46 protein-coding genes and 1 pseudogene (2 of these 47 only partly in view) are annotated in these 57,385 nt (G+C 59.6%); 19 read left to right on the forward strand and 28 right to left on the reverse strand.

The features are described from left to right. The 6 genes from HNR46_RS12595 to HNR46_RS12620 all read right to left on the reverse strand — a co-directional run. Positions 1–1,354: the 5' portion of a hypothetical protein gene (locus HNR46_RS12595; RefSeq protein WP_184019334.1), read on the reverse strand. It extends 398 nt beyond the left edge of the window; only the first 1,354 of its 1,752 coding nucleotides appear in the window; it begins with the start codon at positions 1,352–1,354; the stop codon falls past the left edge of the window. 192 nt (positions 1,355–1,546) lie between these two features. After that, positions 1,547–1,975 carry a hypothetical protein gene (locus HNR46_RS12600; protein WP_184019336.1) on the reverse strand — a complete coding sequence of 143 codons (429 nt, stop codon included), beginning with the start codon at positions 1,973–1,975 and terminating at the stop codon, positions 1,547–1,549. 100 nt (positions 1,976–2,075) lie between these two features. Further along, positions 2,076–3,362, reverse strand: coding sequence for a type IV pilus twitching motility protein PilT (locus HNR46_RS12605; protein WP_184019338.1), 1,287 nt, complete (start codon positions 3,360–3,362; stop codon positions 2,076–2,078). Beyond that, positions 3,362–4,327, reverse strand: a complete 966-nt coding sequence (locus HNR46_RS12610) for a hypothetical protein (RefSeq protein ID WP_184019340.1) — start codon at positions 4,325–4,327, stop codon at positions 3,362–3,364. Before HNR46_RS12610 ends, HNR46_RS12605 begins: the two co-directional genes overlap by 1 nt. Positions 4,328–4,354: 27 nt before the next feature. Continuing rightward, positions 4,355–5,122 (reverse strand): hypothetical protein, encoded by a 768-nt coding sequence (locus HNR46_RS12615; RefSeq protein ID WP_184019342.1) that lies wholly within the window; start codon positions 5,120–5,122, stop codon positions 4,355–4,357. Positions 5,123–5,131: 9 nt separating this feature from the next. Beyond that, positions 5,132–5,782: an ATP-binding cassette domain-containing protein gene (locus HNR46_RS12620; RefSeq protein WP_184019344.1), complete on the reverse strand. Its 651-nt coding sequence runs from the start codon at positions 5,780–5,782 to the stop codon at positions 5,132–5,134. A gap of 315 nt (positions 5,783–6,097) precedes the next feature. Here HNR46_RS12620 and purM point away from each other — a divergent pair, with 315 nt between their 5' ends. The 3 genes from purM to dusB are packed head-to-tail and all read left to right on the forward strand — an operon-like array spanning position 6,098 to position 10,069. Further along, positions 6,098–7,093 carry a phosphoribosylformylglycinamidine cyclo-ligase gene (purM, locus tag HNR46_RS12625; protein WP_184019346.1) on the forward strand — a complete coding sequence of 332 codons (996 nt, stop codon included), beginning with the start codon at positions 6,098–6,100 and terminating at the stop codon, positions 7,091–7,093. A gap of 7 nt (positions 7,094–7,100) precedes the next feature. Continuing rightward, positions 7,101–9,026, forward strand: a complete 1,926-nt coding sequence (locus tag HNR46_RS12630; RefSeq protein ID WP_184019348.1) for an amidophosphoribosyltransferase — start codon at positions 7,101–7,103, stop codon at positions 9,024–9,026. Between the two features lie 47 nt (positions 9,027–9,073). After that, positions 9,074–10,069: a tRNA dihydrouridine synthase DusB gene (dusB, locus tag HNR46_RS12635; RefSeq protein ID WP_184019350.1), complete on the forward strand. Its 996-nt coding sequence runs from the start codon at positions 9,074–9,076 to the stop codon at positions 10,067–10,069. Positions 10,070–10,139: 70 nt separating this feature from the next. On the opposite strand, the gene HNR46_RS12640 is transcribed toward dusB, so the two are convergent. Continuing rightward, positions 10,140–15,755 (reverse strand): LamG-like jellyroll fold domain-containing protein, encoded by a 5,616-nt coding sequence (locus tag HNR46_RS12640; protein ID WP_184019352.1) that lies wholly within the window; start codon positions 15,753–15,755, stop codon positions 10,140–10,142. A gap of 189 nt (positions 15,756–15,944) precedes the next feature. Between HNR46_RS12640 and HNR46_RS12645 the strand changes: the two genes are divergently transcribed. Both HNR46_RS12645 and HNR46_RS12650 read left to right on the forward strand, forming a co-directional pair. After that, positions 15,945–16,445 carry a phage regulatory CII family protein gene (locus HNR46_RS12645; protein WP_184019354.1) on the forward strand — a complete coding sequence of 167 codons (501 nt, stop codon included), beginning with the start codon at positions 15,945–15,947 and terminating at the stop codon, positions 16,443–16,445. A gap of 153 nt (positions 16,446–16,598) precedes the next feature. After that, positions 16,599–17,105, forward strand: coding sequence for an RNA recognition motif domain-containing protein (locus tag HNR46_RS12650; protein ID WP_184019356.1), 507 nt, complete (start codon positions 16,599–16,601; stop codon positions 17,103–17,105). Positions 17,106–17,178: 73 nt separating this feature from the next. Here HNR46_RS12650 and recG read toward each other — a convergent pair whose 3' ends face one another. Both recG and HNR46_RS12660 read right to left on the reverse strand, forming a co-directional pair. Next, positions 17,179–19,224 (reverse strand): ATP-dependent DNA helicase RecG, encoded by a 2,046-nt coding sequence (gene recG / locus HNR46_RS12655; protein ID WP_184019357.1) that lies wholly within the window; start codon positions 19,222–19,224, stop codon positions 17,179–17,181. Between the two features lie 3 nt (positions 19,225–19,227). After that, entirely contained in the window at positions 19,228–20,535 is a 1,308-nt protein-coding gene (locus HNR46_RS12660; RefSeq protein ID WP_184019359.1) for a hypothetical protein, read from the reverse strand. Positions 20,536–20,690: 155 nt separating this feature from the next. On the opposite strand from HNR46_RS12660, the gene lepA reads away from it, so the two are divergent. Continuing rightward, the gene (gene lepA, locus HNR46_RS12665; protein WP_184019361.1) at positions 20,691–22,490 is read left to right on the forward strand and encodes a translation elongation factor 4; all 1,800 of its coding nucleotides are present in this window, start codon (positions 20,691–20,693) and stop codon (positions 22,488–22,490) included. 219 nt (positions 22,491–22,709) lie between these two features. Here lepA and HNR46_RS12670 read toward each other — a convergent pair whose 3' ends face one another. Further along, complete coding sequence (locus HNR46_RS12670) at positions 22,710–23,360, reverse strand: L,D-transpeptidase (RefSeq protein ID WP_184019363.1); 651 nt, start codon at positions 23,358–23,360, stop codon at positions 22,710–22,712. A gap of 49 nt (positions 23,361–23,409) precedes the next feature. Next, entirely contained in the window at positions 23,410–23,832 is a 423-nt protein-coding gene (locus HNR46_RS12675; RefSeq protein WP_184019365.1) for a hypothetical protein, read from the reverse strand. Positions 23,833–23,946: 114 nt separating this feature from the next. On the opposite strand from HNR46_RS12675, the gene HNR46_RS12680 reads away from it, so the two are divergent. After that, complete coding sequence (locus HNR46_RS12680) at positions 23,947–24,231, forward strand: 4a-hydroxytetrahydrobiopterin dehydratase (RefSeq protein ID WP_184019367.1); 285 nt, start codon at positions 23,947–23,949, stop codon at positions 24,229–24,231. Positions 24,232–24,245: 14 nt separating this feature from the next. Here the strand turns inward: HNR46_RS12680 and HNR46_RS12685 are convergent, their stop codons facing one another. Then, positions 24,246–25,022: a VC0807 family protein gene (locus tag HNR46_RS12685; protein ID WP_184019369.1), complete on the reverse strand. Its 777-nt coding sequence runs from the start codon at positions 25,020–25,022 to the stop codon at positions 24,246–24,248. A 123-nt stretch (positions 25,023–25,145) separates the two neighbouring features. Between HNR46_RS12685 and HNR46_RS12690 the strand changes: the two genes are divergently transcribed. The 3 genes from HNR46_RS12690 to mdoH are packed head-to-tail and all read left to right on the forward strand — an operon-like array spanning position 25,146 to position 28,975. Next, the gene (locus tag HNR46_RS12690; protein ID WP_184019371.1) at positions 25,146–26,702 is read left to right on the forward strand and encodes a glucan biosynthesis protein; all 1,557 of its coding nucleotides are present in this window, start codon (positions 25,146–25,148) and stop codon (positions 26,700–26,702) included. Further along, positions 26,699–26,971, forward strand: a complete 273-nt coding sequence (locus HNR46_RS12695; RefSeq protein WP_184019373.1) for a hypothetical protein — start codon at positions 26,699–26,701, stop codon at positions 26,969–26,971. The genes HNR46_RS12690 and HNR46_RS12695 overlap by 4 nt, the downstream gene beginning before the upstream one ends. Before the next feature lie 12 nt (positions 26,972–26,983). Then, positions 26,984–28,975 (forward strand): glucans biosynthesis glucosyltransferase MdoH, encoded by a 1,992-nt coding sequence (mdoH, locus tag HNR46_RS12700; protein WP_184019375.1) that lies wholly within the window; start codon positions 26,984–26,986, stop codon positions 28,973–28,975. A gap of 196 nt (positions 28,976–29,171) precedes the next feature. Here the strand turns inward: mdoH and HNR46_RS20950 are convergent. The 3 genes and pseudogenes from HNR46_RS20950 to fbaA all read right to left on the reverse strand — a co-directional run. After that, positions 29,172–30,020, reverse strand: a pseudogene (locus tag HNR46_RS20950) (ADP-ribosylglycohydrolase family protein); the annotation flags it as partial. Positions 30,021–30,038: 18 nt separating this feature from the next. After that, positions 30,039–30,731 (reverse strand): NUDIX hydrolase, encoded by a 693-nt coding sequence (locus tag HNR46_RS12705; protein WP_184019377.1) that lies wholly within the window; start codon positions 30,729–30,731, stop codon positions 30,039–30,041. A gap of 232 nt (positions 30,732–30,963) precedes the next feature. Then, a complete protein-coding gene (fbaA, locus tag HNR46_RS12710) occupies positions 30,964–31,995 on the reverse strand; it encodes a class II fructose-bisphosphate aldolase (protein WP_184019379.1) in 1,032 nt (343 codons plus the stop codon). A gap of 52 nt (positions 31,996–32,047) precedes the next feature. Between fbaA and HNR46_RS12715 the strand changes: the two genes are divergently transcribed. Both HNR46_RS12715 and HNR46_RS12720 read left to right on the forward strand, forming a co-directional pair. Beyond that, positions 32,048–32,992 (forward strand): ROK family protein, encoded by a 945-nt coding sequence (locus HNR46_RS12715; RefSeq protein WP_184019381.1) that lies wholly within the window; start codon positions 32,048–32,050, stop codon positions 32,990–32,992. A gap of 59 nt (positions 32,993–33,051) precedes the next feature. Continuing rightward, complete coding sequence (locus HNR46_RS12720; protein ID WP_343076038.1) at positions 33,052–33,480, forward strand: YchJ family protein; 429 nt, start codon at positions 33,052–33,054, stop codon at positions 33,478–33,480. Here HNR46_RS12720 and HNR46_RS12725 read toward each other — a convergent pair whose 3' ends face one another. Then, positions 33,481–34,785 carry an MFS transporter gene (locus HNR46_RS12725; protein ID WP_184019385.1) on the reverse strand — a complete coding sequence of 435 codons (1,305 nt, stop codon included), beginning with the start codon at positions 34,783–34,785 and terminating at the stop codon, positions 33,481–33,483. A 101-nt stretch (positions 34,786–34,886) separates the two neighbouring features. Between HNR46_RS12725 and HNR46_RS12730 the strand changes: the two genes are divergently transcribed. Together HNR46_RS12730 and HNR46_RS12735 are read left to right on the forward strand one after the other, a co-directional pair. After that, on the forward strand, positions 34,887–36,257 hold the full coding sequence (locus tag HNR46_RS12730) for a hypothetical protein (RefSeq protein ID WP_184019387.1): 1,371 nt from the start codon (positions 34,887–34,889) through the stop codon (positions 36,255–36,257). A gap of 156 nt (positions 36,258–36,413) precedes the next feature. Next, entirely contained in the window at positions 36,414–37,748 is a 1,335-nt protein-coding gene (locus tag HNR46_RS12735) for an ATP-dependent 6-phosphofructokinase (RefSeq protein ID WP_184019389.1), read from the forward strand. 78 nt (positions 37,749–37,826) lie between these two features. Here the strand turns inward: HNR46_RS12735 and HNR46_RS12740 are convergent, their stop codons facing one another. The 4 genes from HNR46_RS12740 to HNR46_RS12755 form a co-directional block, all read right to left on the reverse strand. Beyond that, on the reverse strand, positions 37,827–39,236 hold the full coding sequence (locus HNR46_RS12740; protein ID WP_184019391.1) for a glycoside hydrolase family 125 protein: 1,410 nt from the start codon (positions 39,234–39,236) through the stop codon (positions 37,827–37,829). A gap of 8 nt (positions 39,237–39,244) precedes the next feature. Continuing rightward, positions 39,245–40,345: an ROK family protein gene (locus HNR46_RS12745; protein WP_184019393.1), complete on the reverse strand. Its 1,101-nt coding sequence runs from the start codon at positions 40,343–40,345 to the stop codon at positions 39,245–39,247. 18 nt (positions 40,346–40,363) lie between these two features. Next, a complete protein-coding gene (locus HNR46_RS12750; protein ID WP_184019395.1) occupies positions 40,364–41,515 on the reverse strand; it encodes an MFS transporter in 1,152 nt (383 codons plus the stop codon). 79 nt (positions 41,516–41,594) lie between these two features. Continuing rightward, the gene (locus tag HNR46_RS12755; RefSeq protein ID WP_184019397.1) at positions 41,595–43,886 is read right to left on the reverse strand and encodes a GH92 family glycosyl hydrolase; all 2,292 of its coding nucleotides are present in this window, start codon (positions 43,884–43,886) and stop codon (positions 41,595–41,597) included. 201 nt (positions 43,887–44,087) lie between these two features. On the opposite strand from HNR46_RS12755, the gene HNR46_RS12760 reads away from it, so the two are divergent. Continuing rightward, complete coding sequence (locus tag HNR46_RS12760) at positions 44,088–44,411, forward strand: c-type cytochrome (protein WP_184019399.1); 324 nt, start codon at positions 44,088–44,090, stop codon at positions 44,409–44,411. Between the two features lie 10 nt (positions 44,412–44,421). Here the strand turns inward: HNR46_RS12760 and HNR46_RS12765 are convergent, their stop codons facing one another. From HNR46_RS12765 to deoC, 4 genes are all read right to left on the reverse strand, one after another. After that, positions 44,422–45,513 carry an alpha/beta hydrolase fold domain-containing protein gene (locus tag HNR46_RS12765; RefSeq protein ID WP_184019401.1) on the reverse strand — a complete coding sequence of 364 codons (1,092 nt, stop codon included), beginning with the start codon at positions 45,511–45,513 and terminating at the stop codon, positions 44,422–44,424. A 71-nt stretch (positions 45,514–45,584) separates the two neighbouring features. Further along, a complete protein-coding gene (locus HNR46_RS12770; protein ID WP_184019403.1) occupies positions 45,585–46,430 on the reverse strand; it encodes an aldehyde dehydrogenase family protein in 846 nt (281 codons plus the stop codon). Between the two features lie 19 nt (positions 46,431–46,449). Continuing rightward, complete coding sequence (locus HNR46_RS12775; protein ID WP_184019405.1) at positions 46,450–47,955, reverse strand: aldehyde dehydrogenase family protein; 1,506 nt, start codon at positions 47,953–47,955, stop codon at positions 46,450–46,452. Between the two features lie 47 nt (positions 47,956–48,002). Next, entirely contained in the window at positions 48,003–48,929 is a 927-nt protein-coding gene (gene deoC / locus HNR46_RS12780) for a deoxyribose-phosphate aldolase (RefSeq protein WP_184019407.1), read from the reverse strand. 219 nt (positions 48,930–49,148) lie between these two features. Here deoC and HNR46_RS12785 point away from each other — a divergent pair, with 219 nt between their 5' ends. From HNR46_RS12785 to HNR46_RS12800, 4 genes are all read left to right on the forward strand, one after another. After that, positions 49,149–49,886, forward strand: coding sequence for a PEP-CTERM sorting domain-containing protein (locus tag HNR46_RS12785; protein ID WP_184019409.1), 738 nt, complete (start codon positions 49,149–49,151; stop codon positions 49,884–49,886). A 160-nt stretch (positions 49,887–50,046) separates the two neighbouring features. Then, complete coding sequence (locus tag HNR46_RS12790; RefSeq protein ID WP_221285151.1) at positions 50,047–51,345, forward strand: NAD(P)/FAD-dependent oxidoreductase; 1,299 nt, start codon at positions 50,047–50,049, stop codon at positions 51,343–51,345. A gap of 56 nt (positions 51,346–51,401) precedes the next feature. Further along, complete coding sequence (gene secG / locus HNR46_RS12795) at positions 51,402–51,953, forward strand: preprotein translocase subunit SecG (RefSeq protein ID WP_184019413.1); 552 nt, start codon at positions 51,402–51,404, stop codon at positions 51,951–51,953. Between the two features lie 69 nt (positions 51,954–52,022). Continuing rightward, positions 52,023–53,171: a rhomboid family intramembrane serine protease gene (locus HNR46_RS12800; protein WP_184019415.1), complete on the forward strand. Its 1,149-nt coding sequence runs from the start codon at positions 52,023–52,025 to the stop codon at positions 53,169–53,171. Positions 53,172–53,176: 5 nt separating this feature from the next. Here the strand turns inward: HNR46_RS12800 and HNR46_RS12805 are convergent, their stop codons facing one another. The 4 genes in view from HNR46_RS12805 to HNR46_RS12820 are tightly spaced (at most 8 nt apart) and all read right to left on the reverse strand, a layout consistent with a single transcriptional unit that may run on beyond the window. Next, positions 53,177–53,386: a hypothetical protein gene (locus HNR46_RS12805; RefSeq protein ID WP_184019416.1), complete on the reverse strand. Its 210-nt coding sequence runs from the start codon at positions 53,384–53,386 to the stop codon at positions 53,177–53,179. 8 nt (positions 53,387–53,394) lie between these two features. Further along, on the reverse strand, positions 53,395–54,759 hold the full coding sequence (locus HNR46_RS12810) for a hypothetical protein (protein ID WP_184019418.1): 1,365 nt from the start codon (positions 54,757–54,759) through the stop codon (positions 53,395–53,397). Next, positions 54,756–56,069 carry a hypothetical protein gene (locus HNR46_RS12815; RefSeq protein WP_184019420.1) on the reverse strand — a complete coding sequence of 438 codons (1,314 nt, stop codon included), beginning with the start codon at positions 56,067–56,069 and terminating at the stop codon, positions 54,756–54,758. Before HNR46_RS12815 ends, HNR46_RS12810 begins: the two co-directional genes overlap by 4 nt. Continuing rightward, positions 56,066–57,385, reverse strand: the 3' portion of a protein-coding gene (locus tag HNR46_RS12820) for a hypothetical protein (RefSeq protein WP_184019422.1). It continues 114 nt past the right edge of the window; 1,320 of the gene's 1,434 nt are visible here — the last part of the coding sequence; the start codon falls outside the window, past its right edge — the gene reads right to left on this strand; it ends in the stop codon at positions 56,066–56,068. The genes HNR46_RS12815 and HNR46_RS12820 overlap by 4 nt, the downstream gene beginning before the upstream one ends.

The following is a 57,385-nucleotide window of genomic DNA, read 5'->3' on the forward strand; positions in this document are numbered from 1 at the left end:
TGAAGGTGCGCAGCATGATGCCGGATTTCTCCGGGAAGAACCGGGCGAGCAATTCCATGTTGGCCCAGGCCTTGGAGCGATCGCTGAGGAGATTATCCCAGTGGTCGATCTCCTTCATCTTCGCATTGTAGATGCGAAGTTTTGAGGCAACGACGGTGGCCTCCTCGGATCGGAAGTTCCATTCCGGTTTGTTCAAGGTGCCGGCGATTCCCATCCCGACCCAGGCCAGGACAGCCAGGGTGAAACACGCCATGCCGATTCTGGCGAACTTGGCCGCACGGAGCAGTTTCATTTCCGCCTGATCGGGGAAGATCCCCATTTCTTCGGCGGCAGGCGGGGAGAAGTCCTGAGTGGCCCAGCCCTCCGTTCGCAATGTGGAAAATGTGTGCGAGGTGGCGAGGGGCGTTTCTTCGTCAGGAGCGCCGACGAGGGCGGCGAGCATTTCAGGAAAAACCTCGGCGGACCCTGCAACGTGGAATGGAGTCTCCTCCCAGCGAATCGTGCGGACTTCCGAGTCGGGGAATGCTTGAGAGAGATCGCTGGCGATCCATTCGACCTCCTTACCGCCGAGGGGAAGAATCCGCACTTCAGGCGTCGGAATCTCCAGGGCGATGGCCGTGGTGGTGGCCGCGTGGCGCAGGTTGGAGGGGCGTCGTTGGCCGCGGTGCTGGAGCGTGCGGATGAGGATCAGATCCCCATGGTGGTTGAAACAGGCGAGAACCGTGAAACGGGAGTAGGAGAAAACGGCGATGAACGGCTTCTCCGTGGGCTCCCTGTGCAGGGTGGGAAGAGTCAGGAGGGAGACCAGGGGGGCACTTGCCGCCAGAGTGCGGATGGGGAAATTATTGGAGTTTCCGTAGTTCCGAAGTTGGGAGAGAAAGGGATCGAACCGCCGGGAAAGTGTGACCGCGGTCGCGATGGAGTCGGCCTGGGAAGCGGGGTAGGGGACGAGGCGCCAAGAGTGCTCTTCGAAGGGAAGGGTGGAGTCGTGAAGGACGCTTTTGGGATCAGCGATGATCGCCTCGCGCAGTTCGGGGATGCTCCCAGGATTGTCGAAATCCGGATTGATTTCGGCGGTGGCGAATTCGTCGGCGACGAGAAGGACGAATCCGATGGAAGGAGCCCCGGCGGAGCGGGCCATGGCGACGGCCTGTTTGCAAAACTCCTGAATCGCATCGGGATTCGAGGTCAGGTCATCGGGCGCTGATGGTCCGTGGGTCCAAGTGTTGGTGCTGCGATGGTAAGCTGCAGACACCAAAGAATCCCCGTCGTGACGGAGATAAATTTGGAAGTCGTGGTCGAGGGAGAGTGCGTACCAACCGTCATTCGTTGCTCGGCTGGTGAGACGGAGCATCGAAGCAGCCTGGCGGTACTGCTGAAGGAGCCCCAGCTCCGAGGGATGTTGGTAGGATACCAAAGGGGTAAGAGGAAAGGTTTCGCACGGCCTGGGGGGAGGTAAGGCGAGAGCCCCCTGCCTCGAGGGCAGGGGGCGAAGAGATTCCGTGGCGTGTGAAAGGTCGAAACGCCGCGGCCTTGAAATCAGATTTTACCAGTCGTCGTGGCCGGTCGGGGTGTGGCCGAGGTCGCTGCCTTCGATGAGGGTGCCCTCTTCGTCGTATTCACCGGCGAGGGAGCAGGTCATGTAAAGGTCGCCGACGGCAGGAACGGTGGTGCCGAAGCTGTAGTCGCCGCTGCCTGGGCAGGTCGGAGCATTTTCGAGGTAGCCACCCGTGCCGATCAGCTTGTCGCTGGTCAGGCCGGCGCCTTCGGAAAGGCCATACATGTTTTGGTATCCGCGGGCAGCTTGCTGGACATTGCGGATGTTCATGATGCAGCCGGCACGATCCGAACCCTTCTTCCACGCGCGGGCGCCGACGAAGAGAATGGAGATGAGCGAAAGGAGAACGAGGATGACAACGGTCAACTCGAGGAGGGTCATGCCCTTCGCACGCTTGGTTTGGTTTTGCAGTTTCATGTCTTGGTGTGTGTTTGGTTGCTGTGTTTTTCCGAGTGGCAGCGCGACTTGGGCGGTTCGCTTCAGGGGTGCTGTCAATCGAGAATCTTTTGTTTGGGGGTCAGAGAATGTCCTGAGTGTCGTCGCGATTCATCCGGGCGTTGATGTAGGTGTGGGGATCGATCAGGCCCTGGTTGAGGAGTCGCTTGAGGTTGGTATCCCACTCGATATTTCCCGCTCTGCGTATTACGTCTTCAAGTGATCCCGCATTGCCGTCGTAGTTGGCGATCGAGGAGGAAACGGCGTCGTCGTTGTTCTGAAGAAACTCGTAGGTCAGCACCCGGCGTTGGATGCCATTGAGGAGGCCCTGGGAGTGGATGAATACCAACACCTCGGAGAGACGGCTGAGGACGGCGGGATGGCTCTCCCGGGGGTACATTTCAAGGATCCGGCCGATCGTTTTGACGGCCCCCGTGGTGTGCAAAGTGGAGAGGACCAGGTGGCCCGTCTGTGCGGCCTCCATGCAAGTTTCCATGGCCTCGCGATCTCGAATTTCTCCGAGGAGGATGACGTGCGGGGCTTTCCGTAGGACGTCCTTCAGTCCTTGGCGATAGGAGTGGAGGTCACGACCGACTTCCTGCTGGGTCACAATGGAGGGGGATGCAGTACGGCGACCGTGGTAGTCGGGGTCCTCCATGTCATCCGGATACTGGTACTCGATCGGGTCCTCGACGGTGACGATGTGCTTGCGGTGATTTCTCCGCAGCCAATCGATGAGGGCGGCAAGGGTGGTGGATTTGCCCGAGCCCGTGGGGCCAGTGACGAGACAGAGCCCCGCGCGCTTTTGGACGGCCTGGCGCAGGATATGGATGGTGTCTGGATCGATGCCCAGAGATTCGAGCTCGGGGATGAAATCGTTGAGAATCCGGCAGGTGACGCCGAGGCCCGATGAACTGAGGTGAGCTTGAATCCGCAGTCGCCCGGATCGCTCTCCCTGCTGGCCGAAAGGGATGCCATCGCAGGAAAAGTCCGCCACCCGACGGTCTGCGAAGTCGGTCATGGCGGCTTGGATCTTGTCCTCGACGCGAAGTTCGACGGAGTCGCTTTCGCCAAAGCCGTGACTTCCGCTTTCGCGATTTCGAATGAGTTCCTTGAGGATCTCATCCATATGGACGGAGGAAAGAATGCCGAGGTGCTCCAGCTTTTCGACGCCTTTGTTGGCGTGAATGTAGACGGGCCGATGGGCGCGCATCTGGATGTCTGAGACTCTCATCTCTCGGCACACTCGGAAGATGACGCCGAGCAACTCATTGCCCTTCATGCCAGGCATGAAGTAGAGTGGGCTACTGGGAGCCGGGGCGAATCCGCCAGGAGGTGCCGGAGGCAGCGGTGGAGGAGTGGGGTTCATCAGCGTGGCGCAGGAAATTCGTGGTCAGGATAGCGCCGATTCAGCGTCGCGAGGGCGGAGTCGCGCAGCTTCAGGCCGAGGTTTCCACGCTGGAGGATTTCCTCCTGACGTGCCGATGAAAGGAGATCCCAGAGGCCGCTTTGGCGACTGAGTTCGAGAAGGTCGAGGTGCCTTTTCAGGCAGAAATTCAGAACGGTCAGAGGGCGGTCGAAGTCGGCGGCGGTGTAGCTGTCAGGTTCGTCCTCAATCATCAGTTCAAGGACGTTGTAGGCCGCTGCGGAGGCGGTAAGAGCGGGACGAGGGTCGCCGGTGTTATCATTCAGACCGTAGCGAATGGTGTTCTCTGCGAGAGCGACCATGTGCCGGATTTTCTGCGGGCCTTTGAGGGTGGAGGTGCCGAGCGAGGATTCCTTGAGGAAGAGGTGGTAGCTGGCGTAGTTGGCGTAGTGGGAGGGATCGAGGTTGTAGGCAAAGCGGAGCTTTTTCTCAATCTGCTGACGAATGTAGAACTGATGGGCGGCCGTGGGTGCACGGGGATTGTTGCGGTGGCTCACTGCCCGCTCCAGACGCTCAAGGAAGGGGAGTGATTCGGGAGTGGTACCAGCGGAGTCGCCTTCGTGGTCATGGTCGTCCGAATGAGCCTCTTCATGATCGTGATCGTGATCGTGATCATGGCCATCATCGTGGTGGTCCGAATGAGCCTCTTCATGATCGTGATCATGGTCAGGGTCGGGCGCATGGTCATGATCATGCTCGTGGATTTCGATGCCGCCGTGCCAATCTTTGTCGACCGGAGCCTGGAAGGCCATGGCGATGACTTGGCCATAGGGGCTGCGCTGAATGCCGAGGGGGTTGGGATGGGATTCGAAGCGGCCCTTGGTGTCCAGTTGCTGGGCGCTCCACGCCCACAGGCTCCCACCGGAAACGGCAAGAGTCAGCGAAACGAGGGTGGAGCGGATGATCATGGATGGAGGGTAGCAGGGAAGTACAGCTTAGACCGTAGCGCGAACGCGGAAGACGAGGCGTGAAATGGCGGCGTAGAGAAGGGCAATGCCGAGGAAGTAAGCGAGGACGAGTGGGAATTCGCCGGGCTCAATGGCGCCGAGCTTGTAGCGCAATCGCTCGGTGGGATCGGCAAAGTGGTAGTGAGGGGAGGCGGCCCAGAGCGTGCGGAGGAACGGGTTGCCATCGACCGAAATCAATTGTTTCACGTAGCCCACGCCATAGAGGCCGTAGAAGCTAAGGCCGGCGGTGATGACGAAGCCCGACACGGCACCAAAACGAGAAGCCACGGAGATCGCCATCATCAGAAGGGGCGCGATGACTGCGATGAATAGCACCCCATACTGAAAGTTGGTGGTGATCCACATGGCTTTCTCCTCGGCATTCGACGGGCTGGCCGCGAGCACGCACACGAGAGCGGCGGCAAGGCCCAGGGGAGCGACGTAGCTGAGGAGAGCCAGCCAGACCTCAAAAAGCTGACGGCCTGCTGAGGTGCCGAGGGTTTGGAAGTATTCTCCAAGTCCGGTTTGGGAGAGGCGCTCACCGACCTGGGAAGCGGAGTAGAATCCCCAGATCACGGCGGAGAGCCACGCCAGCGCCCACGCGGCTTGGGCGAGGGCGGGTTGGATGAGGACCGGGTTTTCCTCGGCGCTGGAAATCCGCGGAAGAATGAAGGGGGCGACCAGCACCAGAAAGGCGCTGATGACCCAGGTCTTCTTGCGAAGGACGGTGAAGAGAGTAAGTCGAAAAAGACGCATCGGGGACAGTCAGTTCAAACGCGACTTGAGGGCTTGCCAGGTTTGTCCGGCTTGTTGGAGGTGGCGGAGGTGACCGCTTTCGATCACCAAGGCACTGGGCATGGGCATGGAATCGTAATCGGGATGGCAGCTGACGAGGCGAAGGATGTTGCCGCGGCCTTGCGTCCAGCGTTGCTCGAATTTTTCGCGAGCGAAGGCGTCGAGTCCGCTGAAGGGTTCGTCGAGGAGGAGAATCCCAGGAGTTTGCGGATCGGGGGAGAACTCGGCGACGATCAGAGAGGTTTTGCGGCGATTGCCCGTGGAGAGGTGGCCGAAGTTTTTGCGGAGATCGAGTTCGATGCTTTCGGCAAGTTCGATGGCCTCGGCGAGTCGGGGACCGGGAATGAGTGCTTTGAAAATGGTGCGCGCATTCAACTCGCCGTCGAAAGTGAGGTTCTCCGGGAGGTACTGCATGACCCCCTCGCGGATGATCTTCCCTTTCAGCGGGCGGAGGCTGCGGGCGATGGTGCGCAGGAGGGTCGTTTTGCCGCGTCCGTTCCTGGCCAATAGGAAATGAGTGCCCTTGCCGAGTTCAATGCTGGACTCGGTGGCGGCCAGGGGAGTGCGGTATCCGATCGTCAAGCCCGGACAGAGCTCTAGCTTGGGTGAAGGCAAAGCCATGGGAATGGGCGGGGGGTGACCGCGCTTTTAGTTAGGTTTGCCAAAATATCAAGAAATTTTAGCCTCACGGATCAGGGAAAGACCGTGAAGTTTCTGAGATTGAGCGGATCGGCCGGGGGAAAGATTTTTTGAAGGTTAAAAAAATCGGAATGAGTTCGCAGGATTTTGGGTGGCGATGAGGCTGGAGATGGGTTTTTTTAAAAAGTGGCGGACGGGATGCGTGGAAGTACGCGATCCGGAGGATAAGGTGGACGGTCTTTTCTTCGTGACGGGTGCGGGGGGGGCTGTCACAACCCCGCCACCAGCAGCGAGCGCATGGCCGGAAAATTGACTTACCAGCAAGCGGGGGTGGACACGCGGAGGGCAGCAGCCCTTGTCGGGGACATCCGGAGTCACGTGGAGCGGACCCAGCAACAGCGGAAGCTCATGGGAGCTTTCGGCTTGTTTGCCGCCGCCTACGATTTGAGTGCTTATCGCCAACCCGTCATGGTGACCGGTTGCGATGGCGTCGGGACGAAGCTTGAGTTGTTACTCGAGCACGATCTTCTTGAGATCGCCGGCAAGGACCTGGTGGCGATGAGTGTGAACGACATTCTGACCACCGGGGGAGATCCTTTGCTGTTTCTCGACTACATTGGCATTGCCGCATTGGACGAGGATCGCATCACTCGCCTGATCGGGGGGATGGCGGACTACCTTGAGGCGTGCCAGTGCATTCTGGCGGGCGGCGAGACGGCGGAGATGCCGGGGATTGTGCCTGAGGGCGTGATTGAGCTGTCCGGATTCTGCATTGGCTGTGTGGAGAAGAGTGAGATGATCGACCCCACGACCATTGCGGTTGGGGATGTGTTGATTGGTTACGCCTCTGACAGCATTCACGCCAACGGATGGAGCTTGGTGCGGCGGGTTTTACGGGAGTTTCCGGAAGAGGTGACGGAGGAAGAACTTCATGCCTGGTTGCAGCCGACACGGCTTTATCACGACGTGGTGAACGGTCTTCGTGCGGGGCAGGTGGTGCCCAAAGCGATGGCTCACATTACGGGGGGAGGGTTGCCGGAGAATCTTGAGCGACTTTTCCGCGGCTGCGGAGCGGACTTGGAGATTCCTGCTTGGAACCTTCCAGGTATTGAGAAGCTTTATCGGCACGTGGATCCGGAAGATCGGTTCCACACCTTCAACATGGGAATAGGTTGGGTGGCGATTGTTTCGCCAGACCAAGTCGATGCCGCTCTTTCGGCCGGGCCGGGTGGAGTGGTGATCGGAACCATGGTGGAGCAAGAAGGCGTGCGCGTCCGGGTTTCCGGCGAGTGATGAAGCCATGAGTGATTTTCTCAAACACGAGTGCGGGATCGCTGCCGTGCGATTGCGCAAGCCGTTGGCTTACTACAAAGATCGTTACGGAACGGCTCTGTGGGGCTTCAATAAGCTGTTTCTCCTGATGGAGAAGCAGCACAACCGCGGGCAGGACGGCATCGGCATTGGTTCGAGTAAGATCGGCATGCCGCTCGGGGATCCGTATGTTTTCCGTCGACGCAGTGCGGAGAAGGATGCTCTGGCGAATGTCTTCCGGAAGGAGATGAAGGCCTTCCATAAGATGGTACGGAAGGGCCTTCTCGATCCGGAGAATCCCGAAGATGTGAAGCGGAAGTTCGACTTCGGCGGAGAGATCCTGATTGGGCATTTGCGCTACGGAACGTCCGGGGGATTCGAGGAGGGTTCCTGCCACCCGTACTTGCGCCGCAGCAATTGGCCCACCCGAACCTTGATGGTGATGGGCAATTTCAACATGACAAATGCCGGTCAGTTGAACCGGGTACTTATTGAACGGGGTCAGCATCCAGTTTTTGGAACCGACACTCAAACGGTGCTCGAGGAGATCGGGTTCCATCTCGATGAAGAACACACCGATCTTTATCGCGAATTGCGCGACAAAGGGGTCGATGGGTCCGACATTCCGAATTTGATTTCCGAGCGGCTCGACTTGGTCGATCTGGTACGGCGATCGGCGGGTCAGTGGGATGGAGGCTATGCCATCTGTGGAGTGGTTGGAAACGGCGACATGTTCGTCATGCGCGATCCCCATGGGATCCGCCCTTGCCACATGCTGGTGACGGACGAAGTGATTGCCTTTGCTTCGGAGCGGGTGCCGTTGATGACGGTGTTCGAAGCTTCCGAAGATCAAGTCCAGTCGTTGGAGCCGGGATCGGTGGTGACGATCAAATCGGACGGAACCAAGATTGAGGCGAGATTCGCCGAGGAAGGGCCGATCTACCCCTGCTCATTCGAGAGGATTTATTTCTCTCGTGGCAACGATCCGGAGATCTACAAGGAGCGCAAAAAGATGGGCGCTGCCCTCGTCCCGCAGGTCGTCGATGCGATCGGTGGGGCGGTGGACAAGGCGGTTTTCTCTTTCATCCCCAACACGGCGGAGACGGCGTGGTACGGCTTGATGGATGGTCTCCGGATGTTTCGCCGGGAAGAGGTTCGAGAGGCCCTGCTCAAGGCGATGGAGGAGGGGAATCTTGACTCCTCCATGATCGACGAGCTCGTGATGCGGAATTGGCCGCGGGGAGAGAAAATCGCCCACAAGGACATCAAGATGCGCACCTTCATTGCGCAGGAGAAGGGTCGCGATCAGCTGGTTTCCCACGTTTATGACATCACCTACGGGATGGTGGAAGAGGGGGATGCTTTGGTCGCTTTGGACGACTCGATTGTTCGCGGCACGACTCTGAAGAAGTCGATTCTCAAGATTCTGGCCCGCACCCATCCTCGTAAGATCGTGGTCTGCTCGACGGCTCCACAGATTCGATATCCCGATTGCTACGGCATCGATATGTCGGAGTTGGGCAAGTTCATTGCCTTCCAGGCTGCGGTGGCTCTGCATCGAAAGGCGGGGCGGCAGTCCTTGCTCGACGAGGTGTACGATGATTGCCGTCGAGAGCTTTCGAAGCCTCCTTCTGAAATGCGCAATGCGGTGAAGAAGGTCTACGCTGCGTTTTCCGATGAGGAGATTTCGGCAGAGATCAGTCGCATGGTGACGCCTGAGGAATGCGATTGGAAGGGGGATGTCCAAGTCCTGTTCCAGACGATCGAGAACCTCCACGAGGCGATCGGCGGGCCCTGCGGGGATTGGTATTTCACAGGCAATTACCCCACTGCGGGTGGATTTGCCACCGTCAACGCCGCGTATTTGCGTTGGTATGACGGGGTAGGTGGTCGCAGTTACGACCTCCCCCTTTGATGATTTCGCGGGGTTGCGCGTCGGGCTCTCGGTCCGTAGGTTCCGGCGTGCTCTCCTGGTTCGAAAACGACGCGTTTCCTCTCTACCTCGCCCCCATGGCTGGGGTCACCGATGTCGTGTTCCGGCAAATCTGCAAGGAGCTGGGTGCGGATGTGATGGTCACCGAGTTTGTTTCGGCGGAAGGGATCATGCAGGCGGACGAGCGAACGAGGAAGTATACCGAGTTCACGGATGAGCAGCGTCCCGTCGGCGTGCAGCTATTTGGAGCTGACGGCGTGCGGATGGGCGAAGCGGCGCGGAAGGTGGTGGAGTGGAAGCGCCCGGATTTCATCGATATCAATTTTGGTTGCCCGGTCAACAAGGTGGTCTCGAAGAACGGTGGGTCTTCGCTGTTGAAGGACTGCCCGTTGTTGGAGAGTGTGGCACGGGGCGTCGCCGAAGCCTGTGAGGGCGTGGTGCCGGTGACCGCAAAAATCCGGATTGGGTGGGATGAAAAGACCATCAATGCGGTGGATGTCAGTCGGCGTCTTGAAGACTGTGGGATGCAGGCGATTGCGATCCACGGGCGAACCCGGTCGCAGGGGTATGGTGGGGAGGCTTGTTGGGAAACGATTGATGCCTGCGCGAGGGCGGTCACGGTTCCGGTGATTGGCAACGGCGACATCAGCTGTGGTGAAGATGTCGCCCGGAGGCAGCGCGAAACTGCGGTCAGCGGGGTCATGATCGGGCGGGCTGCGATGCAAAATCCATGGGTTTTTCAAGAGGCGAAGCACTTCCTCCGAACAGGGAATGCGCTCCCTGGCGTTCCTCTGGAGGAGCGTTGGCAGTTGGTGATGCGCCACTGCCGGTTGGCGGCGGAAAGCCGCCGCTATGGGACTGAGCGGCATGCCATCATGGCGATGCGGGCGCGTTTGATGGCTTATTGCAAGGGGTTTCCCGGAGCGAAGGAACTGCGACAACGATTGGCGAAGGTGGAAAGTGTCGCCCAGGTCGAGGAGATCGCCGAGTGGTCCATGTCCCACCCAGCGGGAGAAGTGGCTTAGCGGTCAGTTCAGGCCCTCGCTCAAGGTGCCCCCGAACTCCGCGAGTTTTCAGGGGCGATAGGCATGGGGGTTAGGGTTCGCTGACGCGGAGCCGGAAATACTGATGTGCGGTGTCACCGGTGGGAGCGGGGATTTCCTCAAGTTCCGGTTCTGATCCGTAGCTGTAGACATTTTCGGAAGCATCCCATGAGAGCCAGGAGCTGAGGTCGCTACTCGTCTCGATGTCGTAGATCCGAAAGGGTTGGCGGGTGAAGCGAAGTTGGCCGCTTTCCCAGACAAGCGGCGTGGATTGAACTCCAGAGAGGGGCCCGCTTCCGAGCAGGAACTCATCGTGGTTGCTGCGTCCATCGCCGTCGTCATCCGCGTCGCGGGGGCCCGAGACTCCGTTCATCTGGGCCCAGTCGTCATAGAGGCGATCTTCTGGAAGTCCGCTCTGAATCCATTCAGTGAGGAGAGCGATGCCTTCAGGATCGATTTCGGCGGAGGCCAGAGGTGGCATTCTAGTGAACCCATTGGTGGCTGCCGCTCTTTGGAGGATCACGCTGTGGAGGGCGTCGCCCGGAACGATGTATTTGTTCAGGCTACTGCCGATGTTTTGAACGGGCGGGACATTGATGATGCCGGTTTCCTCCAGGCTGAGTTGTTCCCGGCCGTCCCAGAATCCACTGACGCTTCCACCTTGGTGATGGCAATAGGCGCAGTTCACATCCAGGTAGGAGCGGACGCGCTGTTCAAGGGGATATTGCGTTTCGTCTGGCCGGACGTGAAAAGCCAAGGTCGTGGAGTCGTAGGGGGTGTTGGAGAAGTAACCGCCAGCGGAGAGCAAATCGAGCTGGTTGCCGGTCATGCCGGCCATGGTGAAGGTGTGGTTCAACTGACGAGTGTAGAATGAAAGTGGGCGTCCATCGTGACAAGTGAGGCAGCTGGTTCGTCCGGGAATGGTCCAATGCTGGGTATGCGGGGTGCCGTGATCGTCGATCTCAAGATCGAATTCGGCCCCGGCGTCCTCGACGAGGTAGGCTTCGCTGCTATCGTCGTTCCAGCGGTAGCTTACGCCATAAACGCCATCGTCAGTTTTGACGAGGACTCGGGTTTCAATGCGTTTGTGGGTGGATGGATCGTCGCGAGTCAGAGCGAGGTCGAAATGTTTCACCCACACCATCCCGCTGGGATAGGTCCAGGGGCCCTCTTCTTGCCAGGTCATTTGGCTGGTCCCATCTGGAATGCCGAACCAGCGAGTTTTCTCGGCGTAGTCGCTCCAGAATCGAAGGTTGGGCTCAACGGGGAGCATCCCCGGTGCGGGAGAAAGGTCGGAGAGATCGGCGAACAGTCCGGTTTCGCTGAGGGTTTGTGGAAAGCCGGCGGTAAGATCGCTGCCTGAAGTCAGACGCATGATTTTTCCGGTGAGGTAGGCGCAGAAGAGGATGTCCTGATTCGAGGGGTCGACTCCCATGGAGGAGAAGACTCCGTAGGCACCGGCAAGTCCGGCGATGCGGGAGGTGGAACCGGTCGTGGTGTCCATCTGCCAAACGTGGCCCGAAGTGGAATCGCAGAAGATGTAGGTGCCGTAGAGATCGGGAAAACGTGAGCCGCGATAAACCGAGCCTCCGCAAACCGAGTTGCCTTTGAAATTCGCATCTCCTCCTTCGATTGCCGTATGAACGTATTCGTAGATGGGGTCGGTGCTGGTCCAGTCGGTGGGGGCCGTTCCGAGGGAGCCATTGAAATCGTGTGCTCCTTCGCGATAGGCCCAACCGTAGTTCACTCCGCGTTCGATTTTATCGATTTCCTCGTAGGTAACTTGTCCGACATCGCCTGCCCAGAGATCTCCGGTTGCGGAGTCGAAAGACATTCGCCAAACGTGACGCAGGCCGGTCGCCCAGAATTCGGTGCGGACGGTGCCGGTGACCGGGCTGCCATTGTAGGTGCCGTCCCAGTCACCGCCGAGATTGGTGGAGACAAAGGGATTGTCGATGGGGACCTCGTAGGCGGCATGTCCATTGTGAAGGATGACTGCATCGTGGGCATTCGGAGGAAGGCTGTCATCGTCCGATCCCGTTCCATCGGCTTCGGTGTTGTCTTCGGCTTCGAGATCGACATCGAGGCGGAAAATGCCGCTGAAGAAATCGCCATCGATCTTCTGGCTGTTGAGCTGGCCTCGTGGGGCGTTCTCTTCGTCGCCCGCTGCGTAGTAAAGGTAGCCGTCGGGGCCAAAGTGGAGGTCGCCTCCATTGTGGTTCGCGCCCTCATCCAGTTGTTCGATGAGTACGACTTGAGAGTTGGGATCAGCGACGGTGGGATCGTCAGGATCCGCCTCAAAGCGGGCAATTCTCTGGTAGTAGGAGCCCCCGTTTTTGCGAATGGTGTAGGCGACGAAAAAGGTACGGTTGTTGGCGTAATTTGGGTGGAAGGCGAGTCCGAGGAGCCCGTGTTCAGCATTTCCGCCACCTTCGATGGTTTCGGGTTCGGTGCCTATGGGGGCATTGGCGACGACTTGCTGGAGATCGAGGAAGAGGTTCTTCGCAGGGCTGAGTGAGCTGACGTCGTCCACCCTTTGGATTTTCGCCATGCGCTCACAAACGTAGAGCTGGCGGGCATCGCCAGGTAGGGAGGTGAGGCATAGGGGCTCGTTGAACGTGAGTCCTGGTAGGGCATCGACGAGATCCCAGGCGGTGGATGGAGGGGATGAAGGCATCGACCATTCGGGGTTGGCGATGCGCAAGGAAGTGGTGAGGGAGATGTGGACGGTGGCGACATTGGAGGTCCCGCCCAGGTTGGCCACTGTGTAGGTGAGGACGTCGCTGGGAAATTCGGAGCCGTCATGGGTGTAGAGAATGGTGCCATCGGCGTGAACTTCGGCGGTGCCGTGCGCCGGGGCCGTGAGGATGGTGAGGGTGGTCGAGTCGGGACTCCCCGAATCGTTGGCGGTCACGGGGATTCGAACCTTTTGTCCGGGGTGGAGGGTGGATGAGTCGTCGAGCGCCACGGGAGGGTCGTATGAAGTGTCCGCACCGGCCTCTAGGGAGGCCTTGATTTCAGCGAGCGAAACGGCGCGATCGTAGACGCGAAGCTCATTGATTGAGAGGTGGGAGTTTTGATCCGCCGACCAGTTCGAACGACCGATCCAGTTGTTGACGTCCTCCATGTCCTGGAGGTGAAAAGCGAGATCGATCGAGCCGTAGAGCACGCCGTCGCGGAACCATTTCACCTGGCAACCTGAACTGGCGTAGGTTCCGGCGCCATCGGTGACGGTCATTATGAAGTGGTATTCTTCGCCGGTGTTGGTGATGGAAGAGAGGTCGGTATCGGATTGCGTTTCGGTGCCTCCGTCCAATTTTCCGCCGAGTCGGTGCGAGCCAAGCGTGCCGTTGTTGTTGAGGGAGAGGAAAAGGTTGTCGTTGGCGTTGAAGCCGGCGGGCGCGGTGGTGGTGTCGACAATTTCGCCCTCCTCAGCGCCCGGGCCCGAGGTGACGCTGCAGTTGCCGAAGTCCCAGACCCGCTGCCAGGTGCCGGAGCTGCGAGGAGTGATCCATGCTTCGAGGGTGAGATTGGTGAAGGACTGGAGAAAGCCATTCGGCAGTTCCAGATAGCTGGAGATGTTGCTGGCTGTTTGGGTTCCATTGGTGGTGTCACGGTTGCCGGAGCCGTCATCACCGATCAGCAACTCGCTCCCGGTGAGCAGGCCGCCTTGTCCGTGGACGACGGCGGGTTCGCCAGTGGCCTCGTCGAGAAATAGGGTGCCCTCTGGTGCGTTGCCGGCCGCGGTATTGAAATTCCATCGGCGGACCGGGACCGGGGCGGGTGTTGGGGGCTCTTCGGGGCCGGAAGAGGGATCGGGCCCGATCAGCAAGCTCGACTGGATTTCCTGCTGACTGAGGGCGCGTCGGTAAATGCGCAGTTCGTTCAGGGCGAGATTGGAGTTCGAGTCGCCGGTATACATGGACCGTCCGATCCAGTTGTTGACGTCTTCCATGTCGACGAGGCGAAAGGCGAAGTCGTCGGAGTTTTGCAGAACGCCATCGCGGTACCAAGTTACTCGGCAACCTGAGGAGCCGAGCTCGCCGACACCGTCTTCGACCACGAGAGCGTAGTGATACTCCTGTCCGGCGAGGGTGGTGGCTGTGGAGGTGGTGTAGACGGGTCCCAGGTCGTCGTATTCGCCCTCGAGTTGTTGGGTATTGAAGTCGTTGTTGTTGTTGAAGGTGAGGCTGAGATTGTCCCAAGCCCCAGTGAGGCCAGGTGCTGCGTTGTCATCGAGGATTTCGCCTTCAGCGGCGCCTGTGCCGTGCGATTGGACACAGCGGCCGAAATCGAAGAGCCGTTGCCAAGTTTTGGAGGAAACCGGGGTGGCCCAGGCTTCGAAGGTTACGCTTGGGCTGGCAGAGACCACGCCATTGGAGAGATCGAGGTAGGCGGAGATGGCGGATTCGGGTTGGTTGCCGGTGGTGCTTCCGGGAAGGATGACTTGGCGCCCATCGAGTTGACCGCCATTGCCGCGCAGGGTGATTTCCCATGAGCTTCCCATTTCATCGGTGAAGGAAATTCCGGATTCTGCAGCGGAATTGGCCTGATGAGTGAAGGTCCAGAGGTGATCGGGAGTGGGAGCGGGAGGGGGTGAGGTCGGATCGGTGGGATCGGTGCCGATCTGCTGTTCCTGGAGATTGGAAAACCCGTCGTTGTCGGGGTCATCTTCTCCGCTGTAGAGGGCAAGCTCGGACTCGCTGGCGGTGCCGTCATGGTTGCCGAAGTACTGGTCCTCGAAGAGATCGACGAGGCCGTCGTCATCGGTATCGGGGTCGACGAGGGAATCGGGCCCTGCCGTTAGATGACCGGAGATTTCCGCGGTCGAGAGGACGTGGTCGTAGATCCGAATTTCGTCGTAAGAGGCATCTGCATTCCAATCGTCAGTCCACTGGGATCGTCCTAGCCAGTTGTTCACGTCTTCGAGGTCCTGGAGTCGAAAGGCGACATCGGCGGTGTGGACGACGGTGGCATCACGGTACCAAGTGACCCGGCCGCCACTGGCACCGTAGGTGCCGACGCCATCTTCGAAGGTCAGGACATAGTAGTACTCGGTGCCGAGAGTGGTGACTTGGCTGGCGTCGTAGTAGAGATTGGGATTGGAGTCGTCGTCGTTGATGACGGCATCGAGCCGTTGACCATTGGCATCGTCGCCGATGCTGAAGCTGTAGTAGATCGAGTCGTCGGAGTTGGTGGACCCTGGGGTTTGCCCTTGGCCGTTGATGGGAACGAGTTCACCTGGTTCGGCACTGGGACCGTGGGTGAGATTGGTTCTGCCGAAATCGAAGAGCCGATCATAGCCGGTGACGGAATGGGGAGTGGCCCAGATTTCGACGGAGAGGTTGGCGTGAGACGAAATGATCCCATTGGGAAGGTCGATGTAGGCAGAAAGGAATCCGAGCGAGTGATTGCCATTCGAGGTGCCGGGCAGGCGGAGGGAGGTTCCGGTGAAGCGGGCGGGAGTCTGATAGGCGCCCACCACGGTCGCGATCGCACCAGAAACCGTGTCGGTGAGCGGGGTTCCGGAGACGACATCGCCGGCAGGTTCATCCAATGACCAGCGGTGAATGAGCTCGGCAGAAACCGGGTGAATCAGGGCCGGCGCGAAAAGAAAGGCACGAAGGAAGCGTGCCTTCGCCGGGTTTTTCGAAGGTCGGGGAGACATCAGGAGTTTTTGGGGTTTCTCATAGCCGACAAGAAAGAAGCGGTTCCTGTAAAGGTTTTAGATTGGAATGATGGAGGGCCCTGAGTGGCGATTTCGTCACATGAAGTGAGAAATGAGGTGCCGTGCCGAAAGATGATGGGACACCGGGAAATGCTTTGCTCCAGCGGGCGACCTGATAGTTTGCCGGCCATGGAAAGCCACGAGGTGCTGCGCAGAGCGTTTGCCAAGACAAGTCCCAAGGCGATTGCCTCGGACCTGGGAGTCTCCCTGTCCTTGGTTTACAAATGGGCGGAAAAGCAGTCTGAAGACGGCTCAGGCAGTCGCAATCCGCTGGACCGGATCCAGAAGATTGTCGAGCTCAGCGGAGACCCGGGCATCATTGAGTGGCTTTGCCGATTGAATGGCGGGTATTTCGTGAGGAATCCGCAGAGCTTTTGTGAAAAGGGCTATGAGGTGTTGCCGGCGACGAATGAAATCGTCGGGCAATTTTCGAGCTTGCTGCAACGCATTGCGGAAGCGGCGTCGGATGATTCGATCACTTCGGACGAGGCGAAGGACATTCGGCACTGCTGGGATAAGCTCAAAAGTTACGCGGAAGGATTCGTGCGTTGCTGTGAAGAAGGGGACTTTGAGAAGATGCGTCGCATTCCGCCGCCATCGAAGGGACCGGAGATTTATCGGTCGGCATGAAAATTCCGTGTGTTTCTGTGCTTGCCACCGAGGCGAGGTCCGTGTAGCGAGCACCATAACCGGGGCGTGTTCGCCACTGGTCAGCCCCGTGTCGGTCGTGCCATGCCGCCGCCGGGCTTATCTCCACATGGCGCGTTTAAGACCAACCGACACATGGACATCTACGTGGGCAACCTGCCCTTCACTGCCACCGAGGAAGAGGTGGCCCAGCTCTTCGCCGAATTTGGACCGGTGGAGCGGGTGAAACTGATCACGGACCGTGAAACTGGACGACCACGAGGCTTCGGCTTCGTGACGCTGGAAGACGCGGCAAAAGTCAACCTGGCAGTCGAGGCCCTGAATGGTCAGGACTTTGGCGGCCGTGCCCTGCGCATCAATGCGGCGGAAGCACGCGAACCCCGTGGGGGTGGCGAGCAACGCGGCGGTGGTGGTCGTGGCGGCTTCGGTGGAGAACGTCGTGGCGGCGGTGGCGGCTACGGTGAACGCCGTGGTGGCGGCGGCGGCGGCGGTGGTGGCCGTGGCGGCTTCGGCGGAGATCGCCGTGGCGGCGGTGGCGGTGGCCGTGGCGGTTTCGATGACGGCGGTGGCCGGGGTCGTGGCCGTGGTGGCTACGGTGGCGGTGGAGGCGGCGGTAAGCGCAGCTTCGACGAAGAGTGGTAAAGCACCCTGCCGGTCTTTGATGGACCGAATTTTCATGACCCGGGGAAGTTCTGCTTCTCCGGGTTTTTTATGCCTAGGCGCGTCCTGGGGTGGATGGGGCCGTGAGGGGGTCGCAGCGGTTGGCCAGGCTGGCATGGGGACCGTTGAGCAAGGGGTCTTCCTCGAGAACCCGTTCGGCCAATGCCCGGGCTTCACGCAGCAGTGCCACATCGGCGAGAAAATCGGGGAAGCGGAAGTCGCCGAGGCCACTTTGGAGGGTGCCGAGCACGTCTCCGGGTCCGCGCAGCCGCAAGTCCTCCTCGGCGATGACGAAGCCATCAGAGGTTTTCTCCATGACCTGAAGTTTCTCCATGGCTTCCGGGGATTTGCCGTCGGTGAGAAGGATGCAGTAGCTTTTATGCTCGCCGCGGCCGATGCGCCCCCGGAGTTGGTGGAGTTGTGCTAATCCGAAGCGCTCGGCGTGGTGAATGACCATCAGATTGGCGTTGGGGACGTCGACGCCCACTTCGATGACGGAGGTGGCGACCAGGACCTGGATCTCCCCGTCGCGGAATCTTCGCATGATGGATTCCTTTTCTTCGGACTCAATTTTTCCATGGAGCAAGCCGACCTGATAGGCAGGAAGTCGTTTGATCCACTTGGCGTGCGCTGTGGTGGCTGACTCGATTTTCAGTTTTTCGCTCTCTTCGACGAGAGGGTAGACGAGGTAGGCTTGGCGGCCGGCGGCCAGTTGGTCTTTCACGAAGCCGTTGACGTCTGCCTGCTTGGGTTTGACTCTGAGGGCGGTGACTCGTTTGCCGCGGCCCGCGGGGCGTTCGTCGAGGACCGAAACGTCGAGGTCGCCGTAGATGGTGAGAGTCAGTGTCCGGGGGATCGGGGTGGCGGTCATGACTAGCAGATCAGGGCAGGTGCCTTGTTCGATGAGCCGGCCGCGTTGGAGAACGCCGAATTTGTGTTGCTCGTCGATCACGATGAGCCCCAGATCGGAAAAGAGGGCGTCATCGTAGAGGAGAGCGTGGGTCCCAATGAGGATCTGGGCTTCGCCTTCGATGGGAAGGTGGTTGGATTCCTGACGATGGGCGGTGCGAAGGGCGATGCGTACGCCGAGCGGATCGAGCCATTTTCGGAAGGTGAGATAATGTTGCTCCGCCAGGATCTGGGTGGGTGCCATGAGGGCGGCTTGGGCTCCAGACTCGATGGCGAGGAGCATGGAAGCCATGGCGACGAAGGTTTTCCCTGAGCCGACGTCTCCCTGAAGGAGGCGATTCATGGGGCGAGGCTCGCGCATGTCATGGAGGATTTCCCGGATCGAGCGCTTTTGGGCATCGGTGAGTTCGAAGGGCAGGGCCGCATGAAATTCCGTCAGCAGGCGTGTGCTTTTCCCAAGAACACGACCGTTCGAATGGAGGATGCGCTGGCGTCGCCAAACGACCTGCAGCTGGACTTCGAAGAATTCTTCGAGAGCGAAGCGGCGTCGCGCTGCATCGGCGTGTTCGAGGGACTCTGGAAAGTGGACTTCGCGGTAGGCATCGGCTCGCGGGTAGGTGGGATCGACGTCGAAGTCACCCTGCAAGGAAACCGGGTCGATGTTTTCGAGGAGCAGGTGCTGGATTTCGCGAAGTCGGCGCTGGGGGATGCCGGAGAGATTGCGATAAATCGGGACGATGCGTTCCAAGTGAATGGAGGGTCCATTCTCGAGGCGAATGACTTCAAACTCGGGATGGTCGATGACGATCCGCCCTTGGAATTCTTTCGGTTTGCCGTGGAGGACGATTTCTTGGCCTGCGGCCAGAACCTTGGAAAGGAACGGCATGTTGAACCAGCGACAGGTCAAGGTTGCGGGACCAAGCCCCTGTCCAGCGACGTCTGCGACGACGGCCTCATAGAAGCGGGCACGGGATCCAAACCGATTTCGGGTATCGATGACGGTGCCGCGAATGCAGATGGCAGCGCCGCCAGCGGTCGCGGGAAATGCATCGAATCGACGGCGGTCTTCATAGCGCCGGGGGAGTGCGTTGATGACCTCCCGGGCGGTTTTCAGTCCGGCCGCGGCGAGTGCCAGGACCTCCTTTGCGGGGATCAGTCCCGCGGTGGCGAGATCGGAATCGGCATCGAGCACGGCTCAGGGAGGAGACAGTTGAAAGTCCGAATCCTGCTCGATCAGGAAGATTTGTTTTCGCGGGGAGGACTCGCGGAGCAGCCTTCCTTTCGCGGTGATCGATTGATGGAGGAGAGTGTCGATGGTCTTGGGGCCGAATTGGGCGGTCTTCTCGGTACGGAATCCGATCCAATGCTGATCTCCTGAAGCGCTACGAACTAAGGCATAGACGGTGCTCCCCGAACGGCTGGAGGTGGTTTCGACGACTTCACCTTGGATTTCATACTGTCTGCCGATGATGAAAAGAGGGGCCTGAGCCCGATCATGGGCCATCCGGCGCGCTTTTTCGGAGATATCGTCGACCGTGGAAGGAGCTGTTGCAGGGTCTCTGGAGGGTTCATTGCGGGCTTCTTCCGCCACTTGCTCAGGGCGGATTTCCCTGGCCTCGCGGGTGGGCGCTGAGGGGGCTGCGAGTGGTTCGTGAGCCGGTGGATCCTGCTCGACGCGCTGAAGTTGGAGGAAGACCAGAACGCCAGCTGCAAGCGCGAGGGTGGCGGCGAAGACCCATGGCCAGCGTTGGCTGGGAGTCGAGGAGCGTTTTTGAAACGGACGAACGGTGGGAGCTGGCGAGGGTGGAGCCGGAGTGACGAGCGGAGGGTAGGGGGAATTGAGCGCGTGAAGGGCGGCGGTGATGGACCAGTAGTCGGGGTTTTTGCGAAGGGCATTGACCCATGCGCCCAATCCTTTTCCGGCGCCGTCGGAGACCATGTGACCAGCCCAACCGGTGATTTCCTCCGTCAGGGCGAGGAGGGGGGAGAGGTCTTGCCGCATGCGGGAGTTTCCTATCCATCGGGTGGGGCAGATCCAAAAAGTGACCCCCGGGTGACTTCCATCGTGGGCGAGGATGATCGATTCGGGAGTGGTTTCGACCCACAGGGCTTCTTCTTGGAATACCTCGGACAAGAGCAGGCTGGACTCCAAGGCAAGCTGGACGAGATGGCGTGCCGTGCCGACGGGATCCTGCAACTGGCCTAGGCACTTCGAAAGCGGAGTTCCCTCATGCCACTCGGTCACGAGAAACGGCAGGCCGTCGACGGGATCGGTGCCCCCATCGAGCACCCTGCGCAGGGCTGGGTGCGTGACTTCAGTAAGCCGTCTCAAGGCGATGGAATACGCGGCACGCTCTTCTTCTTGAAGGCCGCCGCCAGTGGGGCCGAAAGGAAAGAATCGGCGCACCACGACGAGTCGATGCTCCTCACGGTCCGTGGCTTGGAAAACGACTCCGTGATGGTCCTGGCTCAGGATTTCTTGGATTTCGTAACGCTCGCTCACTCGCCATGGCTATCAGATCTGATCCGCAGCGGGCAATGCCCCGCTGTACCTTTTCCGGGGTGGTGGACGTCCGCCTTTCTTTTTCCGTGCTTTCGGCTAAAAGCGGGGCTTGTATCCGCCCGTCCGTCCCGCCCACGGACCTTTGCCGATCCGCTATGGCTACCGAACTGACACGCAATTTCTCGATCATCGCTCACATCGATCACGGCAAGACGACCTTGTCGGACCGGTTGCTGGAGTTTACCCAGACGATTTCTGAGCGGGAGAAGCAGGACCAGCTGCTGGATGCCATGGATTTGGAGCGGGAAAAAGGCATCACCATCAAGAGCCATCCGGTGGCGATGCAATACACTGCGAAGGACGGTGTCACCTATCGCCTCAACCTTCTCGATACTCCCGGGCACGTGGATTTTTCCTACGAAGTGGCGAGGTCTCTGGCGGCGTGTGAGGGGGCGATCCTGATGGTGGATGCGGCGCAGGGCGTGGAGGCTCAGACCATGGCCAATCTTCATTTGGCGATGGGTCAGAACCTGATCATCATTCCGGTTCTCAACAAAATCGACCTGCCCGCTGCGGACGTCGATAAGTGCAAGCAGCAGTTGGAAGACATTCTGGCAATCCCGGCAGAGGACGCGATCCCTGCTTCCGCCAAAAATGGAATCGGCATTGAAGAGATTCTGGAGGCGGTGGTGGCTCGGGTGCCTGCGCCCATCGAGAACGAGGACAAGCTTCTTCGCGCCTCCGTGTTCGATTCTGTTTACGATGCCTATCGCGGAGTGATTTCCTATGTGCGGGTTTTTTCCGGGACCATTCGGAAACGCCAGAGAATCAAGCTTTTCGCCACTGGAAAGACCTATGAAGTGAAGGAAGTCGGGGTTTTCACGCCGAAAATGACCGAGCGTGACGAGCTGATCGCGGGTGATGTGGGCTACGTGATCGCCAACATGAAATCGGCGGATGAGGCGAAGATTGGGGATACGCTGACCGATGCGACCCATCCCTGTCCTGAGGCCCTCCCTGGCTACAAGGAGATCCAGCCGATGGTCTTTTCGGGAATCTACCCGGTGGACAGCTCGGACTATGAGGGTTTGAAGACGGCGATGGGCAAGCTGCAGATCAATGATGCGGCTTTCTCCTATTCTTCAGAAAGCTCGACCGCTTTGGGTTTCGGATTCCGTTGCGGATTCCTTGGCCTGCTTCACATGGAAATCATCCAGGAGCGGCTGCGTCGGGAGTTCAACATGGACGTGATCTCCACCTATCCTTCGGTGATCTATGAGGTGACGAAGACCAGTGGGGAGGATGTCATTGTCGACAACCCCTCCTTTCTTCCGGAGCCGCAGGAAATCCAAGAGATCCGCGAGCCGATGGTGAAGGTGTACCTGATGATTCCCGGTGAGTACATTGGCGACATGATGGCGCTGGTGATGGAGAAGCGCGGGGATGTCGTGCATACGGAAACGATCGACGACACTCGGGTGATGCTTACCTGTGAATTGCCCTTGTCGGAGATTTTGGTGGATTTCAATGACCGGATGAAATCGATGACCCGCGGGTATGGTTCGATGGACTATGAGCACCACGGCTACCGTCCTGCCAAGATGGTGAAGATGGACATGCTGATCGCCAGTGAGCCGGTGGAAGCCTTTTCGACGATCGTTCACCGCGACAAGGCTGAGGGCTACGGACGAGCGTTGGCGCTCAAATTGAAGGAAGTGATTCCTCAGCAGCTCTTTGTGGTCGCCATCCAGGCGTGTATTGGTGGGAAGATTGTCGCTTCCGAGCGGATCTCCGCGATGCGCAAAAACGTCACGGCCAAGTGCTATGGCGGCGACATCACCCGGAAGCGGAAGCTCCTTGAGAAGCAGAAGAAGGGTAAGGAAAAGATGAAGCAATTCGGGAAGGTGAGCATCCCGCAGGAAGCGTTCATCAAAGTCCTGAAGTCGGGGGACTGAAGCGTTCCTGCTTGGAGGGGAGGGTCAGACCATGGGCTGACTTCTCGCATGCCGGGTGAAGCGGATGGCTCGCAGAGGCAGCGTTTTCTCCTGGCGGCTTCCCGTTCGAATTCCACGGTGGTCGGTTTGAGCGACCTCGAAGAGCCGAGGGACACCAGGGGGAGATCCCTCTGCTGGATCTGAAGGGATTTGGCCGGATGAGCAATGGGTTCTCGCACCCTAACGGTGGCGGTCGAAGTAGCCGTCTCCGAGATAGGTTTCTACGGGGTAGTCGGGGAGGGGGCCGGCATCCGGTGGCAGTGGAATGGTGCCATAGAGCAGGTCTTCTGGAGGAGCGACGGAGATTTCGACCGGGGTGCCGACGCGGACCTTGGCAAAAAATTTCGGCGCGAGGTTTTCGTGCATTCGGATGCAGCCATCGGTGCAGGCTTCATGTTTGATCCAGCCGGTGTGGAAACCAAGCTTGGGAGTCCATCCGCACCAGTAAGGCAGCGGGCGGCCCACAAAGGTGGAGCCGCTGGGGAGCCGGCGGCGGGTGACTTTTTTGGCGCTGCCCTGGCGGACGGCAAACCCTTCGGTGGTGCTGCGGCGGCGCTCTTCCTTTTCACGGATTCGAAAGGTGCCGGTGGGGGTGGGGGTGGCCTCGCTACCCACGGAAACGGGCATCACGAATAGCGGCTGATCTCCTTCCATCAGGTAGGCACGCTGACGCGAAAGCGAGACGACGACCCGGACTTGGCTCCCATCACGGGGGGATTCGATGGGGCGGTCGTAGGCTTGATAGACCTCCAAGCCGTTTGGCGGCGGCGAGGAAGAGCAGGCCGTGAGGGTTCCTGCGACCAGAGCTGACAGCAGCAGAGAGAATTTCATGAAGGGGAGCGGGGAGGACCTAGGACCGGGATCCGTCAAGGGATGGGGATCAACGAACCCGTTCCCATTGAGTCACCTTGCCGCGCTCGAACCACACGGTCGCTACCCGGGAGGGCAAGTAGGAGATTTCTGGGCCGAGATCAAAAAAGTAGCGGCGATAGCCATAGGGGTAGTAGCCATACCCGCCGTAGAGGTTGGTGGAATAGACAGGAGTGCTGCGCGCATATTCCCATACTTGGGTGGGCCTGCCGGCGTGGGAGCCTTCGAATTCTCGGGAAGGTTTTCCCCATGCGAGGCGGACCGCGGCAGCGCTCATGCCGTCTTCTATGCGACCTTCCCGGACCAACTCCTGATGGCGGTTGCTAAGCGCCTGGAAGGTGGCGGGCGCTTTGGCAATGCGAGTTTCCGGGGTTGCGGGAACGCACGAGGCGAGAAAGAGCGCACTGGGCAGCAGGAGGAGCAACCATTTCATGGCAGGAAGCTAACGGGGGTGAAGAGATTCTGCAATGGTGAGGCAGGTCTGCGAAATCTTTCGCGAAAGCTGCTTGCGCTCGGCCGGCACTGCGCTGATGGGATGGGAAGACCCATGAATGACCTCCTCTCCCCCGAAGAACTTGCCGACGCTCTCAAGCATCTCCCGGATTGGGAGCACGAGGGCAAAACCCTGGTGCGAACCGTGGAGTTTGAAGATTTCAACGAGGCGATTGATTTCGTCAATGACGTGGCGGAAATCGCTGAAGAGGAAGGTCACCATCCAGACATCCTCATCCGCTATTCAAAGGTGACACTCACGCTGACCACCCATGATGTAGGAGGCCTCACCTCCTCGGATCTCGACCTGGCTCACAAGGTTGACAACCAGGTCGACTGATCCTGCTTCCTCACTCAACGGGGGAGCATCAATTCCTCGTCGTTGAGACCGGTCACCTCGCGCAGCCCTTTCATGAGGCGCTGAAGAGTGAAGAAGAGGAAAATCAGCAAGGGCGCACCGATCACTGCGAAGCCCCAGCCGGTGAGTTTCCCGACGATGCCGTTGTATTGTTCGAGCGCGTCCGGTGCGTTCCGATCAAAGCCGTGGAAGAACCAGAGGGCGAGACCGAGGTTCAGAATGCAACTGAGGAAAAACGAACATGCAAAGAGCACGGTGGCTTGCTTTTTGACCTGCTGATAGCCGGACTCAGCCTGCCGGATGGCGACCGCATTTTCGATTTTTGGGATATCGAAAAGGGAATCGTTAAAGAGGAAGACATTCAGCAGGGGAGTGGTTGAGCGCTGGGAAAGCAACACCCCGATCCCAAGGGCAAGGGGAATGGCCGCTTCCTTGATCCCGAAGAGCATCCCCGCGTGTTCTTTGACGGTGCCGTCCTGATTCCAAAGGTAGAGGGTGAGCCCACCGGTCAACAGGACCGAGAAGAGCCCCAGACCCGAGAAGAAGTTGAACTTCTTGGTTTTGAAGAAATGCCAGATGCCGTAGCCGAGTGGAAGAGCGAGTGCGACGACCAGAGCCTTGAGGGGGCCGATGTGCCAGAATTTCACCTCCTTACCCAGGTGCTCCTGCAGGGCGGGATCCTTGCTGAGGTAGCTGAGGACCATGACGGGAATGAGCACGTTGACGAAGATGTTCGCGAGAGGATGCTCTTGGTGGGTTTTGGGATCGGCCATGGAGATCGTGGAGATGGGTGCAGACCCAAGCAGGCTTGCGAGGGAGAGCCAGAGGAAAATCGTCGGCTACGCGCCATTCGGGTCGCTTCTTTCACATGGCATGGCGGATGCGAAAGGGTGGGTGTGATTCGGACGATTCTGGCAGCTGGAACGACATGGACGGTGCTCTTTGCACCTTTCCCTGCTGTGGCGGAGGCATTCGGCATCGCCGATGTTGAAGCGAGGGCCAAGGATCTGGCGTCCCGGGACTATGAGCAGCCCGCTGCCGATCAGGCGTTGCCCCCAGCCTTACGCGAACTGACTTATGATCAGTATCGAGCGATCGCGAACCGCCCAGAAGGCCGATTGTGGGATGAAAAGGACTCTCCCTTCCGACTCGAACTTTTTCATCCAGGATATCTTTTCAAGCGGCCGGTGGTTCTTCATGAAATTTCTTCCGATGGGGAGGAGGTAAAGCCGCTTGCTTTTGATCCGTCGCGTTATGATTACGGCTCGCTGGTGCTCGAGGACCAGGTGGATTGGTCGAAGCTTTCCGGCTATGCCGGATTCCGGATCCAGCATCCATTGAACGGAGGCCCCGAGCAGTGGGACGAGGTGGGATCGTTCGTGGGGGCTAGTTATTTCCGGATTCTCGGTCAGGATCAGCGCTATGGGATTTCGGCGCGGGCGCTGGCCTTGGATGTCTCCCAGACGGGAGTGCTCGAGGAGTTCCCGGATTTTGTCGAACATTGGTTGGTGAAACCCGCTCCGGGTGACCGGGAACTCAAGGTGTTCTCCCTTTTGGATAGCCCGAGCGCGACGGGAGCCTTTGCGTTCCGGATCGTTCCCGGTGTGAGCACGGAAGTGGACGTTCAGGCGACGTTGTTTTTCCGCAAGGAGGTGAAGTCCCTCGGTTTGGCGCCACTCACTTCGATGTTTCTGTTTGGAGAGAACTCCAAGGAGCGTTGCTTCCGGGATTGGCGACCGGAAGTGCACGATTCGGATGGACTCCTGGTGGCTCTCTCGACGGGAGAATGGGTTTGGAGGCCGCTGGTGAATCAAAAGATCATTCGGTATTCCGCCTTTGCGATGGGCGAGCCCCGAGGGTTTGGACTGATGCAAAGAGACCGGGATTTTTCCAGCTATCAGGACCTCGATAATCCCTATCAGCTGACACCGAGCTATTGGGTGGAGACCCGTGAGGGATTTGGCCCCGGCAAAGTGCGCCTGGTGGAGCTGCCCACTGATTACGAGACTTTCGACAATGTGGTTTCTTTCTACGAGCCGGATTCGATGCCGGCGATCGGCCCCGAGCATCCGTTCCACTACTCGTATGTTCTGAAGGCGAAAATGCACCTCGAAGAGTCTCTCTCTCCCGAGCGTGCGGTGGCCACCCGGGTGGGTGTCGATCCGACGTACGATGATACCCGTCGATTCACGATCGATTTCGATGGGCCCACGCTGCAGGGCCTTGACCGGCATAGTCAGGTGTTCGCGGAGATCACCTCGAGCGACAACGGATTCGTGACCGAGAACCGCTGTTTCAAGAACGAGTTCACGGGCGGATGGCGTGTCGCTTTCAAGCTCGATACCGACGACCACAATCTCGATCCGGTCGAATTGCGCTGTTTTCTAAAGCTCATGCCCGAAGGGCAAACCCTCACTGAAACCTGGAGTTACTTATGGCATCCCGAGAAATGACACTTGATGACCGGGCGGCAATTTACCGTCGGTTGTCCGGAACCGAAGCTGACAACGTGGAAGAAGCGATGCATCGCCTCCGCGAGCAATCTAGGCAGCATCTCAGTCCGCCCGGACAGTCCGTGGGGATGGATGCGCGACCCTTTGAGTTTGTATGGGAGAAACCCGTGGTGCGGGTCCGATCCATTCGTGAAGCTGTCGTCGTGTCCCTGCTGGCTTCCGGCGTGATGGGAACTCTGGCGATGGCTGCCGCGATGGGGGGATTCTAACGAGTCGTCAGAATGAGCCGAATCACCACTTCGTCGGACCGTGCTGGGCTCTTTTTTGGGCTGGTTCTGGTATTGGCATCCACGGGTGCTCTGTTGTTTGCCCGCGTGCTGTCGGAAGATGGCTGGACGGTGGCGGAAGGAATGCTGTTCGTGGTGTTTCTGATCCTCTTCAGCTATCTCGCCTTCGGTTTTGCTCATGCGATCGTGGGGGCATGCCTGCGTTGGACAATGCGCCGACGAGCGTCTGCAGCGGAGATCCCCGAAGTCGCGGGAGAGGGGAAAGTGGCCATCGTCATGCCGATCTACAATGAGCCCGTTGAGCGGGTTTTCCAGGGTTTGAAAGCGACGTTCCGGTCGGTGCTGGATGGAGAAGAGGGACGCCATTTTGACCTCCACATTCTCAGCGATTCCAACCGCTCAGGAGCATGGCTGGCCGAGGAAAGAGCTTGGCTGGAATGGGTGCGCTCCGAGGGGTTGGAGGGTCGTGTCTTCTACCGCCACCGGGTGAAAAACCACGGCAAGAAGGCGGGAAATGTCGCCGATTTCTGTCGCGAGCGGGGCGGGGCTTACGACTTCATGGTCGTGTTGGATGCGGATAGCATCATGACGGGGCCGACCTTGTGGGAATTGCGTCGCCGGATGCTGGCTGCCCCTCGTGTGGCGCTTCTTCAGACGATGCCTCGATTGGTGGGAGCGCGCAGTCTTTATGCCCGGTTGCAGCAGTTCGCCAATCGACTCTACGGACCCTTGTTCATGGATGGTCTCTCGTATTGGCAGGGGAGCGGGGGGAACTTTTGGGGTCACAACGCGATTTTGCGCATCGCTCCCTTTGTGCGCGAGTGTGCATTGCCGGAGCTTCCGGGACCTCGACCTTTTGGCGGGCCGATTCTTTCCCACGATTTTGTGGAGGCGAGCCTGTTGGTGGCGGCTGGATGGGAGGTGCGCTTGGCACCGGATCTGGAAGGGACTTATGAAGAAGGGCCCCAGTCATTGCTCGATGCCGCGACGCGTGACCGAAGGTGGTGTCAGGGCAATATGCAGCACGCTTTGTTGCTCGGCGCGCGGGGATTGCGGTGGAGATCGAAGGTCCATTTTATCAATGGCATTCTCGGCTATGCCGCATCGCCGCTGTGGTTGCTCTTGGTTGTCCTGGGCTTTCCGATTCTTGCTTCCGAGGGGAGCGCAGGTGCGTCTTCTGCGGCGAAGCTGTTGCTGCTGACTGCGCTGCTTTTGTTTGTTCCGAAGCTACTATGTGTGGTGGATTTGCTTTTTGATCGTTCCCGTCGTGAAGGATTTGGTGGGATGGGGAAGGCAGCGTTGGGAGCGGTGTTGGAAACGGCATTTTCCGCCCTTTTTGCACCCATCAACATGGCTTTCCACAGTCGTTTTGTGGTCTGGAATCTTCTGGGGAAATCCGTGGGATGGGAGGCTCAGAATCGAGGTGCGGACGGGACCCCGCTGAGGGCTGCATGGCAAGCACACCGCTGGCAGGTGGTTATGGGGGCCCTACTGCTGGGGCTGGCATGGTTTCTCGGTGGAGCGTCGGCCCTTGTGCTCGCCTCACCGGTGATCGGCGGTCTTTTGGCGGGTCCATGGGTTTCATCCTGGACGAGTCGACCGGTTCAGGGCCTCCGGAGTTTGCTGGTGACCCCTGAGGAACTCGATCCCCCCCAGGAACTGCGTCAGGTTTTGGAGGCTCCCATGAAGGCGTCGCCCGCCTCCGACGACATCGAGTTGTTGTTGGCGGATCCCTATTGGAATGCGGCTCATTTGGCGCTGTTAGGCGATGATCCTGGGAGAGACACTCAATCGGTGGAGCCCTATCTTCTTGGCGCGGGCCCCGCGGGTCTGACCGAGGAAGAACGCATGACTCTTATTGCGAATCCGGATGCCGTAGGTCGCCTGCATCTCGAGCTGTGGAATCGGTGGCCAGATCGCCTTTCTCCGAGCTGGCAAAGGGTGCTGGAGGGTTTGGTTTCGGGAGCTGAGAAGCGCGTGGTGTGAAGCGTGGGATCCAACGGATGAGCACATGACCGAGGACGATGGCCAGAAAGAGTAGATTGCGCAGGGCGACCCGTGGGGACAGGTCTCCCCGCACCCGGAGAGGATGGCCTTGGCAGATCGACTTTGCGAGTGTCGCAAAGCAAGTTGGACCCGCGGGGAATTCCAGAATGCCATGGGTCCAATTTTTCGGAACTTCGGATAAACCATGGCGGCAGCCGCAAAGCGCTCCGAGAATGGCTCCTGTGGTGTCGGTGTCTCCTCCTAGCGACCATACCTCCGGCAGGGCGACCTCAGCACGCCAGTCATGGCGGACTCCGACGTAGAGAATGGCGGCCAAGGTATGGTAGGCATAACCACTGATTCCGCGGTGTGGATGACCTCCCCATCGAGTGATCAATGTCGCGAGGGATTCGCCCTCAATGAGGCTGCGGTGAGTGTCGTCAAGAAGCCGGCGAAATTCGGTTGAGCTGTCGGCGAACGACACCCGTTCAAACAGCTGTTCGGTGGTTGGATGGTCCTCCTCGGCAAAAAGCGCGGCGATTTCGACGATGGCTCGAGAACTCCACTCGGCTTTTGGATCGGTGTGGGTGATGCGCGTCTGGAGACGATTCCAAGCTTGGCGCTTTTCTGGTTGATGGGGAAAGGCGGGCCCTAGCAGGGCGGCGCGCATCATCGGTCCATTCCCGGCGGAGAAAACGCCTGACCGATCCGCTGAGAAACCGAACCACAGTTTGATGATGGAACGTGCCGTCGCGAAACCGACGCCCGCAGGAAGGAGAAGCATCCAATACCGAAAGCTTCGAGCGAGGTGTCTCTGGAAAACACGGGGGTCTCCATGGGAATGGTTCAGCGCTTGGGTGAGAAGGATGGTATGCTCGGTGTCATCGCTCCACATCCCCTTGGAAGCGATGAAACGTTGTTTCCATGGGGATCCCCAAGCTCGTTTGGCGATGTTTGCGGGGGATAGCCCTTCAGCAGGCAGGCCTACGGAATCTCCGATGGCGGTCCCCAAGAGAAGAGCATGAATGCGTTCTTCAGTGGTCATGCGTCGGGAGGGAAAAGGCTACAGCAGGGTGAGATCGGCGTCAGCTTTGGCGAGACGTTGATAGGCTTCGTGATCGAAGCGATGGAGCCGAGCGGCCCGCCGTGCGGCATCCTGCTGGAATTCGTCCGTTTCGATGAGAATCCCGAGCTTCGAAAGTTTTTTTCGGAAATTGCGCTTATCCAGGGTGTGCCCGAGCACCCGTTCATAGAGGCTTTGCAATTCCGGGAGGGTGAACTTTTCGGGAAGCAACTCAAAGGCGGCGGGAGTGTAGCGGAGCTTGGCCGTAAGCCGGGTTCTCGCGAGCGCTAGAATGTGTTCGTGGTCGAAGGCCAAGGGGGGGACTTCGTCAAAGGGGAACCACGCGGCATCGTCGGCATCCGTGGCGGGTGTGGGGGGGTGCTCCAGTAAATTGACCAAGGCGTAATAGGCGATCGTCACCACATGCTCCCTAGGATCCCGAGCGGGTTCGCCGAAAGTGTAAAGTTGTTCGAGAAAGACCTCACTCAAACCGGTCTCCTCCCGCAGTTCGCGGCGCGCCCCATCGTCAGGACTTTCACCCGTACGGAGAAAGCCTCCAGGGAGCGCCCACTGGCCTCGGAAGGGTTCCAATCCTCTCTGGATCAACAGGACTTTGATGTCGTCTTCGTCCAGTCCGAAGACCACGCAGTCGGTGGTGAGCGCTGGGCGGGCGTATGCGTAGGTGAAGGGCATGGCGATGTTATCGTGTAAAAATGACACCATTGCAAGCTTGGATGGTGTGACGGAATGGCGGGGAGGTGTCGCCAACTGGAGGACCGGGGGGAGTTCCGCTGAAGGGGGCGCTGACTCGACGGACGCGAAAAAGCCCGGCGTGGTTGGCGCCGGGCTTGAGAGGAAGGAGGCCGGTTGGAACCGGCTTGTGTTGACGGAGGCTGACCAAGCGGAGGGAATCCGCGAGGTGAGTTCAGACCTTGCCAAAGATGGTGTTGCCGGTCGAGCGGAGGTCGTCGGCAGCTTCCTTGAGGCGGTTGGCCAGGGAGATTTCGGCTTTTTTGAGGTAACTACGAGGATCGTAGTGCTTTTTGTTGCCGACTTCGCCGTCGATCTTGAGCACGCCTTCGATATTTTCGCAAAGGTGGGTGACGATCGGGCGGGTGAAGGCGTACTGGGTGTCGGTATCGATGTTCATCTTGACGACGCCGTAGTCGAGAGTCTCGCGGATATCGGCGAGGTCAGAGCCGGAACCGCCGTGGAAGACGAGGTCCATTTCTGCATCGGCACCGTGTTTGTCGGTGACGGCCTTTTGGCCATCGCGCAGGATGGTGGGCTTCAGTTTCACGGCGCCGGGCTTGTAGGCACCGTGGACGTTGCCGAAGGTGGCAGCGAAGAGGAAGCGTCCGATCGGGCTCAGGGCCTCGTAGACGGCGACCATGTCTTCGGGGGTGGTGTAGAGCTTTTCGGCGGGAAGACCGGAGGTGTCGTGTCCGTCTTCTTCACCTCCGACGCAGCCGGCTTCGACTTCGAGGATGATGTCGAGTTCGGCGCACTCTTTGAGGAGTTGTTTGGAGATTTCGAGGTTTTCGGCGAGGGGAACGACGGAACCATCGAACATGTGGCTCTGGAAAAGCGGGCCTTTGCCTTCTGCGATGCGTTTGCGGGAGGCTTGGAGAAGGGGCTTGAGGAAGGAATCGACCTTTTCGGGGTGGCAGTGGTCCGTATGGAGGGCGACCAGAATGTCGTATTTTTCGGCCAAACGATGGGTGGCTTCAGCAAGGACGATGGCGCCGAAAGCGGCATCGGAAACGCTGCTGCCGGAGGCGAATTGCCCGCCACCGGTGGAAACCTGAATGATGCCGTCGGTTTTCGCCTCGGCGAAGGCACGCAGCGCGCCGTTGATGGTCGGCAGCGAGGTGACGTTGATGGCCGGGTAGGCATATCCGCCTTGTTGGGCGGCATCGAGCATGGCGCGGTATTGCGCTGGAGTTGCAACTGGCATGACGGAGGCGGAGTAGCGGCGATCCCGGCGGATGTCGAACCCGGAATGAGGGATGCGAATCGAAAGGCAGGAGGTGCGGGGAGGGGCAAAGCGGGGCGATTTCCGTTGGAGAATCCTGCCGGTGTGGTGTTGGGTGGGCGGCGTGATCTGCGGAATTGAAATGGGGGGCACCAAGACGGTGGTGGCGATTGGTCGGGAAACCGGGGAAGTCATCGAGGAGTTCCGGTATGAGACGACGGACGGCAAGGAGACGTTTGCCCGGGCGATCGAATGGTTTTCGGAGCGGGGAAATCCCCAGACGGTGGGCGTGGCGGCGTTTGGCCCGGTGGATGTGAATCCGAGCAGCGAGGGATTTGGATCGATGTTGGCGACTCCCAAACCCGGTTGGCAGGGTTTTTCGATTCGAGGGGCGCTGGCAACGGCTTTCCCGGACGCGGCGTTTGCCTTGGACACGGACGTGAATGCGGCGGCACTGGCGGAGGCAGGAGATCTGCAGGACCTTGCTTACATCACGATTGGAACGGGGATTGGCGGAGGCATTCTATCAGGAGGCCGATTGGTCCATGGAGCCCTGCATCCTGAGTTCGGTCATTGGCGGCCGGTGCGGGCGAAGGGTGACGATTTTGAGGGGGTTTGTCCGTTTCATGGCGATTGTCTAGAAGGGTTGGCGAGTGGGCCTTCGATGGCGAAACGTTGGGGAAAGGAGGCAAAGGATCTGCCGTTGGATCACCCGGCATGGGACTTCGAGGTGCACTATTTGGCGGAGGCGGTGATGACTTTGCTGGCGACGGTTTCGACTCAGCGAGTGGTGATTGGTGGAGGCGTATCGCAGGCGGAGGGGTTCCACGCACGGGTGGAAAAGTTGGTTCGTGAGCGAGCGGCGGGATATTTTCCAGTGGCGGAAAGCGAGGAGCCATTTGTGGTGGCGCCGCGGTACGGTCAGCAGGCAGGCATTCGGGGTGCGCTGCTGTTAGCGGTGCAGGCTTTAGGAGAATAAGCGGAAACGGAGAGAATCCGGATTGGCCAAGCGGGCGGGGGAGTTGCATGCTCCGCCGCGTGAGCAAATCTACCGGCAAACCTGTGCGGCCTCGCTACGAGGGCGCCTGCCCGTGCAAAAGCGGTCGTTCGTATGAGACCTGCTGCATGCCCTATCATCATTCGAAGGCGAAGCCTTCGACGGCGGAGATGCTGATGCGTTCGCGTTACAGTGCTTACTACTTTCGGCTCACGGGGTATTTGGTGGAGACGACTCATCCGGATACTCGAGTGCCGGGGTTGCGCAAGGAGATCGAGAGCACCATCCACCAGGTGAATTGGGCCGGTTTGGAGATCCTTGGAACGGCCAAGGGAGAGCGGGAGGACAAGACTGGAAAGGTGGAATTCGTCGCCCACTATTTCGTGCAAGGGGAGCCGCAGGAGTTGCACGAGGTTTCGCGGTTCCGTCGCTACAAGGGGGATTGGAAGTACCTCGATTCCCGGGATTGATCATTCAGGGGGGCCTGAGGTGGATTCCGCCGGCAGGGGGATGATGCGGCGCCACAGGAGCAGTCCGATCAGGGCACAGACGGAGGTGCCGATGACCACGGCCTGTGGAGCTCCGAAGTGTTTGGCGAGGAAGCCGGTGAGGAGGCTGCCGACCGAGCTGAGGCCCAGGAAGGCGAGCGAGTAGAATCCCATGATGCGGCCGCGGAGATCATCTGGTGAGCGCAGTTGAGTGGAGGTATTCGCTGTGGCCAGGAAGATGATCATGAAGAAGCCGGAGAAGAGCAGCAGCCCGCAGGACAGCCATTGCACGCGAGAAAAAGCGAACAAGGAGTTGAGGATGCTGCAGCCAAAGAGGCCGGTGTAGAGGACATGTCGACGGGAAAACTTCTTTCCGAAAGTGGCGAGAGCGAGGCCACCGAGAAGGGCGCCGCCGCCGTTGAATGACATGAGAGTGCCGAAAGTCGTGGCATCTCCGCCGAGGATGTCTTTGGCGAAGACGGGCATGAGAACATTGAAGCTGATGCCAAAGAGACTGAAGGTGGAGACGAGCATCATGATGCCGCGCAGGGGGCCGTTGCCGAGGATGTAGCTGCCGGCCTCGCGCAGGGCCCGGAAGACGGGCGGGTGATCGGCACGCTTTTCAAATTTAGGAAGCCGGAGCATGCCGTAGCCAGCGATCACGGCGAGGTAGGAAAGGCCGTTGAGGAGGAAGCACCCGGCCATGCCGACGATGCCGATGAGCAGTCCGGCCACGGCCGGACCAATCACCCGCGCCAGGTTGAACATGGACGAATTGAGCGCGATGCCGTTGTCGAGGTCTTTGCGGCCGACGAGTTCGACGACAAAGGACTGGCGTGCGGGAACATCGAAGGCATTCACGGTGCCCAGCAGGAAACCGATGGCGGCGACTTGCCAAACCTGGATGACACCTCGCCAGACGAGTAGGGCAAGGAGCAGCGCAAGCATCATGGACGCGATCTGAGTGCAAAGAAGAATGCTGCGTTTGGCGTGGCGGTCGGCCACGATGCCCCCAAACAGCGCCAGCAGAGCGAAGGGGAGCATGTTGGAGAAGCGAATGAAGCCGAGGTCGACGGAAGATCCCCGGAGCTGATAGACGAGCCAGCCTTCAGCCGTGGATTGGAGCCAAGTGCCGACAAGGGAAATGACCTGGCCGGTGAAGAAGATGCGGTAGTTCCGGTGCTGGAAGGCGGAGAATGCGTCCGGAAGGCGGATTCCCCGGGACGGCAGCCGCCGCAGGTCGGCGGTGGTGGTGTCGGGGATTTCGGGACGAGGTTTCTCCGGCATGATGCGGCACCAACTTCGGTGATCGTCCGCTGCCGTCCACCGAGAAATCCCGGAAGGTGAAAGGTCGTGGGTGAAGAGGGCGTTTCGAGGGTCACCCGGAAATGACTCAGACTCTACTTTTTTGGATGGCGGCGAGTGGTTTGGCGCTCGCGCAGGTCAAGCCGTGCAAGGTGACGGTGATCGATGCGGAGAACGGATGGCCGGTGCCCTTGGTGGAGCTTCGGACCACGGGCAATGTGACGTTTTGGACGGACAATGCCGGGGTGGTGGCTTTTGACCTGCCGGAACACATGGGGGTGGCGACATGGTTGGAGGTGTTTTCCCATGGTTACGAAGCACCCGCGGATGGCTTTGGAAATCGCGGAGTGCGAGTGACTCCTGAGCCGGGGGGGAATGTGACGATCCGAGTTGAAAGGAAGCAGATCGCCAAGCGATTGGGCCGATTGACTGGAGCGGGTTTGTTTGCGGAGGCGCAGAAGTGCGGGGAGTTTGGCGAGTGGCAGGAATCGGGGATCACGGGCTCGGACACGGTGCGAGTGGCGCCGTATGAGAAGGGTTTGTTCTGGTTGTGGGGAGATACGAATCTGCCGTCATATCCCTTGGGAATCTTCGAAACATCCGGGGCGATGTCGGGCGTGGGCGGTCTGATCTCGATGGAGCCACCGACAGCGATTCGTTACGATTATTTCAGGAACAAGGAAGGGACTCCGCGTGCGATCTCACCGGTGCCCGGGAAGGGACCGACCTGGCTGTCGGCTTTGGTGGCGCTGCCGGATCGCAACGGGAGGGAGCATTTGGTGGCGACCTACGCCAAGATTCCCGAGATGTTGGCTCCTGGGGAGATGGGCTTGATGGAGTGGAATACCTCTAAGAAGGAGTTTGAAACGGTGCTGAAGTTTTGGGAACGGAGCGAGGACCAAAAGTCACCGCCGAAGCCGTATCCCGATGGTCACGCGATTCTTGCGAAGGGACCTGATGGGAAAGATTGGCTCTACATGAATGGTCCCCCGGACTTCAAGTGCCCCCCGACTTTTGAGGCATGGAAAGATCGCTCGACCTGGCAGGAAGTGTCGCAGCCCGCTTCCTTCGAAACCGTGGGTGGCGGTGAGCCGTTGACGGTGGCGTCGGCATCCATCGCCTGGAGTGAGTATCGGAAACGTTGGATCATGATCGTCCAACAGAAGTTCGGAAAGCCCTCTGTGTTCGGGGAGGTCTGGTACTTGGAGGGAGAATCGCCCGAGGGGCCGTGGGGACCTGCGGTCAAGGTGGCCACTCATGAAAACTACACGTTTTATAACGTGATGATTGACTGGCCATTGTATGATTCCGCGGAGCCGGTTTTGTTGTTTGAGGGGACTTATACTCATACGTTTACGGACAATCCGGAGAAGACACCGAGATATGAGTACAATCAGGTGCTTTATCGCTTGGATTTGGACGATCCTGCGCTGCGGGGTGCGCAAGGAAAGTGATGCGAGAATCGGCGAGACGTCAGGATTCGCGGGGCTTTCGGCAATCAACGGGATTCCCGTGCGGTGGGAGCGTGATAGGTTCCCGCTGACAGGTTTCCCAAGGGGCAGGACATTTGGCCTGCCGGGGGTGCCGAGCGACTTTGCAACTTTTTCACCATGAGCCACTCAACAATTTCTCTGGAAGAACTGGTCATCACCAATTTGGGCGAGAAGAAGTTTCCTTCGCCAGGTTGGCAACGGAATTTCTCAGCCGATGGAACGGGCTGGCATACGGATGGGGATCGCATTTTGCTGTGCGATCATACGGCGGAGTTGGAGGCTTCCTTGGCGAAGGGTGAGCCCTTGCCTTCGATCGAGCTTGCGGGGCCGAGGAAGGAGATTTTTTTCAATCCGACGCAGACTTGTGTGGCGATCGTGACCTGTGGCGGTCTCTGCCCGGGCTTGAACGATGTGATTCGAACGATCGTGATGCAGTCCTACTATGCGTATGGGGTGCGGAGGATTTTGGGAATTCAATATGGCTATGAAGGATTGGATCCTGCCTATGGGCATCGGCCGCTTGAGTTGACGCCGGAAATGGTGATGAACCTGCCGTACTTCGGTGGGACGTTCTTGGGATCGTCGCGGGGCCGCAAAGATACGAAGGTGATGGTGAATCGCCTGGAAGCTTTGGGAGTGAACATTTTGTTCGTGATTGGAGGTGACGGCTCGCAACGAGGCGCGACGGATCTTTTTGAGGAATGCCAACTTCGGGGAAACGGGATTTCGATCATTGGGGTGCCGAAGACGATCGACAATGACTTGATGTTCATGGATCGGAGTTTCGGTTATCAGACGGCATTTGCGGCTGCCTGCCATGCCGTGACCGGGGCTCACGCTGAGGCTCGGGGGGCGCGTAATGGCATTGGCCTGGTGAAGTTGATGGGACGGGATTCTGGATTCATTGCGTGTTCAGCGGCGTTGGCGACCGGAGAGGTAAACTTTGTGTTGATCCCTGAGGTCGATTTCGACCTTGAAGGGGAGCAAGGGTTATTGGCGGCGCTGGATCGGAGGCTGGAGCAACGAGGTCACGCCGTGATTGTGGTGGCTGAGGGTGCCGGGCAGGATTTGGTGCCGGCATCGCAAGCTCGTTTGGACGCATCGGGCAATAAGCTGCACGAAGACATCGGTGTTTTCCTGAGGGATCGCATCAACGGATACTTCAAGTCGCAGGACAAGGAGGTGACGTTGAAATACATCGATCCGAGTTACACCATTCGGAGTGTGCCGGCGGCTCCGGAAGACCGGGTGTTTTGCCTGAATTTGGCGAGGCACGCAGTGCATGCCGGGATGGCTGGGAAAACGGGGATGGTGGTGGCCCGCTGGCATCAGAGATTCGTCCACCTGCCGATGAAGGTGGTGACCCGAGGCCGGAGAAAAGTGGATCCCCATGGGGATCTCTGGCGCTCGGTGGTCGAAGCAACGGGTCAACCCGCGGTGATGAAGGGCTGAGAGCGATTCCTGCAAAAGAGAACGGCCCGCTTCCCGGAAGGGGAAGCGGGCCGTCAGTCTTAACAGAAGGGAAGGCCCTCAGGGCTGGCTCAGAACGTCCGGGTGTTGTTCCCAGGTGTGCACGATGGCTTCACCGAAGAGGGAGTTGGACCAGGCAAACCACGGGCGGGTGTAGTTGGCACCGTCGTCTTTGTGGAAGCCTTCGTGCATGAAGCCCGTGCCGCCGGTGTTGGAGACGAGCATTTCGAGGCAACGATCGATCTCTTTCGGGTCATCGCTGGTGAGGACGCGGGAGGAGATGCCCATGGGCCAGATCAGGCCATCGCCTGCCCGAGCAAGGTGGGGGCTTCCAGTTCCTTCAGCGGCGGTGCCTTTGAAGAAGTAAGGATTGTCGGCGCTCAGAGCGAAACTCCGAGAGTTCTCGTAGACTTCGTCGTGGATGGATCCATAGCCGAGGTAAGGGATGGCAACGATGCTCGGCAGGCCGGCATCATCGATCAGCAAGGTGTTGCCGAATCCATCGACTTCGTAGGCATACATGCGGCCGTGATTGGGGTGGTTGACAATGCCGTGTTCTTTGACGGCATTTTCGACCTCATCGGCCAAGGCCCGGGCGGTTTTGGCGAGTTCCGGTTTTTTGTCGAGGGCGTCGAGCATTTCGCCGAGGCGGCGCAGGTTGACGACGGCCATCAGGTTTTCCGGGATGTTGAAGAGGTAGGTGGCGGCGTCGTCCGAGTTGCGGAAGGTGGAGCAGATCATGCCGGTGGGCTTGATCGGATTGCCGAAGCCTGCACCGGGAACGGTGTCGGTCTGCCACTCGGTGCGGCGCATGAAGCTGTAGGGGCCTTTGCCATCCTTGCGTTGTTGGACGATCATGGTGTCGACAGCCAACTGCATGGCGTCGAGCCAGGTGTCATCGAAAGCAGAGGTGTCGCCGGTGGCCTTCCAGTAGCGCCATGCAAGGCGGATGCAGTAGGTCAAGGAGTCGAGTTCCCATTTCCGCTCGTGGACACCGGGTTTCATGTCGGTGACGTCGCTTTTCCATTCTCCGACCTTATCCGCTTCGCGGTAGAAGGCGTTGGCGTAGGGATCGATGAGAATGTAGCGGGTCTGACGACGGATCAGGCCATTGATGAGCTTGGCGAGCTTTTCGTCGCCTTTGGCGAGGGGGATGTAGTGGTTGACCTGCGCGGAGGAGTCGCGCAGCCACATGGCATCGATATCGCCAGTGATGATGTAGGTGTCCGGGACTCCATTTTCCTCGGAGTAGAAGACGGTGGTGTCGAGGGTGTTCGGGAAGCAGTTCTCGAAAGTGCGGGCGGTTTCGCCGTCGGCGATGTCGGCTTTGACTTTTTGGATGAGGGCTTCGACGGCGTCACTGTGGAAGTGACGTTTTTCGACCGGCGGACGTGCGGTCGGCACCTCGGCAAAAGCCGGGGCGACGAGCGCAGCGGTGAGCATGGGAAGCAGGAAGGAGGAGCGAGTCATGATGGGTGTCAATCGAGCTGTTGGAGGGCGTAGGCGTAGGCTCCAAGGGCGACGGCTTCGCTGGTGCCGAGGCGGCTGATGCCGACGCCGACGCGTTGGAGCGGATCGTAGAGAACGGTTTGGTCGGTGCCGGGGACGGCGACTTCCTTGGACTCGCCCTTGAGGAAGGTGGCGAGTTGATCGGGGTCTTCGAGGTTGAAGGCGAGCGACGGCATGCGTCGGAAGGCCTGACCGGATGGGGAAATGAAATCGCTGTTCATTTCCTGGATCATGGCGGGGAGGAAGGCGGGCCAGGCACCGGAAACGCCGCCGCCGATGACGCCAAGGCCATCGGTGAGGGTGAGAGCGGTGGCGAGGACGTCGCCTGCGATTTCGCCGATGCTTTCGAAAGCCGCTTTGGCGGCAGCGACGTCTCCTTCGACCGCTCCGTTGGCGATGTCGAAGATGACCCGCGGTTCCGGAGTTTCCTCGAAGGAGGTGCCGGTGGCTTTGGCATAGGCGCGGCGGACGGCGCGGATGCAGGCGCCTTCTTCCGCGTTGGTTTGGGGCTCAAGTTTGTGACGCAGAGTCCAAACTTCAGCGGCGACGGAGTTGTCGCCGATGAACAGACGGCCATCGCGAACGATGCCCCCCCCGAGCCCGGTTCCGAGGGTGATGCCGAAGAGGTTGCGGTAGCGTTTGGGGCTACCGGCTTTTTCAAGTAAGGCGTTGATGTGTGGAAGGAGTCCGCCGATGGCTTCGCCGTAGGTGAAGAGGTCGCCATCGTTATTGATGAAAACCGGGATGCCAAAACGGGCTTGGAGCATGGGCCCGAGGGGCACGCCACCGCGGAAGCCTGGCAGGTTTCCCAAGTCGCCGATGATGCCGGCAGGGTAGTCGCAGGGTCCCGGGAAAGCGAAGCTGATGGCGACGGGAGGTTCGGGGCAGCGGGCTCGGACGGTCTCAAAGCCTTCGACGAGGTTCTTGAGGCACGCGTCGAGTTGATCCGCGTTGGAGGGGAGATGGACTCCTTCAACAATGGGAACACCCCCGCGAATGGCGCCGAAGCGGAAATTGGTGCCTCCGGCGTCGAGGGTAAGAACGATGCGAGAATCGGATTCGATGTGCATGGTCGGATGAGCTGGAGGTTAGGCCGCTGCGGTCTTCTTGCCGCTCTTGAGGGAGAGGATCAGGAGGTAGACGAAGCATGCAGCGGGAACCAGGAAGGAGAGGGTGTGAGCCATGCCTGAGTCGACAAGGCGGCCCATCAGCAAGGGCACCAGGGCTCCGCCGGAAATGGCCATGCACATCAGGCCGGAGAGTTCGCTGGAGGCTTCAGGTTTTTCCTCGACGGTGATGGAGAAGAGCATGGGCCAGATGTTGGCGAAGCCGAGTCCGCCCAGCACGATGCCGACGAGAGCCAAGCCTTGGATGCCTGACATCACGCAGCCAACGCCGATCAATCCCAGAAGCGCGGAAAGCCGGAAGAAGGTGTGAGGGTTGACCTTGATCACCCCCGCAACCAGACGGCCGACGGTCACGAATGCGAAGAACATGGTCGGACCGAAACCTGCGGCCTTTTCCTCGGAAAGGCCGAGGTTGGCGAGAGTCGGCTTCAGGAAGGTTCCCATGCAGACTTCTGCGCCGACGTAGAGGAAGATGCCGACCACGGCGAGAGCGAAGGTGGGAATGCTGAGGAGGGACAGCGAGCTGCTGATGCTCGGGGGCACTTCGGCCTTGGTCTCATCGATTTTCATCATGGCGACGAGGACGAAGGCGATGACCATCAGGGCGAAGAAGATGGGGAAGGCACCTCGCCAGCCCATGGCAGCGAGCAGGCCGATGCCCCCGATCACGTAGGGGAGAAGGGCGGAAGCGGAGCTGCCGATGCCCTTGAAGCCTTGGGCAAGAGCGAGGTTGCGGCTGTAGTCACCCGCTGCGCTGACATCCCGCATGATGGGATTGCCGGCGACCTGGAGGAAAGTGGTTCCGACGCCGAGAAGGAAGATGCAAGCGAGCAGCAGAGCATAGGGCGGCGACATGAAGGCGGGGACGGCGACGGCGATGGCGTTGAGTCCGAGGCCGAGAAGAAGGACCTTTTTCTTGCCGATGCGTGCGGCGAGAAGGCCGCCAGGGACGCTGAAGATCGCAAAGGCGATGAACACGAAGAAGGGCATCAGCGTGGCCATCACGGTCGACAGCTGAAACTGCTCTTTGACGGCGTCGGAGAGGGGTCCGATGGCGTCAGCGACTCCCATGAGAAGGAAAGCCAGCAGGATGGGCAGGGTTTTGATGTTCATTGGATGATGAATGGGTCGGGTTTGTAGAAAGGAGAAGAAAGGAAAGCGGAGCCTGTTGCCAGGCTCCGCAGAGGGAGGATCAGTGGTTCCGCGATTCGGAGAATGGACGGGCATCGGGGCCTGCGGCCCAGTCCTCATTTTTGTAGGAGCCCATGCGGAAGAAGACTTCGCCACCGTTGGCGATCTCGTCGTGTTTCAGGAAGCAACGGTCGAGGGACTCGCCGTTGATTTTGGCTTCTTGAATGTAGTGGCGCATGGGGCCATTGGCCGCGGTGTTGATGGTGAAGGTTTTGCCGTTTTCGAGGTGGATGGTGGCCTTGTCGAAAAGCGGGCTGCCGATGACATATTCGGGCACGGCGGGGTTGACCGGATACATGCCAAGGGCGCTGAAGACATACCAAGCGGAGGTTTGGCCATTGTCTTCGTCACCGCAGAGGCCATCGGGCGTTGGGTGATAGAGTCGGGCCATGACTTCGCGGGCGCGGACCTGGGTTTTCCAGGGTTGGCCGGCGTAGCCATAGAGGTAGATCATGTGCTGGATCGGCTGGTTGCCGTGGGCGTATTGACCCATGTTTGCAGCGACCATTTCCGCCATTTCGTGAATCATGCCGCCGTAGGCCCCGGTGTTGACGCGAGGGTCGGCCTGGAAGACGGAGTCGAGCTTGGTGGTGAAAGCTTCGTCGCCGCCCATGAGGTCGATGAGGCCCTGAACGTCGTGGAAGACGCTCCAAGTGTAGTGCCATGAGCATCCTTCAGTGAACGGGCTGCCCCAGCGTGCCGGATCGAAGTCGGGCATCCATTCGCCATTGGAGAGGCGACCGCGCATGAAGCCGACTTCGGGATCCCAAAGTTTTTTGTAGTTTCCGGTGCGAGCACGGAAGGTCTTGGCAGCTTCGGAATTGCCGACGCCTTCGGCGACGAGTGCGGCGCAGAAGTCATTGTAGGCGTATTCGAGGGTTTTGGCTGCGGATTCGTGGGTGATGTCGTGGGCAGCGTAGCCTTTTTCCAGGTAGGAGGGAGCGCCATCGCGGCCGATGGAGGCGATGGGACCTTCGTGGGAGGAATCGTGAAGCATGGCTTCGACGGCTTTTTGGGCATCGAAGTTGCGGACTCCTTTGCCATAGGCATCGGCAAAGAGGGAGAATGCGTGGTTGCCGATCATGCAGCCGCGGTGGCCTGGGCTGGCCCAAGCCGGGAGCCAGCCGCTTTGTTCGTAGGCGGCGAGAACTCCTTGGAGGATTTCCCCGTTCATTTCGGGGAACAGGATGTTGAAGAGCGGGTGGACGCAACGGAAGGTGTCCCAGAATCCGCTGTCGGTGAACATCATGCCTTCGTGGATCTTTCCATCGTAGGGGCTAAAATAGCGGTTCTTGCCGTTTTCGTCGGGCTCGTTGAGACGGTGAGGAAAGAGGGTGGAGCGATAGAGCGCGGTGTAGAAGGTTTTGCGCTCATCGTCGGTGCCTCCTTCGATTTCGATGCGGCCGAGGGTATCGTTCCAGCGTTCGAGGGCAGCTTGTTTGACGGCGTCGAAGTCTTTGTCGCCAATTTCGCGGTCCAGATTGGTTTGGGCCTGGTCGCGATCGATGAAGGATGAGGCGATCTTGAAGGTGACGGGACCTTGGGTGGGATCGATTTGAACCCAGGCACCGACGTGTTCGTCTTCAGCTTGGAGTTCTTCGTTGGGCTCGCTGCCGGGTTTCCAAGTGCCTTGTTTTAGGAAGGGTTGATCAAACTGGACGATGAAGTAGTTGGCGAAGTTTTCGGGGACGCCACCGTTGTTATTTTTGACCCAGCCGACGATGCGATGCTGGTCCGGTTGGACTTCCACGGAGGAGCCTTTCGGGAAGCCATCGAAGATGACGTAGCCATCTTCATCGGGGGAGTAAGTAAAGCGGAAGGACGCGCAGCGTTCGGTGGGCGTCATCTCGGCGGTCACGTTCCAGGTATCGAGCTCCGCTTTGTAATAATAAGGGCGGGCGATTTCGGTATCGTGACTGAATTCGGAGGCTCGACCTTCTTCGTCGCAGACGAGCTTTCCGCTGACGGGCATGACTGCGAGGGCCGCGTAATCGGCAATCCAAGGGCTGGGCTGGTGGGTTTGACGCAGTCCGCGCAGCCGGTTTTGCTGATACTGGTAGTAGAAGGAATCCGCGACCGGCTGGGTAAAGGGCGACCAGGCGTTCATCGCGAAAGGCAGGGCGACGGCCGGGTAGGTATTGCCGTGGGAAAAGCTATGGGTGGAATCGGAGCCTTGCAGGGTGACGACCAAATCGGCGAGGGATTCTTCGGCGGAAACCGGCGCCATGGCTGCAAGCGTGAATGCTGCGGCGGCTGTGGGCCACCGCAGGAAAAGCGGGTTCGGGTCTGGCATGATCTTGGGTTGAGTCGAAAAGCTACCTCCAAAAAGGCGAACTTCTTGCAGAGTGCTTGCCCGGAGTGTGTCAGCGGATTTCCCCTTGCTGCGAGCTTAGGAAGGTGGGGAGAGGAACAAAATGATTGAGAAACGGTTCTTCTGATGGAGTTCGGGAGGAAAGATTGCCGACGACCACGATCTGGGTGCAGGGTGGTGGAGATGAAAAACCTGCGTTTTCTGCCGCTTTTGCCTCTGTTTCTTGTGCTGGCCCAATGCGCGACCTCTCCGGCTCCTGAGGTGACGCCCTCAATGGTCAAGAAGTCGTCGGTGAGTGCGGAACGTCTGGAGAATGGCCGCCAAGTGTACCGAACGAGCTGCGTGAATTGTCACGGTCGAGCGACGTTTGGGCATTCGGATGCGGCCTATTGGACGGCGGTGGTTCCGCACATGGCAGACAAGGCGGATTTGCTGCCGGCAGATCAGGCGGATGTGCTCAATTATCTGATCGCCTGTCAGTTGGAGGCAGACCGAGGCAAAGATTGAGGGTGGAGCCTTAGCGAGCCGGAATGGGCTCGGTGGAGATGGGCTGAGATTGACCCCGAAGGTGCCGATCCAGAAAAGCCTTCACTCGGCGATTGAGTTCCGGGCTGGCGAAGCCGTGGCCCGCACCTTCGATGGCGATCAAGTGGGCCTCGATGCCGGCCGCTTTGAGCTTGGTTTCGAGTTCGGCGGATTGAGCGAAAGGGACAATGGTGTCGCGGGTGCCGTGGGCGATGAAGACGGGTGGGTCTTGGGGGGAAATCCAGGTGGTGGGGGAGGCGCGGCGTGCGTTGCGGAGGATTTCTTCGTCGCTGGTGCCCAAGAGCCGAACGGCGAGACTGGAGCGGCTGGCCTCGAGGAAATCGACATCTTCACCGTAGAAGGTTTCGAAGTTGGAGGGCCCGAAGAAATCGACGACGGCTTTGACCTTGCTGGAGGTGGTGGGGAAGGCTCCGATGGCGCCTTCTTGGGATTTTTCACCACTGGTGGTGCCGAGCAGGGTGGCGAGGTGACCGCCGGCGGAACTGCCCATGACGGCGATGCGGTCGGGGTCGATGCCGTAGGTGTCGGCATGGGCGCGGAGGAAACGGATGGCTGCCTTGCAGTCGTCGAGCTGGGCGGGCCAAAGGGCGTCTTGGATGAGGCGATAGTTGATGGACGCGACGGCGTATTGACGGGTGGCGGTAAGGATTTCGGCGACGCCTAGGCCTTCTTGTTTGGTGCCGGACATCCAACCGCCGCCATGGATGTAGACGAGGAGAGGGAGAGCTTTTTCGGCGGGTTGGTCGGGGAGGTAGAGGTCGAGAGTTTGGCGCGTGTGGCCATTTCCGACGTAGTCGATGTTCTGGAAGTCGGTGGCGTGGTTCTCGGGTTCCTGGGGGACCCATTTTTGGAGGTTGGCGGCGACGCGATCGAATTCTTCACGGGAGAGGGCGCCGTCTTGGTCGAGATCGACCATGCCGAGGAAGGGTCGCGCTTCGGCCGGCAATTCGTCGGCTTCGATGCGTCCGTTTCGATTGGTGTCGAAGTGGGAGAAGGGGTCCTGCTGGGCGAGAGCGGGAAGGGTGAGGAGGAGGGAGAGGAGGGAGAGGAGGGAACCACGCATCGGGAGAGAGAGAGCACGCGTTGGGTGTTTTGTCGCCGGGAAAGCGGGCGATGGCCGAAATGGCGCGGATTTCATGCGCCGACGGGGTGCCATACGGTTTTGGCTTCGGTGAAGTCGCGGATGGCGTAGGGGGTGTGGTGATGGGGAGAGGCCCAGTCGCAGGCCGGATCGTGGAGGACGACACGTTTGATGGATTCGGCGGCACCGGCTTGGAGTTGGGTGGCTTCTTCGGGGGAGGCCGTGGCGGCAAGCGCACGGAGGTGCTCGTGGGTGGCGAAGGTGGAAAGCATTTCGGAGCGTGGACCTGTGAGCAAATTGACAACGCCACCTGGCAAGTCGGAAACAGCGAGCAATTCACCCAGGAGGATCGCGGGATATGGCTGGGATTCGGAGGCGAGCGCGACCACGGCATTTCCCGCGACGATGGCGGGGAGGATGAGGGTCATGAGCGCGAGCAAGGGTGAATTTTCTGGCGCGAGGATGCCGACGATGCCGACGGGTTCGGTGACGGTGAAGTTAAAATGGGAGGAGGCGACGGGATTCACGCTGCCGAGGACTTGTTCGTATTTGTCGGCCCAGCCGGCGAAGTGGACGATGCGATCGATGGTGGTGCGGACTTCGATTTCTCCGGGGGAGTTGGGAGTGGTCAGAGCGCTGGCCATTTCGGCCGATCGGGATTCGAGCATTTCCGCGAGGCGATAGAGGATCTGGGCGCGGTTGTAGGGTGAGCGTCGGGCCCAGCCGGGACCGGCTTTGGCGGCCGCTTCGACGGCATTGCGGAGGTCTTTGCGTGAGCAGAGTGGGATGTGGGCAAGGAACTCGCCGGAGGCGCTGGAAAGGGGGTAGACGCGGCCGGATTCGGAGCGGATGAAGGCACCACCGACGTAGCATTTGGGAGTTTTGGTGATCGGGAGCATGGGAAGATGGGCCGGAGGATCAGAGTTCGGTGGCCAGAGGTTGAAGTTGCGCGTAGTCGAGAAGTCCGTGCTTTCCGCCTTCGCGGCCCAGGCCGGATTGTTTGTAGCCACCGAAGGGGCTTGAGGGATCGAATTGGTTGTAGGTATTGGCCCAGACGACTCCTGCTTTGAGGGCGCTGGCCATTTTGAGAATTTTGGAGCCTTTGTCTGTCCAGATGCCTGCGCTGAGGCCGAAGCAGGTGTTGTTGGCTTTTTCGATGGCTTCTTCGGGGGTGCGGAAGGTGAGGATGGAGAGGACGGGGCCGAAGATTTCTTCGCGTGCGATGCGGTGACTTTGGGCGACTCCGGTGAAGAGGGTGGGGGCGTGGTAGAAGCCTTGGGAAGGAAGGGGGCAGGAGGGCTGGTAGATTCCGGCTCCTTCATCGATGCCGCTTTGGACGAGTTCCTGAATGCGGCTGAGTTGTTCTGCGGAGTTGATGGCTCCGACGTCGGTGTTTTTGTCCAAGGGATCGCCGACGCGAAGGGTGGCGAGGCGGCGTTTCAGGCGATGAATGATTTCCTGTTCGATGCCTTCTTGGACGAGTAGGCGGGATCCGGCACAGCAAACGTGGCCTTGGTTGAAGAAGATGCCATTGACGATGCCTTCGACGGCCTGGTCGAGGGGGGCATCTTCCATGACGATGTTGGCGGCCTTGCCACCGAGTTCGAGGGTGAGGCGTTTGGAAGTGCCAGCGAGGGAGCGTTGGATGATTTTGCCGACTTCGGTGGACCCGGTGAAGGCGATTTTGGCGGCAGTGGAGTGGTTGACGACGGCCGCTCCGGTTTCTCCAGCGCCGGTGACGATGTTGACGACTCCGCGGGGGAGGCCGGCTTGTTCGAGGATGGTGGCGAACTTAAGGGCGGTGATGGAGGTGGTTTCCGCGGGCTTGAGGACGACGGTGTTTCCGGTAGCGAGGGCTGGAGCGATTTTCCACGCCAGCATGAGAAGGGGGAAGTTCCAGGGGATGACCTGACCGACGACGCCAAGGGGAGCGAGTCGGCAGCCGGGAGCGACGTAGTGCAGTTTATCGGCCCAGCCGGCATGGTAGAAGAAATGGGCGGCGGCCATGGGCAGGTCGAAATCGCGGGCCTCTTTGATGGGTTTTCCTCCATCGAGGGTTTCGGCGACGGCCATTTCGCGAGAGCGATCCTGCAGCAGGCGGGCGATGCGGAAGAGGTATTTGCCGCGTTCGGCTCCCGGAAGTTTGGACCAAGCGGGAAAAGCACGGGCGGCGGCCTGATAGGCAGCATCGACGTCCGCGGCATTGGCGAGGGGGATTTCGCTGAGTTTCCGGCCATCGCGGGGAGAGAGGGTATCGAAGTATTTTTTTGATCGAGGGGCAACGTGTTGGCCATCGATGAAGAGCTTGTAGCGATCGAGAAGATGGGCCGGCGCGGATTCTGGAGCGGGATCGAATTCCCAGAGATCGCCGAAGAGGAGTTCGCGAGCTTGGGTTTTCGAACGGGATGATTTTTTCGCGGGCATGAATGAGGGTGGGCGAGAGTTCCGGGATCGATGGTCAGGGCAGGACCTCAGTATCCGCTGCTGTCCTCGGTGAAGGTCCAAGGTGCCTGGTAGGCGCCGGTCCGTTGGGTTTCGAGTTGGCGCAGGAGGTCGTTGAGCAACGAGGAGGCACCGAAGCGGTAGCGGGAAGGGCGGAGCCACGCATCGCCGAGTGTTTCTTTGACGGCGACGAGGAATTGGAGTGCCTGCTTGGCGTTTTTGATGCCTCCCGCGGGCTTCATGGCGATCTCTACGCCGGTGGCGAGGAAGTGGTCGCGGATGGCGTCGAGCATGACTTGTTGGTTGCCGAGGGTGGCATTGGCCGAGGTTTTGCCGGTACTGGTTTTGATGAAGTCTCCCGGGCGGATCACCCGCATGGCGAGAAAGCTGGCCGCGCGGATGTTGTCATAGGTTTCGAGTTCGGAGGTTTCGAGAATGACTTTCAGAGTGGACTCGCCGCAGGCTTCGACAACGGCGGCAATCTCGTCCTGCATCTGGGCAAATTCGCCGGCCAGGAAAGCCCCCCGGTTGATGACCATGTCGATTTCGTCCGCTCCATCCGCAACGGCCTGGCGGACTTCCGCGAGCCGTGTTTTCAAGGGGGCTTGCCCGGAGGGAAATGCGGTGGCGACGCTGGCAATGCGGACACCGGTGCCTTGGACGTGAGGGACCGCGTGGCGCACCATGGAAGGGTAAACGCAGACAGCAGCGACGCGGGGCAGATCGCCTTCCGGATGGGGGCACAGTGCTTTGCGGCAAAGCGAGGCGATCTTGCCGGGGGTGTCTTTGCCTTCGAGAGTGGTGAGGTCGACCATCGAAACGGCGAGCTTCAACCCGAAGGTTTTGGCCTGTTTCTTGATGGAACGAGTGGGGTAGTGGGCGACGCGTTCTTCGATGCCAGTGGCGTCGACGGTGCCGATGTCATCCAGCAAACGGCGGAGGGAAGAGGCAGGCATGCGAAAGGACTATGGGCCGCAGGATGCGACAGCGCAAGAACGCGGCCATGGCCCTGAGGAAAGGGGGAGAACCTCGGCAAGCGGGTGCGCGATGGACCTCCGTTGAGGGCTAAAACCTCGACAATTTCAGGTAGGTTGATAGTTTTTCGAGTCCGCAACTTGTTGAGTGGTAATCCTTAGTTGCCGAATCAAGAAGCTGCGGGTTCAACCATTGATCCCATGAAAAGACATCATTCAATGATTCATCGCATGGTCTCCCCCTGTCTCCTGCTGATGGCTCCGCTGGCAAGTGGAGCAGTCAGTTGGACGGTGACCCTCGACACGATTACAACGAGTTACAGTTCTCAGCCGGATCCGTTTTTGGGCGGGACGGACTCTGAGACGCGCCTCACGGCATCTGGAACACCGGCAAGTCCGATTGATTTCAGTGCCTTGGGGGACACGGAATTCAGCATCACCCTTCAAGCGCCTGCGGGGTCGGTGATCCAGGTCTCCTATCCTTCGGGTTGGGATTCGGCTTATTTCCGGGCGGCGATGACTTCTTCAGGTTCTTCAGGAACCGGAGCATTCATCGACAACAGTCCGGACATCATTACGATGGGATATTCCCTGATTTCTGGCACCGATTGGAGCTCCTCCTCGACCAAGAAGCTGCAGCTTCCGGGTGTGGGTGGAAATCTCTACAGTACTTATGAGAATATGGCGGTATCGGTGGGGTCGGTGTATCAATTCGAAAGCATCACCTTCACCACCACGGTGCCGGCTAGTTACAATGAGGTTTTGAATCCGTCGGGCCCCAGCTTCTATTTGATCACCCGGGTGAGTTCGGATTCGCCCTTGGCGGATGCAGGTCCCTTGGTCTCTTTGGTGTCGGTGCCTGAGCCGGTGACCTCAGGACTGCTTGCGGCGGGAGGGCTTGTCGGGCTGCGCCGGAGGCGAAGGGTGCGACCATGCTGATTTGAAATGAAACTCGGTCGCCCCGCCTCACCGCGGGGTGACCGCATGAGTTGGAGATGCATGCCGGAGGGAAGACGGTCGGTAAAAGGGATGGAATTCCGGAGGATGGTCGCTTGCGGGTTGGGAAAGTCGCCGGATGTTAGTGGGCATGGACGAAAGCATGGGACCCCGGAGAGTTTTGGTGATTGGTGGCGGATTTGGCGGCTTGGCCTGTGCCCGGCATTTGGCGCACCACCCGGAGTTTGAAGTGACTCTGATCGATCGGGCGAATCACCACCTGTTTCAGCCATTGCTCTATCAGGTGGCGACGGCATCGCTGGCGGCACCGGATATTGCCCGGTCGCTGCGGCAGGTATTGGAGGAGGCGGAAAATGTGAGTGTGCTGATGGATGAGATCGAGACCCTCGATAGGGAGGGGCGCCAAGCGATCGGGCAATCCGGCCGCCACTACGTTTGGGATACGTTGGTATTGGCCGTGGGGGCGCAAACCTCGTTTTTTGGCAACGACGCGTGGGAGCCTCACATGATGGGGTTGAAATCCCTTGAAGACGCCCAGGGTATCCGGCGTTTGGTGCTATCCAATTTGGAGCGGGCGGAGCGCAGCGAGGATCCCGAGGAGCGGCGGAAATGGATGACGGTCGGCATCGTAGGGGGCGGGCCGACAGGCGTGGAGTTGGCGGGGGCGTTTGCTGATTTGATTCATCGATCGATGAGGAACGAGTTCCGGAGTATCGACACTCGGCAGCTGCGCGTGGTGCTGGTCGAGGGCTCAGAACGGATCTTGGAAGCCTATGATGAGGATCAGAGCGAATATGCGCGGCGACGCTTGGAGCGGTTGGGCGTCGAGGTGAAGACGGGCACGCGGGTGGCTGACGTGACGGAAGGTGTGCTGCATTTCCAGGGCGGCGAGGTGCTTGAAGCGCGAGCGATCATTTGGGCGGCGGGTGTCGAGGCGAATCCCCTGACCCGCCAGCTCGGGGTGGAGTTGGCGGACCGGGCGGGGCGGGTGACGCCGCTGCCTGATTTGTCGTTGCCTGGAAATCCGGATGTCTTTGTGATCGGGGATTTGGTGCGGATGAGCGATTCGGAAGGGAAAGCGGTGCCCGGCGTGGCTCCGGCCGCGGTGCAGATGGGGAAGCATGTTGCCAAGGTGCTGCTCGGCGAAAGGCATCCGGGAAATCTCCCGGAGTCGCGCCCTCCTTTCCGCTATTTCGACAAGGGCCTGATGGCGATTATCGGGAAAAATGCCGCCGTTGTGAAATCGGGAGGCCTGCGCTTGAAGGGCTATTTTGCCTGGCTAGCTTGGTTGCTGGTCCACATTTTGTTCCTGATTGGATTTCGTAACAAATTGGTGGTGTTGCTGGGATGGTCCTTTGCCTACGTCCACGACCAACCGGGAGCGCGGATCATTGTTCACCGGCCACGCGATGCCCGAAAGGAGCCGGTGGAACCCACCTGAATGACGGGAAAACCCCTCTTTACATCGCGCTTGGGCTCTGACAGGTTCCCGCCCCCATGATTCTAGCTGCCACCAATTGGCTCGACATCAGCATCAACCTGCTGCTGGTGATTTTCGTCGCGGTTTGCCTGCTTCTTGCCTTGGTGGTTCTGATGCAGCGTCCGAAGCAGGAGGGTCTCGGTGCGGCATTCGGATCGGGCATGACGGACCAGATGTTTGGTGCGCGGACGACCAATGTGCTGCAAAAGGCGACGGTTTACCTGGCGACCCTGTTTTTCGTTCTGACGCTGACGCTGGCGATTCTTTATTCGAAGCGGACCTCGAGCCGCGTGACGATGAAGATGGATCCGGTCGCGGAGTCGACGGAATCGGCTCCTGAGGCAGCGCCCGAATCGACGGTGCCCTCGTTGGAGGAGTCCATCCCCGTCGAAATCGATGAGAACGCTGGTGCACCGGCCCCAGAGGGCACTCCGGCTCCCGCCATGGAAGAACCCGCCGTCGAGGTGGAGGAAGCCCCGGTGGTGGACGAAGCCCCGGCCCCTGATGCGGCTCCGGCAGAAGAGGCTCCGGCTGCGGGTGAGGAAACTCCCGCTGGCGACGAGCGCTGATTTTCGCGAGCGTTCGCTCACCGGGATTCTTTACGCGGAAGCGGCCGGTGTGGTCGCTTTCATGGCGCCATGTCCGAACCCCATCTGCCTGCTTGGAAGCGATCTGACGCCTTTCCTCCGGCCTCTGAAGGCTGGGGCTGGGTGGATCGCAAGGGGAGACGACAGAGTTGTTCGGATCTGGATGCTCTCGCTGCGGCTATCATTGATGACGCGGGTGCCCGGGTGGATCTGGTTTGGACGCCTGAGCATTCCCACCTCGTTTTGCCCGAGGAGATTCCCGCGTTGCTTCCGGCGTTGAAGGAAGCCCGGGTTCGGTGGGCGGAGTGGGAGATTCAGGAAGGTGCCCGCCAGATGAAGTGGTTTGGGATTCTGGCCGTGGTGTTGGCGGTGGCGACGGCCATGAAGCCGACGACCGTGGGGTTGGCGGTGATTCTCTTTCTGATGCTCGGTTTTTTCCCGTGGTATCAGGGGCGGAAGCGCTTGCGCCGGGCTAAGGCCTGGAAAGCGGAAGAAGGGGTCGGGGATCTCGAGGGGCTTCGTTTCGAAACCTGGCTGATGGCCCAGAAGGCACCCGTCACCCACGCCATGATGGCAATCATCGGGGTGATTGCGCTCGTGCAGTGGTTGGGTCCGCAGACGCTGGAGGAACAGGTGAAGTCGGCAGGGTTGGTGAAGGTGAATGGCAGGGCTCTCGATACCTGGAGGTTGGCGACGGCCCCATTTCTGCATGGGCATCCTCTGCATCTGTTTTTCAATGCCTCGGCCTTGCTCTATCTAGGGAGGCGAATGGAGGTGTTGGCGCGCTGGCCGCACCTTTTGCTGGTGTTTGTGCTTTCCGCTTGGGTGGGCGGGGAATGCTCTGCCCGCTGGGTGGCGGCATCTTCGCTGGGAGCTTCGGGGGGACTGATGGGGATGTTGGGATTCCTCATGGTGTATGAGGCGATGCATCGTCGCTTGGTTCCGGAGAGTTCACGCCGTCGGCTGCTAGCGGGCTTATTGCTGACGATAGGAATTGGCGTGGTGGGATTTCGCTTTATCGACAATGGAGCCCACGGCGGCGGTTTGGTGTTGGGGATGGCGTATGCCTTCGCGGTCTTTCCTTCTTCGGTTTCCGCGACCCGTCCGAAGACCACCTTGCCGGATCGCCTGGCTGGTGCTGCGGCTGCTGGGGTCTTCTTGTGGGCGGCCATTTTCACGCTGATCAAAATCAGCGCCTAAAGCCTTCATGCATCGTGCTGGAAGGCGAACAGCACTAGCAATGCGATCCCGATCACCCACAACAGGATGACGTTGAAAATGAAATAGGGGTAGGCCATGAGGGCGAGGCCGATCACCTTGGGCTTCCAGCGGTCGAGGGCCTTGCCGTATCTCCAGACGCCCCAACCGATGGTTCCGAAGATAAAGCCGGCAAGCAATTGGAAGGGATGGAACATGGCAGGAATCAGCGATGGTACCAGGCGGGGCTCTGGTACAGATTGAACTGGATCGACGAGAATACGCTGAAATCAAATTGGGCAGTGCCAAAAGTCTGTGACGACCCACGCAATGTGCCGTTTTCGAGGGCTTCCAGTTTGAAGGTCACACAGCCTCCGTCGGCGAAGTAGGCCCGAATGTCGCCATTGCGGCGGATGGGACGCCAAAATTTTTCGGGATCCCGCGCGTCCTCTTCGGTGCGCAGGGGAAAGGCACGAAGCCGGTCGACAGGGAGTTGGAAATCTCTGAGATCCGCATCGATGGATGCGAGTCCATCTTGGATGCGGGTAATGCCGCCGTCGATGGTGTCGCCATTGCGAAGTTGAATTTCTCCTTGGCGGGGTTTTTCGGGGAGATTTGGGGCGGGTTCTTGTCGGCCGAATCCCTGGCGGGCTTGGAAGCCTCCTTCAAGGACGCCATCCCAACTTTCGATCTGAATCCGGGTAATGCGGATCCCGGCGGATTGTTGGCTGACGAATTCGAGCATGGGCCCGGGGTCCTGCTTGAGGGGATCGTTGTCTCGCCAGTCGGTGACGATCTGGTCGCCGACGATCAGCCGGAACAATCCGTTCTCGATGTCTTGAAGCATTTCGATGTGCACCGATCCGGTGGAGCCAAGATCTTCGACGGCGCCGGCGCTGCCGATCGGTTGAATTTGACCTCGATTGTTGCCCCTCACCAAGCGTTTGCGGAAGGAGACGTACTGATTCTGGCAGGCGAGTTCGTAGTAGCTTTCGAGTTCTCCCTGGGCGCTCGCCTGCCCGTGGGTGCGGATGCTGAGATCAGTGCGATCGTTCCAATCGACGTCGATGCCGATGCGGATTTTGGGGTGCACGCCGATCTCCCGCCGGATTTCTCCCGCCCCTTGGCAAACGAGGGAGCCTTGGTCGATTTGCCACGTATCGTCCTCTTGCGTCCATCCGGTGAGATCGGAGGGACCACGGTAGAGGATGGCGGCGCGGTCGCGGACATCAAGGCTGGCGACCATGTCGCGGCGAAGGGTGAGGATGCCTGCATAGTGCGTCTTCAGAACCACGGATTCGGCAGTGAGGTCGAGAAGTACCCCGCGCAGCGAATCGCCATTGCTAAGGGTGACGCGAGCGGTGTGTTTCCCTTCGGGTAGTTCGGATTCACGGGCCGAGGGAATGCGAATTTCCTGAAGATCCTTGAGACGGAGTGGGGCGGGGTGAGTGAGCAGGGGGGATGACCAAGCCAGTTGATCTCCGGTAACAGCATCAAGGTGTCCATGGAGGATGTCACCATTGGCAAACTCGGCGGTCATCGAACTGGCGGCGGAGCCTGCCAGCAGCGCGGTGAGGAGGCAGGCAATCATGGTTCTTCAGGAGGAAGCTGGCGGCGAGCGAGGGCACGCAGCGCCTCGCGGCGGAACGTGAGTTCTCCGAGCAAGGGATGGAGAATACGGGCTTGCTGATTTTCGAAATGGCAGGACTCGGCGCTGATGAGTCCAGTATCGGGAAGGCCGATCAACAGGGGAGAGCGCCCGGTGGCCTCGTCGGAATGGCAGAAAAACAGGGTGGAAACACGGTCCATGGGGACGTGAAGCGGACTCGGGGAGAAGTCGGTTTGAATTTCGACCGAGTTCGATGGAGAGTCCGCTTGAGATCCGAGAATCTTTCCACCGAAGCGTTGCCCATCGATGTCGATGAGAGCATCGACGGTGGGATCGCCCCGTTCTTCATTGGGATGGCGGTCGCGGATGGGATTCCAAGCACGGAGGAGAATCGGGCCCACGGACATCGCTTCGGGTTCGTTGATCAAGGAATTGAACACGATCTTCGAACCTTCGGGGATGCCTTGGCGATCGACGGCGTCGAGGAGCACCTCCGCATCGTCGAGCTGAATTTTCAGATGGTGGCGATCGCGGTCGACTCGGATCTCCAGTTGAAAAGTGGACTGCGGGAAATCGGCAGGATTGAGGGGCACCTCGCCGAGGGTATCGAAAGTGTTTTGGCGCGAGCTCTGGCGATCGAGTCGCAGCCGGTGATTGCGGATTTGCAGTCGATAGCGGTCCTCTTTCTGGGGGCCAGGGGATTCGCTGGCGGAGCAGAAGTAAACCTCAAGATTGGTGGTGCGGGCCCACTTGAGCTGGAACTGAAGAGAGAAGGAGGAGGAAATCGAGCCCGGGTCAAAGGCGCTGGGACCCCGGCCGAGAGAAATCAGCGCACCGTTCTCGACCCTCCATGCACTGGGGCCGCTCCATTCCTCGCCCGCTTGAGGACCGTCATAGAGAATTCGCCGTGGTTGCAAGCCGACTTGCAAGGAGCGGATAAGGCGACGCGGGACATCGAGCGGAGACGAATAGGCGGTGTTGACGGTGATGGTCTCGTCGCCAATCGCCTTGAGTTCGCAAGGGAAGACATCGCCATTGATCAAGACCACTCGGGCGCTTTGATCGGCCCATTCCTCGGGGGGGGGAGGGAAGTTGACCTCTCGCACACCCTCCAGTTTCAGCCCCAGATCCTCTTGGGCCAATGGGGTCCGCAATGAGAGCTGCTCACGATCCAAGGTGACGACTTCGCCGGTGAGCCGCGAGCCATCGGTCAGCAGGATTTGGTCTGCCGAGGCGGTGATGGCGACGAGGCCCATGAGCGCCGAAGTGAGGCTGGAAAACTTTGGAGTCATGGCTCGTCCCAGGGGTTGAGGAATTGCCCTGCGGGTTGGTATTCCAACAGGCTGGCGGCGCGGAGGTCGAGGCGGACTTGATTCAAGAGAGGGGAATCCAGCACGGCATGGTCGGGACCCGCTTCGCGGATCTTTCCGGTGATGCGCCCAACGGGTTGGAAAAAGACAGCGAGACTGCCATTTCCGATCGATTCCGGAGGCTCGACCTGATGGCCGGCGAGGTGGACTTCCGCGACTTCATGAAGGGGGATCGTGAGGTCGGCGTAGGGACCGGAGAGGGTGATGCGACGATCCTGAATGGAAACGATTTCTCCGGAAAACCGGTCGGTTCCATTGGTGAGGAGAATAAGGTCACGATCGGCGTGATCGAAGCTACGGGCGGCGTCCGGCATGCCGTTCCATTCGGCGACCAGAAGGTTGGAGATTCGCAGCGAGTCGTGGTTACCAGGGACACCGAAGCCAATGCCGCCGCCGAGGGGTTGAAAGTTCTCTTCTTCCTCCAGATTCCAATGGATCATGTAGGATCCGTCGACATAGAGGGTCACCGTGCCTTCATCGAGGTCAGTTCGGATTTCCAGTTCGGCTTCGTCGCGTTTCCGAAACTGGACGGTCGAGGCGTCGGTTCGGATCATTCGGGAAAACGGGCGGCCGTCTTTTTCATAACCGCAGCGTTGCAGAGAAACATAGTTTCCACGGACGTTGAGAATGAGGGAATTGCCGAAAGATGCGGTGGTGAAGTCCGGACGCGGCGCGGCCTGCTGAGCCTCTTCGTCACCCTCAAGGGGAGGCGGAGCCATGAAGTCACTGTAGAATCCGATCATTACGGGGGGCATGGCCCGCCAGTCGAGATGCATGCGAAAGACCGATTGCCTCGGCATCGATAGGGCGCGTCGCAGAATCTCGGGTCCCCCGTGGTAGTACCAATCTCCGCCAGAGTGCTGCCAGGCTGGGGTCTTGGATTCTTGAGCCTCCGGGGTGGGATCGGTCGAAGCGGGGAGGGTGATTTCCCAGGCTTCGGCATCGAAGGGACCGGCATAGATCAAGCGTCCCCCGAAAGGGTTGGGAGCGAGGGAGGCGATGGCCGATATCGGAATCGTCAGTTGCCCCGCAACGGCCGATTCCATGACCAGTTGGTCACGATCCATGGAAACGATGGTGCCGGGGAGGCAATCTCCATTGGTGAGGAAAACATGGGAGAGTTCACCCGTGACCCCTTGGGGTTGGGCACCGCGCAGGGCGACGTGCTGGATCCGATCGAGATTGAAGCTAAGACCGTTGTCTGCGTCGTCTCGCAACCACAGGAGCTTGCCCTCGGG

The organism is Haloferula luteola, from assembly GCF_014201715.1.
Taxonomy (GTDB): Bacteria; Verrucomicrobiota; Verrucomicrobiia; order Verrucomicrobiales; family Akkermansiaceae; genus Haloferula; species Haloferula luteola.

What these genes read in the sequence shown, in the direction of transcription:
- HNR46_RS12645 (WP_184019354.1), top strand. Translation starts at nt 15,945, where the DNA reads ATGGAAAGCCACGAGGTGCTGCGCAGAGCGTTTGCCAAGACAAGTCCC.
- HNR46_RS12680 (WP_184019367.1), top strand. Translation starts at nt 23,947, where the DNA reads ATGAATGACCTCCTCTCCCCCGAAGAACTTGCCGACGCTCTCAAGCAT.
- HNR46_RS12785 (WP_184019409.1), top strand. Translation starts at nt 49,149, where the DNA reads ATGAAAAGACATCATTCAATGATTCATCGCATGGTCTCCCCCTGTCTC.
- HNR46_RS12630 (WP_184019348.1), top strand. Translation starts at nt 7,101, where the DNA reads ATGAGTGATTTTCTCAAACACGAGTGCGGGATCGCTGCCGTGCGATTG.
- HNR46_RS12600 (WP_184019336.1), bottom strand. Translation starts at nt 1,975, where the DNA reads ATGAAACTGCAAAACCAAACCAAGCGTGCGAAGGGCATGACCCTCCTC.
- HNR46_RS12695 (WP_184019373.1), top strand. Translation starts at nt 26,699, where the DNA reads ATGACACTTGATGACCGGGCGGCAATTTACCGTCGGTTGTCCGGAACC.
- HNR46_RS12805 (WP_184019416.1), bottom strand. Translation starts at nt 53,386, where the DNA reads ATGTTCCATCCCTTCCAATTGCTTGCCGGCTTTATCTTCGGAACCATC.
- HNR46_RS12760 (WP_184019399.1), top strand. Translation starts at nt 44,088, where the DNA reads ATGAAAAACCTGCGTTTTCTGCCGCTTTTGCCTCTGTTTCTTGTGCTG.
- HNR46_RS12740 (WP_184019391.1), bottom strand. Translation starts at nt 39,236, where the DNA reads ATGACTCGCTCCTCCTTCCTGCTTCCCATGCTCACCGCTGCGCTCGTC.
- HNR46_RS12815 (WP_184019420.1), bottom strand. Translation starts at nt 56,069, where the DNA reads ATGACTCCAAAGTTTTCCAGCCTCACTTCGGCGCTCATGGGCCTCGTC.
- HNR46_RS12640 (WP_184019352.1), bottom strand. Translation starts at nt 15,755, where the DNA reads ATGTCTCCCCGACCTTCGAAAAACCCGGCGAAGGCACGCTTCCTTCGT.
- purM (WP_184019346.1), top strand. Translation starts at nt 6,098, where the DNA reads ATGGCCGGAAAATTGACTTACCAGCAAGCGGGGGTGGACACGCGGAGG.
- deoC (WP_184019407.1), bottom strand. Translation starts at nt 48,929, where the DNA reads ATGCCTGCCTCTTCCCTCCGCCGTTTGCTGGATGACATCGGCACCGTC.
- HNR46_RS12735 (WP_184019389.1), top strand. Translation starts at nt 36,414, where the DNA reads ATGAGCCACTCAACAATTTCTCTGGAAGAACTGGTCATCACCAATTTG.
- HNR46_RS12775 (WP_184019405.1), bottom strand. Translation starts at nt 47,955, where the DNA reads ATGCCCGCGAAAAAATCATCCCGTTCGAAAACCCAAGCTCGCGAACTC.
- HNR46_RS12675 (WP_184019365.1), bottom strand. Translation starts at nt 23,832, where the DNA reads ATGAAATGGTTGCTCCTCCTGCTGCCCAGTGCGCTCTTTCTCGCCTCG.
- HNR46_RS12750 (WP_184019395.1), bottom strand. Translation starts at nt 41,515, where the DNA reads ATGAACATCAAAACCCTGCCCATCCTGCTGGCTTTCCTTCTCATGGGA.
- HNR46_RS12605 (WP_184019338.1), bottom strand. Translation starts at nt 3,362, where the DNA reads ATGAACCCCACTCCTCCACCGCTGCCTCCGGCACCTCCTGGCGGATTC.
- HNR46_RS12670 (WP_184019363.1), bottom strand. Translation starts at nt 23,360, where the DNA reads ATGAAATTCTCTCTGCTGCTGTCAGCTCTGGTCGCAGGAACCCTCACG.
- HNR46_RS12810 (WP_184019418.1), bottom strand. Translation starts at nt 54,759, where the DNA reads ATGATTGCCTGCCTCCTCACCGCGCTGCTGGCAGGCTCCGCCGCCAGT.
- HNR46_RS12620 (WP_184019344.1), bottom strand. Translation starts at nt 5,782, where the DNA reads ATGGCTTTGCCTTCACCCAAGCTAGAGCTCTGTCCGGGCTTGACGATC.
- HNR46_RS12715 (WP_184019381.1), top strand. Translation starts at nt 32,048, where the DNA reads ATGCGAATCGAAAGGCAGGAGGTGCGGGGAGGGGCAAAGCGGGGCGAT.
- HNR46_RS12705 (WP_184019377.1), bottom strand. Translation starts at nt 30,731, where the DNA reads ATGCCCTTCACCTACGCATACGCCCGCCCAGCGCTCACCACCGACTGC.
- HNR46_RS12770 (WP_184019403.1), bottom strand. Translation starts at nt 46,430, where the DNA reads ATGCTCCCGATCACCAAAACTCCCAAATGCTACGTCGGTGGTGCCTTC.
- HNR46_RS12800 (WP_184019415.1), top strand. Translation starts at nt 52,023, where the DNA reads ATGTCCGAACCCCATCTGCCTGCTTGGAAGCGATCTGACGCCTTTCCT.
- HNR46_RS12730 (WP_184019387.1), top strand. Translation starts at nt 34,887, where the DNA reads ATGACTCAGACTCTACTTTTTTGGATGGCGGCGAGTGGTTTGGCGCTC.
- HNR46_RS12790 (WP_221285151.1), top strand. Translation starts at nt 50,047, where the DNA reads ATGGGACCCCGGAGAGTTTTGGTGATTGGTGGCGGATTTGGCGGCTTG.
- HNR46_RS12745 (WP_184019393.1), bottom strand. Translation starts at nt 40,345, where the DNA reads ATGCACATCGAATCCGATTCTCGCATCGTTCTTACCCTCGACGCCGGA.
- fbaA (WP_184019379.1), bottom strand. Translation starts at nt 31,995, where the DNA reads ATGCCAGTTGCAACTCCAGCGCAATACCGCGCCATGCTCGATGCCGCC.
- HNR46_RS12610 (WP_184019340.1), bottom strand. Translation starts at nt 4,327, where the DNA reads ATGATCATCCGCTCCACCCTCGTTTCGCTGACTCTTGCCGTTTCCGGT.
- secG (WP_184019413.1), top strand. Translation starts at nt 51,402, where the DNA reads ATGATTCTAGCTGCCACCAATTGGCTCGACATCAGCATCAACCTGCTG.
- HNR46_RS12650 (WP_184019356.1), top strand. Translation starts at nt 16,599, where the DNA reads ATGGACATCTACGTGGGCAACCTGCCCTTCACTGCCACCGAGGAAGAG.
- HNR46_RS12725 (WP_184019385.1), bottom strand. Translation starts at nt 34,785, where the DNA reads ATGCCGGAGAAACCTCGTCCCGAAATCCCCGACACCACCACCGCCGAC.
- HNR46_RS12685 (WP_184019369.1), bottom strand. Translation starts at nt 25,022, where the DNA reads ATGGCCGATCCCAAAACCCACCAAGAGCATCCTCTCGCGAACATCTTC.
- mdoH (WP_184019375.1), top strand. Translation starts at nt 26,984, where the DNA reads ATGAGCCGAATCACCACTTCGTCGGACCGTGCTGGGCTCTTTTTTGGG.
- HNR46_RS12755 (WP_184019397.1), bottom strand. Translation starts at nt 43,886, where the DNA reads ATGCCAGACCCGAACCCGCTTTTCCTGCGGTGGCCCACAGCCGCCGCA.
- HNR46_RS12615 (WP_184019342.1), bottom strand. Translation starts at nt 5,122, where the DNA reads ATGCGTCTTTTTCGACTTACTCTCTTCACCGTCCTTCGCAAGAAGACC.
- lepA (WP_184019361.1), top strand. Translation starts at nt 20,691, where the DNA reads ATGGCTACCGAACTGACACGCAATTTCTCGATCATCGCTCACATCGAT.
- HNR46_RS12765 (WP_184019401.1), bottom strand. Translation starts at nt 45,513, where the DNA reads ATGCGTGGTTCCCTCCTCTCCCTCCTCTCCCTCCTCCTCACCCTTCCC.